Source organism: Hymenobacter sp. J193, from assembly GCF_024700075.1.
GTDB lineage: Bacteria > Bacteroidota > Bacteroidia > Cytophagales > Hymenobacteraceae > Hymenobacter.
This window is the reverse complement of sequence record NZ_JAJONE010000001.1, coordinates 4,580,081-4,637,391: the sequence shown is the minus strand read 5'-3', so window position 1 is coordinate 4,637,391 and position 57,311 is coordinate 4,580,081. Positions and strand designations below refer to the sequence as shown.

General features: G+C 61.8%; 50 protein-coding genes and 1 pseudogene (2 of these 51 running past the window's edge). 43 read left to right on the top strand and 8 right to left on the bottom strand.

Annotated elements, in window-relative coordinates:
• From LRS06_RS20275 to LRS06_RS20180, 19 genes and pseudogenes are all read left to right on the top strand, one after another.
• Positions 1-2,258 carry the 3' portion of an RND family transporter gene (locus tag LRS06_RS20275; RefSeq protein ID WP_257873186.1) on the top strand. 43 nt of this gene lie to the left of the window's left edge, so 2,258 of the gene's 2,301 nt are visible here — the last part of the coding sequence; its start codon lies off the left edge, out of view; it ends in the stop codon at positions 2,256-2,258.
• 124 nt (positions 2,259-2,382) lie between these two features.
• Complete coding sequence (locus LRS06_RS20270) at positions 2,383-2,946, top strand: hypothetical protein (protein ID WP_257873185.1); 564 nt, start codon at positions 2,383-2,385, stop codon at positions 2,944-2,946.
• Positions 2,947-3,103: 157 nt separating this feature from the next.
• Complete coding sequence (locus tag LRS06_RS20265) at positions 3,104-3,454, top strand: hypothetical protein (RefSeq protein WP_257873184.1); 351 nt, start codon at positions 3,104-3,106, stop codon at positions 3,452-3,454.
• Positions 3,455-3,685: 231 nt separating this feature from the next.
• Positions 3,686-4,459 carry a hypothetical protein gene (locus tag LRS06_RS20260; protein ID WP_257873183.1) on the top strand — a complete coding sequence of 258 codons (774 nt, stop codon included), beginning with the start codon at positions 3,686-3,688 and terminating at the stop codon, positions 4,457-4,459.
• A gap of 14 nt (positions 4,460-4,473) precedes the next feature.
• Positions 4,474-4,812, top strand: coding sequence for a hypothetical protein (locus tag LRS06_RS20255; RefSeq protein WP_257873182.1), 339 nt, complete (start codon positions 4,474-4,476; stop codon positions 4,810-4,812).
• Positions 4,813-4,896: 84 nt separating this feature from the next.
• Positions 4,897-6,486, top strand: coding sequence for a DUF5691 domain-containing protein (locus tag LRS06_RS20250; RefSeq protein ID WP_257873181.1), 1,590 nt, complete (start codon positions 4,897-4,899; stop codon positions 6,484-6,486).
• A 252-nt stretch (positions 6,487-6,738) separates the two neighbouring features.
• Positions 6,739-7,838: pseudogene (locus LRS06_RS25625) on the top strand (AAA family ATPase).
• An 11-nt stretch (positions 7,839-7,849) separates the two neighbouring features.
• Complete coding sequence (locus LRS06_RS20235; RefSeq protein ID WP_257873179.1) at positions 7,850-8,806, top strand: hypothetical protein; 957 nt, start codon at positions 7,850-7,852, stop codon at positions 8,804-8,806.
• A 120-nt stretch (positions 8,807-8,926) separates the two neighbouring features.
• A complete protein-coding gene (locus LRS06_RS20230; protein ID WP_257873178.1) occupies positions 8,927-9,511 on the top strand; it encodes an SMI1/KNR4 family protein in 585 nt (194 codons plus the stop codon).
• Positions 9,512-9,560: 49 nt separating this feature from the next.
• A complete protein-coding gene (locus tag LRS06_RS20225; protein ID WP_257873177.1) occupies positions 9,561-10,052 on the top strand; it encodes an oxidoreductase, 2OG-Fe(II) oxygenase in 492 nt (163 codons plus the stop codon).
• A gap of 76 nt (positions 10,053-10,128) precedes the next feature.
• Positions 10,129-10,719 (top strand): SMI1/KNR4 family protein, encoded by a 591-nt coding sequence (locus LRS06_RS20220; protein ID WP_257873176.1) that lies wholly within the window; start codon positions 10,129-10,131, stop codon positions 10,717-10,719.
• Between the two features lie 46 nt (positions 10,720-10,765).
• A complete protein-coding gene (locus tag LRS06_RS20215) occupies positions 10,766-11,404 on the top strand; it encodes an SMI1/KNR4 family protein (protein ID WP_257873175.1) in 639 nt (212 codons plus the stop codon).
• Positions 11,405-11,535: 131 nt separating this feature from the next.
• The gene (locus LRS06_RS20210) at positions 11,536-12,534 is read left to right on the top strand and encodes a hypothetical protein (protein WP_257873174.1); all 999 of its coding nucleotides are present in this window, start codon (positions 11,536-11,538) and stop codon (positions 12,532-12,534) included.
• A 25-nt stretch (positions 12,535-12,559) separates the two neighbouring features.
• Positions 12,560-14,857, top strand: a complete 2,298-nt coding sequence (locus LRS06_RS20205; protein ID WP_257873173.1) for a DUF5682 family protein — start codon at positions 12,560-12,562, stop codon at positions 14,855-14,857.
• Positions 14,858-14,882: 25 nt separating this feature from the next.
• Positions 14,883-15,449 (top strand): hypothetical protein, encoded by a 567-nt coding sequence (locus tag LRS06_RS20200; RefSeq protein WP_257873172.1) that lies wholly within the window; start codon positions 14,883-14,885, stop codon positions 15,447-15,449.
• A gap of 29 nt (positions 15,450-15,478) precedes the next feature.
• Positions 15,479-15,838, top strand: coding sequence for an immunity 51 family protein (locus LRS06_RS20195; RefSeq protein ID WP_257873171.1), 360 nt, complete (start codon positions 15,479-15,481; stop codon positions 15,836-15,838).
• A 10-nt stretch (positions 15,839-15,848) separates the two neighbouring features.
• A complete protein-coding gene (locus LRS06_RS20190) occupies positions 15,849-16,961 on the top strand; it encodes a VWA domain-containing protein (protein ID WP_257873170.1) in 1,113 nt (370 codons plus the stop codon).
• A 100-nt stretch (positions 16,962-17,061) separates the two neighbouring features.
• A complete protein-coding gene (locus tag LRS06_RS20185) occupies positions 17,062-17,922 on the top strand; it encodes an aldo/keto reductase (RefSeq protein ID WP_257873169.1) in 861 nt (286 codons plus the stop codon).
• Between the two features lie 235 nt (positions 17,923-18,157).
• Positions 18,158-18,589, top strand: a complete 432-nt coding sequence (locus LRS06_RS20180; protein ID WP_257873168.1) for a DUF1810 domain-containing protein — start codon at positions 18,158-18,160, stop codon at positions 18,587-18,589.
• A 98-nt stretch (positions 18,590-18,687) separates the two neighbouring features.
• On the opposite strand, the gene mgrA is transcribed toward LRS06_RS20180, so the two are convergent.
• Positions 18,688-19,680, bottom strand: a complete 993-nt coding sequence (gene mgrA / locus LRS06_RS20175; protein WP_257873167.1) for an L-glyceraldehyde 3-phosphate reductase — start codon at positions 19,678-19,680, stop codon at positions 18,688-18,690.
• Positions 19,681-19,912: 232 nt separating this feature from the next.
• On the opposite strand from mgrA, the gene LRS06_RS20170 reads away from it, so the two are divergent.
• The 4 genes from LRS06_RS20170 to LRS06_RS20155 all read left to right on the top strand — a co-directional run bounded on the left by LRS06_RS20170 (position 19,913) and on the right by LRS06_RS20155 (position 23,007).
• A complete protein-coding gene (locus LRS06_RS20170; protein WP_257873166.1) occupies positions 19,913-20,782 on the top strand; it encodes an AraC family transcriptional regulator in 870 nt (289 codons plus the stop codon).
• A gap of 333 nt (positions 20,783-21,115) precedes the next feature.
• Positions 21,116-21,976, top strand: coding sequence for an SDR family oxidoreductase (locus LRS06_RS20165; RefSeq protein WP_257873165.1), 861 nt, complete (start codon positions 21,116-21,118; stop codon positions 21,974-21,976).
• Between the two features lie 150 nt (positions 21,977-22,126).
• Positions 22,127-22,498, top strand: coding sequence for a glyoxalase (locus LRS06_RS20160; protein ID WP_257873164.1), 372 nt, complete (start codon positions 22,127-22,129; stop codon positions 22,496-22,498).
• A gap of 32 nt (positions 22,499-22,530) precedes the next feature.
• Positions 22,531-23,007, top strand: a complete 477-nt coding sequence (locus LRS06_RS20155; RefSeq protein ID WP_257873163.1) for a cupin domain-containing protein — start codon at positions 22,531-22,533, stop codon at positions 23,005-23,007.
• A gap of 616 nt (positions 23,008-23,623) precedes the next feature.
• On the opposite strand, the gene LRS06_RS20150 is transcribed toward LRS06_RS20155, so the two are convergent.
• On the bottom strand, positions 23,624-24,802 hold the full coding sequence (locus LRS06_RS20150) for a hypothetical protein (RefSeq protein WP_257873162.1): 1,179 nt from the start codon (positions 24,800-24,802) through the stop codon (positions 23,624-23,626).
• A 64-nt stretch (positions 24,803-24,866) separates the two neighbouring features.
• On the opposite strand from LRS06_RS20150, the gene LRS06_RS20145 reads away from it, so the two are divergent.
• The 5 genes from LRS06_RS20145 to LRS06_RS20125 all read left to right on the top strand — a co-directional run bounded on the left by LRS06_RS20145 (position 24,867) and on the right by LRS06_RS20125 (position 29,836).
• Positions 24,867-25,451, top strand: a complete 585-nt coding sequence (locus tag LRS06_RS20145; protein ID WP_257873161.1) for a hypothetical protein — start codon at positions 24,867-24,869, stop codon at positions 25,449-25,451.
• A 305-nt stretch (positions 25,452-25,756) separates the two neighbouring features.
• Positions 25,757-25,984, top strand: a complete 228-nt coding sequence (locus LRS06_RS20140; RefSeq protein ID WP_257873160.1) for a hypothetical protein — start codon at positions 25,757-25,759, stop codon at positions 25,982-25,984.
• A 96-nt stretch (positions 25,985-26,080) separates the two neighbouring features.
• Positions 26,081-28,063, top strand: coding sequence for an AAA domain-containing protein (locus tag LRS06_RS20135; RefSeq protein ID WP_257873159.1), 1,983 nt, complete (start codon positions 26,081-26,083; stop codon positions 28,061-28,063).
• A 143-nt stretch (positions 28,064-28,206) separates the two neighbouring features.
• On the top strand, positions 28,207-29,121 hold the full coding sequence (locus LRS06_RS20130) for an isoaspartyl peptidase/L-asparaginase family protein (RefSeq protein ID WP_257873158.1): 915 nt from the start codon (positions 28,207-28,209) through the stop codon (positions 29,119-29,121).
• Between the two features lie 199 nt (positions 29,122-29,320).
• Complete coding sequence (locus LRS06_RS20125; protein ID WP_257873157.1) at positions 29,321-29,836, top strand: peptidylprolyl isomerase; 516 nt, start codon at positions 29,321-29,323, stop codon at positions 29,834-29,836.
• A 278-nt stretch (positions 29,837-30,114) separates the two neighbouring features.
• Here the strand turns inward: LRS06_RS20125 and LRS06_RS20120 are convergent, their stop codons facing one another.
• The gene (locus LRS06_RS20120; RefSeq protein WP_257873156.1) at positions 30,115-30,321 is read right to left on the bottom strand and encodes a hypothetical protein; all 207 of its coding nucleotides are present in this window, start codon (positions 30,319-30,321) and stop codon (positions 30,115-30,117) included.
• A 399-nt stretch (positions 30,322-30,720) separates the two neighbouring features.
• Here LRS06_RS20120 and LRS06_RS20115 point away from each other — a divergent pair, with 399 nt between their 5' ends.
• The gene (locus LRS06_RS20115) at positions 30,721-32,244 is read left to right on the top strand and encodes a tail fiber domain-containing protein (RefSeq protein ID WP_257873155.1); all 1,524 of its coding nucleotides are present in this window, start codon (positions 30,721-30,723) and stop codon (positions 32,242-32,244) included.
• A gap of 151 nt (positions 32,245-32,395) precedes the next feature.
• Here the strand turns inward: LRS06_RS20115 and LRS06_RS20110 are convergent, their stop codons facing one another.
• A complete protein-coding gene (locus LRS06_RS20110; RefSeq protein ID WP_257873154.1) occupies positions 32,396-32,647 on the bottom strand; it encodes a hypothetical protein in 252 nt (83 codons plus the stop codon).
• A 186-nt stretch (positions 32,648-32,833) separates the two neighbouring features.
• Here LRS06_RS20110 and LRS06_RS20105 point away from each other — a divergent pair, with 186 nt between their 5' ends.
• The 5 genes from LRS06_RS20105 to LRS06_RS20085 all read left to right on the top strand — a co-directional run bounded on the left by LRS06_RS20105 (position 32,834) and on the right by LRS06_RS20085 (position 36,573).
• Positions 32,834-33,859: an aldehyde reductase gene (locus LRS06_RS20105; RefSeq protein WP_257873153.1), complete on the top strand. Its 1,026-nt coding sequence runs from the start codon at positions 32,834-32,836 to the stop codon at positions 33,857-33,859.
• Positions 33,860-33,873: 14 nt separating this feature from the next.
• Positions 33,874-34,443 carry a Crp/Fnr family transcriptional regulator gene (locus LRS06_RS20100; protein ID WP_257873152.1) on the top strand — a complete coding sequence of 190 codons (570 nt, stop codon included), beginning with the start codon at positions 33,874-33,876 and terminating at the stop codon, positions 34,441-34,443.
• 59 nt (positions 34,444-34,502) lie between these two features.
• The gene (locus LRS06_RS20095; protein ID WP_257873151.1) at positions 34,503-34,925 is read left to right on the top strand and encodes an SRPBCC domain-containing protein; all 423 of its coding nucleotides are present in this window, start codon (positions 34,503-34,505) and stop codon (positions 34,923-34,925) included.
• A 192-nt stretch (positions 34,926-35,117) separates the two neighbouring features.
• The gene (locus LRS06_RS20090) at positions 35,118-36,080 is read left to right on the top strand and encodes a YafY family protein (RefSeq protein WP_257873150.1); all 963 of its coding nucleotides are present in this window, start codon (positions 35,118-35,120) and stop codon (positions 36,078-36,080) included.
• A gap of 100 nt (positions 36,081-36,180) precedes the next feature.
• Positions 36,181-36,573, top strand: a complete 393-nt coding sequence (locus LRS06_RS20085) for a RidA family protein (protein WP_257873149.1) — start codon at positions 36,181-36,183, stop codon at positions 36,571-36,573.
• A 206-nt stretch (positions 36,574-36,779) separates the two neighbouring features.
• On the opposite strand, the gene LRS06_RS20080 is transcribed toward LRS06_RS20085, so the two are convergent.
• The 3 genes from LRS06_RS20080 to LRS06_RS20070 form a co-directional block, all read right to left on the bottom strand.
• Positions 36,780-39,581 (bottom strand): T9SS type A sorting domain-containing protein, encoded by a 2,802-nt coding sequence (locus LRS06_RS20080; RefSeq protein WP_257873148.1) that lies wholly within the window; start codon positions 39,579-39,581, stop codon positions 36,780-36,782.
• 166 nt (positions 39,582-39,747) lie between these two features.
• On the bottom strand, positions 39,748-41,439 hold the full coding sequence (locus LRS06_RS20075) for a PorT family protein (protein ID WP_257873147.1): 1,692 nt from the start codon (positions 41,437-41,439) through the stop codon (positions 39,748-39,750).
• On the bottom strand, positions 41,432-41,989 hold the full coding sequence (locus LRS06_RS20070) for an RNA polymerase sigma factor (RefSeq protein ID WP_257873146.1): 558 nt from the start codon (positions 41,987-41,989) through the stop codon (positions 41,432-41,434). The genes LRS06_RS20075 and LRS06_RS20070 overlap by 8 nt, the downstream gene beginning before the upstream one ends.
• A gap of 276 nt (positions 41,990-42,265) precedes the next feature.
• Here LRS06_RS20070 and LRS06_RS20065 point away from each other — a divergent pair, with 276 nt between their 5' ends.
• From LRS06_RS20065 to LRS06_RS20025, 9 genes are all read left to right on the top strand, one after another.
• Entirely contained in the window at positions 42,266-43,000 is a 735-nt protein-coding gene (locus LRS06_RS20065; protein ID WP_257873145.1) for a YwqG family protein, read from the top strand.
• 409 nt (positions 43,001-43,409) lie between these two features.
• Positions 43,410-44,750, top strand: coding sequence for an SWIM zinc finger family protein (locus LRS06_RS20060; protein WP_257873144.1), 1,341 nt, complete (start codon positions 43,410-43,412; stop codon positions 44,748-44,750).
• Between the two features lie 62 nt (positions 44,751-44,812).
• Entirely contained in the window at positions 44,813-48,067 is a 3,255-nt protein-coding gene (locus tag LRS06_RS20055; protein WP_257873143.1) for a DUF6493 family protein, read from the top strand.
• A gap of 116 nt (positions 48,068-48,183) precedes the next feature.
• Entirely contained in the window at positions 48,184-48,576 is a 393-nt protein-coding gene (locus tag LRS06_RS20050) for a hypothetical protein (RefSeq protein WP_257873142.1), read from the top strand.
• A 49-nt stretch (positions 48,577-48,625) separates the two neighbouring features.
• Positions 48,626-48,934 carry a hypothetical protein gene (locus LRS06_RS20045; RefSeq protein ID WP_257873141.1) on the top strand — a complete coding sequence of 103 codons (309 nt, stop codon included), beginning with the start codon at positions 48,626-48,628 and terminating at the stop codon, positions 48,932-48,934.
• Complete coding sequence (locus LRS06_RS20040; RefSeq protein WP_257873140.1) at positions 48,909-51,164, top strand: DUF4132 domain-containing protein; 2,256 nt, start codon at positions 48,909-48,911, stop codon at positions 51,162-51,164. The genes LRS06_RS20045 and LRS06_RS20040 overlap by 26 nt, the downstream gene beginning before the upstream one ends.
• A 296-nt stretch (positions 51,165-51,460) precedes the next feature.
• Positions 51,461-52,687, top strand: coding sequence for a DUF1624 domain-containing protein (locus LRS06_RS20035; RefSeq protein WP_257873139.1), 1,227 nt, complete (start codon positions 51,461-51,463; stop codon positions 52,685-52,687).
• A gap of 130 nt (positions 52,688-52,817) precedes the next feature.
• On the top strand, positions 52,818-53,042 hold the full coding sequence (locus LRS06_RS20030) for a hypothetical protein (RefSeq protein ID WP_257873138.1): 225 nt from the start codon (positions 52,818-52,820) through the stop codon (positions 53,040-53,042).
• A gap of 257 nt (positions 53,043-53,299) precedes the next feature.
• Positions 53,300-53,914 carry an alpha/beta hydrolase gene (locus LRS06_RS20025; RefSeq protein WP_257873137.1) on the top strand — a complete coding sequence of 205 codons (615 nt, stop codon included), beginning with the start codon at positions 53,300-53,302 and terminating at the stop codon, positions 53,912-53,914.
• A 77-nt stretch (positions 53,915-53,991) separates the two neighbouring features.
• Here LRS06_RS20025 and LRS06_RS20020 read toward each other — a convergent pair whose 3' ends face one another.
• A protein-coding gene (locus LRS06_RS20020) for an ABC transporter permease (RefSeq protein ID WP_257873136.1) crosses the window boundary here: on the bottom strand, positions 53,992-57,311 show its 3' portion. Its footprint extends 286 nt past the window's final position; the window shows 3,320 of its 3,606 coding nt (coding positions 287-3,606); its start codon lies off the right edge, out of view; its stop codon occupies positions 53,992-53,994.

Below are 57,311 nucleotides of genomic sequence, written 5' to 3'. Positions count from 1 at the left end.
GGCTCCTCACGGCCCTGGCCGGGTTCTTCGTCGCTCAGCTGCGCTTCAACTACAACTTCAACGACTTCTACCCCGCCGGCGACCCGGACCTGGACTACTACCAGGCGTACTCCGGGCGCTTCGGCAACGACAACGACTACGTGCTGCTGGGCCTCGAAGCCCCGGCCGGCCAGACCGTGTTCGAGCCCCGGTTCCTGACCAAGGTCGATTCGCTGACCCGCTTTATTCAAAGCCGCCGGCACGTCACGCAGGTGTCGTCGCCCACTACGGCCAGCAACCCGGTGGTGGAAGGGCTGGGCGTGTTCAACGTGCCCTATTTGCACCCACAGGAGCCGGCGCGCCGGGCCCAGGACTCGGCGCTGGTGTACCGCACGCCGGGCCTTGTGGGCAACCTGATTTCCCGGGATGCGCGGGCCGCCACCATTCTCTTCCAGACGTCGCCCAACCTCAGCAAGCCCCCCGGCGACTCGCTGCTGGGGGCCGTGCGCACGGAGCTGGCGCGCCAGGGCATCCCGGAGAGCCAATATCACCTGGCCGGCAAGCTGGTGGCCCAGTCGGTATTTGTGGACCGGCTGCAAATGGAGCTGCTGGTGTTTATGAGCCTCTCGGTGGTGCTCGTGACGGGGCTGCTGTGGCTCACGTTCCGCACGTGGTGGGGCGTGGTGCTGCCGCTGGTGGTGGTGCTGGGCTCCATTGTGTGGGGTCTGGGCGTTATGTCGGCTTTCGGGGTGAGCATTGATCTGATGACGGCTTTGCTGCCCGTGATGCTGTTTGTGGTGGGCATGTCCGATACCATTCACATCATCACGCGCTACGTTACGGAGCTGGGCTACGGGGCCAGCAAAAAGGACTCCCTGCTGATTGCCCTCAAGGAATCGGGGTTCGGCTCGGGCCTCTCGGCGCTGACGACCAGCATCGGGTTTTTCACTTTGATGACCAGCACCATCCGGCCGATTTACAACTTCGGGCTGTTTACGGGCATTGCGGTGCTGCTCACCTTCGTGCTCAGCTTCACCTTGCTGCCGGCCATGCTCCTGCTGCTGCGCAAGCCCCAGCTGCGCATCCCGCGCGAAACCGGCCACAGCTGGGACGGGGTACTGGGCCGCCTGTTCCGGACGGTGCTGGCCCGGCGCCACTGGGTGGTGGCCATCAGCGCGCTGGTACTAGGGCTGTCGGTGGCTTCGGCCTCGCGCATCCGCATCAATTCGGCCCTGCTCGACGACCTCTCGCAGAATGACCCGGTGAAGCTGGATTTCGTGTTTTTCGAGCGACAGTTTGCCGGCGTGCGGCCCTTCGAGCTGGATTTGAAGCCCGCACCCGGCCGCAGTATCTACGACCTGGCGGTGCTACGCCAGACCGAGTTAATCGAAAACTACCTGCTGAAAACCTACGGCCTGAACTTCGTGGCCTCGCCCGTCACGATCATCAAATCGGTGCGTAAGGCCCTCAACGGCGGCCTGCTGGAAGAGTGCCGCTTGCCCGACTCCGAAGCCGAGCTGGCGCGCCTGACTCGCAAGGTGAAGCTGTTTCGCAAGAAGCCGGAGTTTCGGGCCCTGGCCTTGCCCGACGGCACCGAAGGGCGCCTGACCGGCCGCATGCCCGATGTGGGCTCCATCCGGGCCGATGCGCTGAATGCCGATTTGCGCCGGTTTCTGCGCACGTCCGTGGACAGCACCGTGCTGCAAACCCGCCTCACGGGCTCGGCCAACCTCATCGACAAAAACAACGAAACCCTCACCCGCAACATGATTACGGGCATGAGCATCGACGTGGTGATGGTGACGCTCATTGTGCTGCTGCTCTTCCGCTCGGTGCGCATGACGCTGGTGGTGCTCATCCCCAACCTGGTGCCCATCCTGATTGTGGCCGGCGTGATGGGCGCGGCTGGCGTGAGCATGAAGGTGAGCACCAGCATCATCTTCACCATTGCCTTCGGCATTGCCGTCGATGACACCATTCACTTTATCTCCAAGCTAAAACTGGTGCTGCTCCAGGAGCCCAGCTTATTTAAGGCCGTGCGCAAAACCTACCTGATGGCTGGCAAAGCCGTTATTGTTACGTCCCTGATCTTAGTGGGCGGGTTTTCCACATTGATATTTTCTTCGTTTGATGGCACGTTTTACGTGGGGCTGCTCATCGGACTCACGCTGCTGTTTGGGGTAGTAGCCGAGCTGACCTTGCTGCCGATTCTGATTCTGGCGTTCTACCGGCACCGGCCAAAGGAAATCCGCCAGCCGGTGCCGGCGTTGGGCGGGTAGACTTTAGCCCGCAGAAGCCGCGGAGGTTTTGCGCAGAGGCCGCAGAAGAACGACCTCCGCGTCCTCTGCGTACACCTCGGCGCCCTCTGCGGGCTAAATTCTTATGCTCCATCTTTGCCGCCCTATGACGAAACGCCTCCTGCCCTTCCTGCTCGCCTTTTCCTGCACAACTGCCTTCGCCCAGGACGACCCGTTGCCCCGCCTGATTCAGGAGCGCCAACAAATGGTACAGCAGTACGAGGCTGCCGCCGCCCAGCGCAACGCTTTCCTGGCCAACAAGCCCAGCAAGAAAGACCTGCAGGAAGTGGTGGACGCTCTGAAAGGCATCATCCGCAAGGACACCGAGATTGTGCGGGCCGTGCAGGCCGCTATGCTGCGTAAAACGGCCGCCGTAGTAGTCGAAAACCAGCAGGTAAAGCAGTTGGCCAACGTGGCCCAGACCGACCAGACCAGCACCCGGGAGCGATTCCACGACCTGGAAAACCAGATTGCCAACCTGCAGGAGCGGGACCGGCAGCGCGGCAAGAAGCTTCAGGAGCTGCAGTCCACTGCCGACGAAGCCACTCAGGCCCGCACCAGCCGCGAGCTGCTGGCCGCCGCCCTGGCTGCGCTATCAGCCGGGCTGTTGTTTTACGTGCTGAAGCTGCGCGGCCGCCTGAGTGCTGCCCCGGCCCGGCGGCGGAAGTAGAACGATGTTACTGATGTTGGTTAAGTAAACCGTCATGCTGAGCTTGTCGAAGCATCTCTACCGCTTCGTCTGCATCATCCAACGAAGCGGTAGAGATGCTTCGACTCCGCTCAGCATGACGTTCTTTAGACTATAGCAACGCCGCCTCTTTCCTCTTATGCTCGTCCCCGCCGCCCAGTTTCTAAGCTATGCCGAGGCGGTAGCGCTGTATCAGCTGCTGAAAAAAGCGGAAGTGGACGCGCTGGTGAAAACCTGCGGGCCGCCTTCGTTTCCGTTTGGCGACGGAATGTACTACCAGCTGCTGATTGAGGAGGCCGACGTGCCGCTGGCGCGGGACACGGTGGAAGTGTTTGAGCAGCAGCGCACCACGCCGAAAGCCCTCCGCTGCCCCCGCTGCGGAGCTGAGGGGTCGGCGCCGCTACCCCGCCCGAAATGGTGGCAGCGGCTGTACTACGCGGGCACCGTGCTGCATAAATGCCCGAGTTGCGGCGCGGTATTTCCGGTCTGAACGCCTACTTTGCCCCGGCACACCTAACCACGACATCGTTTTGACCTGGACCGAAGAACAGGCTCGTGCCCTTATTACCGACTCCGGCACCCTCAAGCGCGGCCAGGAGCTGGCCGCTCCGGCCAAGTGGAGCAACCTGGGCCAGACGGAAACCGCCGCCTGGGGCGAGTGCAAGGGCAGTGGCAGCAAGCCCTACCAAACCGGCATCGACCTCACCGCCCCGGCATTCAAATGCAGCTGCCCCAGCCGCGTGTTTCCCTGCAAGCACGGCGCGGGGCTGCTATTGCTGCTGGCCCGTCAGCCCCAGCTGCTGAGCGGCAGTACGCCCCCGAGTGGCTGCAGGAGTGGCTGGACAAGCGCCTGCAAACCCAGGAAAAGCAAGTAGCTAAAGCAGAACCAGCCGCCGCGCCAGCTACCGATTCGGGGGCTGCTGAAGCAGCCGAGGCAGCCCGCCAGAAGCGGGAAGCCCAGCGCCAGACGCGTATGCAGCGCGGGGCCCAGGAGCTGGAAACCTGGCTGGTGGACATCATGCGGGCCGGCCTCGCCGCCACCGACCAGCAAACGCGCACTTTCTGGGAAAACCAAGCCGCCCGCCTCGTGGATAATCAATTGCCCGGACTGGCCACAGTAGTGCGCGAGCTACCCACCCTGCGCCACCAGGGTGCCGACTGGCCCGCCCGGATGCTGGCCCGCCTGGGCGAGCTGTACCTGCTGGTGCGGACTTTTCTGCGCCTCCCAGAGCTATCTGAGGAAGCGCGCCAGGAAGTGCTGCAACAGGTAGGCGTGAACCTGAAAAAGGAAGACGTGCAGGCCACCCAGTCCGCCGTAGCCGACGAGTGGCGCGTACTGGCTCAGACAACGACCGAGGAAGAACGCCTGACGGTGCGCCGCTCCTGGCTGCGGGGCGCGCAAACCGGACGGTTTGCGCTGGTGGTGGAGTTTTCCTTCGGCGGCCAGCCGTTTACCACCCCCTGCTGCCCGATGGCTCCTATGCGGGGGAGCTGACGTTTTATCCCGGTTTGCTGCCGCTGCGGGCCATTCCCGGCCAGCTCACCTTTCTGGGAATTCAGCCCGGCAACCCTCTCCCCACCGGTGGCATTGGACCCGGCCAGTTGCTGGACGAATACGCCGACGCGCTGAGTCGCCTGCCCTGGCTGCGCGAGTGGCCGGCTTTGCTCAAGGGCGGTGTCCCCACTCCCGCGACTGATGGCTGGGTGCTGCGGTTTCCGTTGAATTCAACCAGCACAGAAACCCAAGCGGATTCGACTTCCTCGGAAGAGAATTTAACCGACTTTCCTCTGCTCTGCGACGACTTATCAGGTTGGGAGCTGCGCGCCATCAGCGGGGGGAGCCGCTAACGGTATTCGGGGAATGGACCGGGCAGGGCCTGCGCCCCCTGGTGGGCTGGAATACCGTGGTTGAACCTGCAAACAGTTTGGTCGATGCCTGAACCCGCTACCAACCCGGAAACCACCCTGCGGCCCGGCGCCGACTGGCAGCGGCTGCAGCGCATCGGCCTGCTCGGCACCCGCCAAAGCCCCGACGAGCTACCTGCCGTGCCCGGCTTCACCCTACCCGAAGACACGCCCGACCTCCGCGAAAAGCAAGCCCTGCTCACGGCCGGCGTGCTGAGTGCCATCCGCAAGGCCGGATACCAACCTGCCGCTACCGGGAAACCACCGGAAGCAGTAGCCGCTCCCGAAATCCAGGATGCCCTTGGCTCCAATGGGACGCAGCTGCTCCAGCAGCTCCTGGAAGGCCAATACCCCGAGCTGCTGCCGGAGTTTCTGGCGGCGCTGGCCGAAAGCCAGCGGCGGGTGCCGCACCAGCTGCTGGTGCAGCTGCTCGAATACGCCCGCACCCGTTCTGCTCTGCACCGCGTCGCGGCCGCCGTCCTGGGACAGCGGGGTGCTTGGTTGGCAACTCAAAATCTAGCTTGGCAGGCGTTGCTGGCGGCTTCGGAGCAGGCCACGGAGGAAACGGGCTGGGAAACCGGTACCATCGGGCAGCGGGCCTTGTACCTGGAAGCCTTGCGCCGCCGCGACCCGGCTCACGCCCGCGAGCTGCTGGCGGCCGTACTGCCCCAGGAGCCCGCCAAGCACCAGGCCCAGCTGCTGGCAACGCTGCAGGAAGGGCTTTCCGCCGAAGACGCTCCCCTGCTGACCCAGTACCTCACTGCCAAAAGCAAGGAGGTGCGCCAAACGGTGCTGCCGCTATTGGTGCGCCTACCCGGCAGCGCGCTAACGGAAAGGCTCTGGCAGCGGGCCGAACCGTTGGTGCGCCTGAAAAGTAACCTCCTGGGCAAAAAGCTGCTGGTAGAACTGCCCGCCACCGACTGGGATAAAACCTGGCTCACGGATGGCATCGAGCAGAAGGATAACCGCTTTCAGGGCGAAAAAGCAGCTCTGCTGGGGCAGCTTCTGGCCCTTATTCCGCCTCGCCGCTGGACTGAGCACTGGAACCTCTCCCCCACCAAAATCCTCGACCTCGCCGTCGGCACTGAATGGGACGCACTACTGCTCACGGCCTGGGCTGAGGCGACTGTGCTACACCGGGATGCCGAATGGGCTGAGGCTTTGCTGGAATGGTATTACGAGCAGCCGCGCAAGCAACTCCCCGTGCTGCCTACCGCTGGTCTGGCGCAACTTCTGCCGGCGGCCCGCCTCACCGATCTGGTGCTGCCGCTCATCAACGCCACCCCGCACTTCCATTCCGAGGTACGCTGGCTGCCGCTGCTACTGCTGATACCCGCGCCCTGGCCCGAGCGCCTCACGCGCCGTGTGGTGGAGGTGTTGCGCACAGCCCTCAGCAAGCCCGCCGAGCTGTACCGCATCCAGTACGCGGCCTCGCAACTGCTGGAACACATGGCCAGGGTGGTGCCCGCCGACCAATACAGCCTCTGCGCCGAGCCCCTGCAGCCTCTCCTGCAGGATGTGCCTTACCTCCACAACAGCCTCGCCCGCCTGCTCAACACCCTACACTTCCGCCAGCAGCTCGCCGAAGCCCTACACGAACCACCGTCACCCGGTTAGCAAGCTATACAGATGAGGATGGGTTGGAGGTGCTTCATTAATCGACAAAAAACCATCTAGCTGTTCGAAAATAGAACGTCATGCTGAGCTTGTCGAAGCATCTCTACCTCTGGCTAATCAATAACATAGTAACGAAGCGGTAGAGATGCTTCGACAAGCTCAGCATGACGGTCAACGATTTGATTCACCAGCACCTCCCTTTTTTCCTCATTTGAGAAAACACACTTTTAGCATCTAACTCTACTTTCCTCTATGTCCACTACTGCTCCTTCCAACGTCCTGCGCCCGCACGCCGAGGATGTGTACGCCGAAGAACTGGCCGCCCTGCGCGCCGCCGACCACGACCGGCCCAAGCCGCCGAACTGGCACCTTTCGCCCTGGGCCACCGTCACCTACCTGCTGGGCGGCAAGCTGGATAATGGCTTCGAGGTGGAGCCCAAGTACATCGGGCAGCGGCGGCTGATGGAAATTGCCGTGGCTACCCTGGCCACCGACCGCGCCCTGCTGCTCTTGGGCGTGCCGGGCACGGCCAAAAGCTGGGTGTCGGAGCACTTAACGGCGGCCATCAGCGGCCGGTCAGACTTGCTGGTGCAGGGCACGGCGGGCACTTCGGAAGATGCCATTCGCTACTCCTGGAACTACGCCCGTCTCATTGCCGAAGGGCCTTCCCTGAGCGCGCTGGTGCCCTCCCCCTGTTCAAAGGCATGCAGGAAGGCCGCCTCGTGCGCCTCGAAGAACTTACCCGCATTCCCTCCGATGTGCAGGATACGCTCATCACCATGCTCTCGGAAAAGGTGCTGCCCATCCCCGAGCTTTCCACCGAAGTGCAGGCCGTGAGCGGTTTCAACGTCATAGCCACGGCCAACGACCGGGACAAGGGCGTGAACGAGCTGAGCAGCGCCCTGCGCCGCCGCTTCAACACGGTGGTATTGCCGCTGCCTACCTCTCAGGAAGAGGAAGTGCGCATTGTGCAGACGCGGGTGGAAAAGCAGGGCAAAGCCCTGCAGTTGCCCGTAGAAGCCCCGGCCCTGGAGCAAATCAGCCGCCTCGTAACCATCTTCCGGGAGCTGCGCTCGGGCGTGACGGAGAACGGCAAAACCAAGCTCAAAAGCCCCAGCGGCACGCTCAGCACCGGCGAGGCCATTTCGGTGATGAACAGCGGCCTGGCTTTGGCCGCCTACTTCGGCGACGGCAGCCTGCGCGCCCACGACCTTGCCGCCGGCCTCACCGGCGCCGTGCTCAAAGACCCCGTGCAGGACCGCATCGTCTGGCTTGAATATCTAGAAACCGTGGTGAAAGAGCGGGACGGCTGGAAGGACCTGTACCGGGCGTGTCGGGAGGTGGTGGAGTAAGATTTTTCAACATGAAATGCATCATCCTATTTGCACTGCTACTACACTTGGCATCCTGCAGCGAAAAGCGTGGACAGAAACAGATATATATATCACCACAGCAGTTAAAACTCGATTCATTGTCACTTGTCGAGCTGAAAAGAAATTCGCATCTGATCATCCACGACAGTTCTTATGTATTTGACTTGCTGCTCATTGGTGACACATTGATTGCCGTAAAAGGCCACGGAGGTCTATCAATATCCACTAACGCAGGAAAACAATGGCAAACTATACACGCAGACGACAGCAGGTCTGACTACGTGGAGTTTGACAACATCACGGTTGATGCAAACAAGGTTTTATGGGGACTAAAATGCTTTGAAAGAATACACGTTGGCCCTATTGGGGCAAAACTTATGTATTCATATGACCTAGGTGTCAGCTGGGTGGAATTGGCCCTCACGGACACCCATTTCATCCCGATGTCTATATTCTCAGAACCCGGAAAACCACTGGAGCTAATTACTCATGAAGGAAACGTATTTGAACTTCAGAGTTTAGCGCAACGGAAATGGAAGTTAATAGAGCACTTGCCTGATTTGGATTATAAATACCTGAACACCCATTTTAATGAGGAGCGGCTGCTGGAAGATTACAACGACAGCAAGTACAAATTTTTGGACAATGGAGATATATTAAAAAAGGATAAGGCGAAATGGAATAGGGTAACAAGCATTTATTTTGTCGACAGAATTTCTAGTGTATGTGAATGTAACCGTAGCCTGTATATCACGGCTCGCAAGGAAGCTATTAGTCCTTCGCCATTTTATCTACTAAGAATTGATGAGGGGCAGGTAAGACACATCATAATCACTCCATATCCCGACAGCGGCATTCGCTGTGACCGTAAGGGAAAACTTTGGTTATTTAACAGTTATGGGGTATGGGAGGTGATTTGGGACACTGCCTTGAAAAAGCGACTTTGACTTGTGCGCAAAGTAGCGCCTTATGATTCACGTAAAAATTCATATGCCCACCGACCTCCGCCTTTTCGGTATTCAACAGCACAGGCCCGGCAGCGACGCCAACCTCGTTCAAACCATTCTATGACCTTCCAGCAACTCCTCTCCCACCTCGACACCCTCCTGCAGCAGCACCGCCCGGAGTATTACGAGGAGCTTAACCCACCGGCCACGGCGGCCGAACTAGCGGCGTTTGAGGCGGAAGTTGGCCTGACGCTGCCCCCGGAGCTGCGGGCGTGGTTCAGCTGGCACAACGGCCAGAGCGAGGAGTGCTTCGAAAGCTTGGTGGCCAACTACGAATGTCCCAGCCTGAGCAGCGTGGCCGAAAGCATGCGCATCAACCGGGAGCTGCTCGAAGCCGGCGACTATGCAGCCAACTGGTGGCAACCCAACTGGGTACCCTTCCTCACCAACGGCAGCGGCGACCATGTCTGCCTCGATCTGGAAGGCACGTTCACCGGCCAGCCGGGGCAGCTCATTGAGCACTGGCACGACTGGGAACCGCGCGACGTGGTGTTCCCAAACCTCACGGCCTGGCTGGCCGCTGTAGTGCAGGCCTACGAAGCAGCCCTGGCCGAAACGGGCGAGACCGAGCTGACCGATGAGCAAATTCTTGACCTGGAGCTAGAGTCGCCAGCAGGGTTTCCGCTTGCGTTTCGAGCCGGCTAAGGCTTCTGCATTCCTGTTTTCTGCCGCTCCCACGACCTTTTTTCACCCTATGTCTGCCCATTACCTCACCGATTCTATTCTGGAGATTCCCGATTTCCTTAGCCCGGCCGAATGCGGGACACTCATTGCCCGCAGTGAGGAGCTTGGGTTTACGGAAGCAGGCGTAGCGACACCCTCCGGCGCGCAAATGCTGAAGGGAATCCGCAACAACTATCGGCTGGAATACGCAGATGCCGTGCTGGCCGAAACCTTCTGGCAACGCGTGCGGGCAGCCTTACCCACCGAAGCCGATGGAGCCACGCCCGTCGGCCTCTACGAGCAATTCCGCTTCTACCGCTACGACGTGGGGGAGCGGTTCAACAAGCACAAGGATGGCAGCATCCGGGTGAGTGAGCAGGTAGCCAGCCGCTGGACGCTGCTCTTCTACCTGAACGACGACTTTTCTGGGGGAGCCACGGAATTCGAAGACCTTACCGTGGCCCCCAGCGGGGCACGGCCCTGTGTTTCCGGCATGAGTTGCGTCATAAAGGCTGTGCCATAACTCAGGGCCGAAAGTATGTGCTACGTACGGATATTTTGTACCGCACCAGTCAGGCAGGCTGATTTCCAAACACTTTATGACCTTCCAGCAACTCCTCTCCCGCCTAGATACCCTACTGCAACAGCACCGCCCAGAGTACTACGCTACCCTGGCACCGCCAGCTACCGCGACTGAATTAGATGCCCTGGAAGCAGCGTTTCAGTTGAAGCTGCCGACGGAACTGCGCCAGTGGTATGGCTGGCACAACGGGCATCTGGAGTCCAAGAGCATCTTTCAGAATCACGAGTTTATACAGGGCAACAGCTTAGCACCCTTGAGCAGCGTCGCTGAGTCGATGCGGGTGAACTGTGAGTTGCTGGCGGCCGGCGAATATTTCATGCCCAACTGGTGGCAAACCAACTGGGTACCCTTCCTCGAAAACGGCGGTGGTGACCATATCTGCCTTGATCTGGAAGGCACTTTTACCGGACAGCCGGGGCAGGTATTGGAGCAATGGCACGACATGGAGCAGCGCACGGTCCTCTTCCCCGACCTCACGGCTTGGCTCCGGGCGGTAGTGCAGGCTTACGAACAAGCCGGGGCGCAAGGGCAGTTAACGGACGAGCAGACGGAAGACCTGGAGCTTGAGTATCCCAGCGGCTTCCCCTTGGCATTTGAAGCAGGCTGATTTGAAGTAACAGCAGTAATTACGCCTCAATTTTCTCCCGTATCTTATGGTCTCTGATTCCCTTCACTTAATTGAAACCTGGCTGGCGACGCACGCCCCCCGCATCCTGCACGTGTCGCTAAACCCCGGTGCGTCCGAGGAAGCCTTGGCGGCGTTGGAAAAGGTGCTCGGCCGGCCGCTGCCGGACGATTACAAGGCCCTGTACCGCTGGCATAATGGCCTGGATGAGGAGGTCGAGAACTTCGGCAACTTCGTGTATGGCCTGAGCTTTTTGCCTCTGGAAGAAGTAGCGGCCAACTTCCATTCCCGCACGCAGCATACCGAGGCCGTTCCCTTGGAGCACACCACGGCCGAGGTGCGCGCCGACCATGTGCTGAACCCGTATTGGCTGAGTCTGGGCTTCGATGGCTCGCACGCGTGGCTGTACGTGGACCTGGACCCCACCCCGGCCGGCACCTACGGGCAGGTGATTTTCCTGGATGAAGTAGAGGAAACTGCCTTTCTGGTAGCCGATTCAGTAACCAGCCTGCTAACCGGTTTTGCGCAGGACCTGCAGCAAGGCCTGTATTCCCTTAACCCCGATGCGCTGGAGGAAGACGACAACGAGTTTTTGGCCCCGGACCCTACTATCGACCTGGTGAACTGGTACAATGCCAGCCGCTGGCAGTCAGTGCCCCGGCCCTAGCCCTGCTTTTTTAGGCCCCAGCTTGTAGGCTATTTTTCAGGAATCAGGAAATAACCTACAGACCCGGCCCGCTTTTTTGCTCATGCCCCTCGACTTCCGCCTCTGGGCTATTCACCTCACCTTTGCCACCCGTGCCTTTCGACCTGCAGCATTACCCCATTGACGAGCGGCTGATTCCCTGGGGCCTGAGCCTGGCGGAGGTGGAGCAGCGGCTGGCTCCCCGGCAGTGGTTGCCGGCGTACGGCGGCTGGCCCAACCTGCACGGAGCGTGCCGCTCGGTGCTGGGCCTGGCAGCCGTGGAGCTCAACCTGCGCGCCCCGGCCCGCCACAAGCCCGTCATGCAGGTGAGCTACGAGCTAGCCCCACCGCCCGGCTACCACGGCAAGCAACCGGTTGACGCAGCCTATTGGGTGCAGCCTCTGACCCAGCTTTTGGGCCCACCAACGAAGAATACGCCGCTTCCCGGCCAGAACCCTGTTTCCAGCAATGTAGTGCACTCGGTAATATGGCAGTGGCCCACGCTGCGCGTGTCATTGTCGGTATTCGGGGGCATCAGACGGACAGAATCGGGGCTGGCTGCTGCCGGGCTGTTTCTGGATTGGCAGGACGAGCTAACCGCTGCCCGGCCATTTTACGAGGCTGCCCAGGCCCAGGCGGCCGACCTCAACGCCCGCGCTGAGGGCATAGAGCAGCTGCAGTTGTTCGAGCTGCAACAGCCCCAGAGCGGTTTCTACATGCCCGACTACGGCTCGGCTGAGCCCCACGCGGCCCGGCAGGCTACCCAGTGGCGACAGTCGCAGCGGGCTCTGTACCGGGAGGGGCTCTGCGAAACGCCCACGCTGGTGCAAAACCGTCTGCAAAGCCAGCAGGTGGCCCTCTGGGCCGTGCCTGGTCAGGAAGCCTGGGCGGTTTCCAACTGCCAAGATACCATTGTCCTCACGCCTCCCAATTTGCCGGCCGTAGAGCTGCTTACCCTACGCCCGGCGAAAGGTGCCGGGGCCATGCTCCTGTCCATCGGTAGCCTGCACCTGCAGGACGCCTACTCTTCCCCAACGCTGACGCACCTGGCTGCTGCCCTGGAGCAGCAGGTGGGCGTGGCGGTGAGCCGGGCAGAAGATTCCGACTGTTAACTTCCAAGCCTGCTTTCCTTCCCCGATGCCCACCGACCTCCGCCTTTTCGGCATCCGCCACCACGGGCCCGGCAGCGCCGCCAGCCTGCGCCAGGCCCTCGACGAATATCAGCCCGACATCGTGCTGCTGGAGTGCCCCGCCGATGCCGAGGCAGCACTGGCGGCGGCCACGCACCCCGAGATGGTGCCGCCCGTGGCCTTGCTCGTCTACAACCCCAAGCAACACCAGCAGGCTTCGTTTCTGCCCTTCGCGGAGTTTTCGCCGGAGTGGCAGGCCATCCAGTGGTGCCACCGCCACGGCGCCCACCTGCGCTGCTTCGATTTGCCGGCGAGTATGCGCTTCGCCCAAGAGCAAGCAGCCGAAAGTCAGGAGGTGCTGCCGAGTACTGAACCTGCTGAAGCCGAACTGCCTGTTGACGCACCCACGCTCGAACCCGAGAGCGAAACAACGGTACTTCCGGAAGCAGACGCGCCCCCACTGCCCTCCCCCAAAACCGACCCCATTTCCTACCTGGCCGAGCTGGACGGCTACACGGACGGGGAGCGGTGGTGGGAGCTGCGCCTGGAGCACGCCCCTGGCCACGCCGACACCTTCGCGGTGGTACTGGACATGATGACGGCCCTGCGCGAGGAGTTGGCCCTGCCCGAAACCGAGGAAACCCTGCTCCGGGAGGCCTTCATGCGCGAAACCCTGCGCGCCACCCTGCAGCAGGGCTACCAGCGCGTGGCGGTGGTGTGCGGGGCCTGGCACGCGCCAGTGCTGCGGCCCGAGCTGCTCAAAAAAGAAGATAAAGCCCGCCTCAAGGGCCTGAAGAAAGTACCCACCGCCGCCACCTGGATTCCGTGGACCTTCGAGCGACTTTCCTACGCCTCGGGCTACGGGGCGGGCGTGTTGTCACCGGCCTGGTACGAGCTGCTCTTCACGGTACCCCGGGCCGAGGTCGTCACGCACTGGATGGTGCGCGCCGCCCGGCTGTTGCGCACCCGCGACCTCGACGCCTCGGCCGCCCACGCCATTGAGGGCGTGCGCCTGGCCGAAACCCTGGCCGTCGTACGCGGGCGGGAGTTGCCGGGCATTGAGGAGCTGCAGGAAGCCGCCGTGGCCATTCTGGGCGGGGGCTACGCCGAGACTTTGGACCTGGTACACCGTGAGCTGGTGATTGGGGAGCGGCTGGGCGCTGTGCCGCCCGAGCAGCCGGCCACGCCCCTGCAGCAGGACCTGCAGCTGCAGCAGAAAGTCACCCGCCTCAAGCCCGAAGCCACCGCCAAAACCCTCGACCTGGACTTGCGCAAGGAGCTGGACCTAAGCCGCAGCCACCTGCTGCACCGCCTGCGCCTGCTGGGCATTCCGTGGGGTGAGCCGCGCCGCGCCCAGGGTAAGGCCGGCACCTTCCACGAGCTGTGGGAACTGCAATGGCAGCCCGAATACGCCCTCAATGTGCTGGATGCGGGCCGCCTGGGCAATACCGTACTGGCCGCGGCCGCCGCCAAAGCCACCACCCGCGCCGCCGAAGCGCCCGATCTGGAAGCTGTGAGTCAGTTGCTGGAAGAAGCCCTGCAGGCAGACCTTGGCCCGGCCATCGGGGCGCTGGTAGCCCGGCTGGAAACCCTGTCGGCCGGCACCCGCGACGTGACGCACCTGCTGGCCGCTCTGCCTCCGCTGGTGAATGTGCTGCGCTACGGCAACGTGCGCCGCACTGAAACCGCCCAGGTAGCCACGGTGGTGCACCATCTGGTGCCGCGCCTGTGCATCGGGCTGCCCCAGGCCTGCACCGGCCTCGACTACGACGCGGCCCGCCAGCTGCTGCCCCGCATCGAAGGCACCCACCAGGCCATCCGGCTCCTGCAGGACGATGCCCAGGAAGCTGACTGGTACGAGGCCCTGGCCGTGGTGCTGCGTAATCCGGCTTCGTCGGGGCTGCTGGCCGGGGCGGCGGGGCGGCTCCTGTTCGATGCCCACCAACTGGCTCCGGAAGCGACGGCCACAGCCCTCGGCCTGGCCCTGGCCCCGGCTCAGCCCACCGACTACGCCACCGCCTGGATTGAGGGTTTCCTCAGCGGCAGCGGGCTGCTCTTGCTTCACCACCGGCCCCTGTTCGACCTGCTCAACGACTGGCTCGGGGAGCTGCCCGAAGACACTTTCCGCGAAATCGTGCCCCTGCTGCGCCGCGCCTTCACCGACTTCAGCCTGCCGGAGCGCCGCCAGCTGCTGGACCTTTCCCGCCAGGGCCACCAGCCGGTTGCCGTAGCCGGGGAAGAGGATTTCGATCTGGAGCGCGGCCTGCGGGTACTGCCGGGGCTGCGGGAACTGCTCGGGTTTTAAGCAGCCTATAATCTGAAGGCCACCGATGCTGAACTTCTTTAGAAACAACTCTGCTTTTCTGCCCCCTAAGCTTCTCCGGCAGCTGGAGGAACAACTCAAAAGTGTGTCCATCACGGGCCGAATGGCTTACTGCATAACCTGCCTTGAAAACATCTTTGCCAGTGAACAGCTGCACGAACCAGAGCTTGAAACGCTGCTGATGTGCTTGTGGGACTTCACCAGCAACCCTGATTTAAGTGAATGGGAAGAAAGAATCATGGATTTCCTGCCGGAAATCGTCTTGGATGGTTCCCCAAAGGAACTGGTGTGCCTGTCTGTTGAGGCTGCCAACCGACTGAAGATAATTTATCAGCAGCTTCCCCAAAGCCTGCTCCGGTGCATAGATGACATCATTGAAGTAGGACGAGGCAATTTGTATGCGGGAACTGTCGGGCGCAGTCAACAGACACTTACTCCAACAATGGCAGTGGTTCGGCACATGGTAGCCCAAGGCTATCCACTTCCCATAATTGACAACTTTCTCCGTTCCCCTTTCTCGGAGCAGGATCAGCATGGCTGGGGCAGACGTGTAGAGCGGAGCTTCTTTCAGTAAACTAAATCCCGCCCCGTACCTTCCCCACCATGACTTCAACTTATCCTTTCCTGGTTGCCGACTTAGCGGAGCGGGCCGAGCCCGGCCGCCAGGAGCGCATTTTGGTGAACCTCTCCAACATGGAGGACTACTACAACGTGTTCGAAAAGCATGGTTTCAGCGGCAGCGGCGCCAGCTGGGCCGAGCATATCGAAACCATTCTGGAGGAACATGCTCCCGCTCTGCTGGACCACGTAGAGCTGGCCGGTGAGGGTGAAATCTTCCTGGCCTTCACCGATGGCCCCGCCGCCACCGAGCAGTTCCTAGCCTTGATTCAACCCATCTTCGGCGACCTGGGCAACCTCAACAAGTACCTCAGCCAGGCCGACCCCGGCGACTTTTTCGAGTAAGCTACTACCTATGAAACCCGCTACCGACAACGCCACCCGCTGGAAGCTCGTGCTGGGCTCCGAGGCCGATGCGCAAAACCAGATTGCCTTTGATGCCGACTACAAAGGCATGGACGACGTGCTGACCTCGCTCTACGACCAATCGGAGCGCAAGGCCGGGCTGGGCGGCTCCGCGCCCCGCGTGAGCCGCTGGCTGGGCGACATCCGCACCTACTTTCCTTCGGAGGTAGTAGCCGTAATGCAGCGCGATGCTATGGACCGCCTGGGCCTGCACCAGCTGCTGATGGAGCCCGAAATTCTACGCACGGTACAGGCCGATGTGCACCTGGTGGGCACGCTGATGTCGTTGAGCCGGGTAATGCCGCAGAAGGTGAAGCACACGGCCCGCGAGGTGGTGGGCAAAGTAGTGAAGGAGCTGGAGCAGAAACTCTCGAACCCGTTGCGGCAGGCCGTGCAGGGCGCCCTGAGCCGGGCCGTGCGCAACCCCCGGCCCCGCTACCGCGAAATCGACTGGGCGGCCACCATCCGGGTGAACCTCAAGCACTACCAGCCCGAGCAGCGCACCATCATTCCCGAGCGGCTGGTAGGGTTCGGGCGGCGCGGACAGGCCCTCAAGGAAATTGTGCTGTGCGTGGACCAGAGCGGTTCCATGGCTTCGTCGGTGGTGTACGCGGGCGTGTTTGGGGCGGTGCTGGCGTCCATCAAAGCGGTGAAAACGCACATGGTGGTCTTTGATACCAGCGTGGTCAACCTCTCGGAGGATTTGCAGGATCCGGTGGATTTGCTGTTTGGCGTGCAGCTGGGCGGGGGCACCGACATCAACCTGGCCCTGGGCTACTGCCAGCAGCTTATCACCCGCCCCACCGATACCATTCTGGTGCTCATCAGCGACCTGTACGAGGGCGGCAACGAGCGGGAGATGATCAAGAAAGCCGCCGCCCTGCGCGCTGCGGGCGTGACGGTAGTGGCCCTGCTGGCGTTGGCCGACGACGGCGCGCCTTCCTTTGACCGACGCGTGGCCGAGCAGTTTGCCGCCCTCTATATACCCTCCTTCGCCTGTACGCCGGGTCAGTTTCCGGGGCTTATGGCAGCGGCTATCCAGGGGCAGAAGCTGCAGGTGTAGCTGCGCCGGGCGGGACTTTTCCCGGAGTTAGCGGTTAGAAGAAGTCGGAGCCGATTTCAATACGGTTTCGACCTATCTTCTCTTCTCAACCAACTATCCAATGAGCAACGCAACCACCACACCCGCTAAAACCTTCACGCTGGGCGACTTAACCGTTAACCGCATGGGCTACGGCGCCATGCGCATCACCGGCGACGGTATCTGGGGCCCGCCCCGGGACCACGCCGAATCCATCCGCGTGCTGCGGCGCGCCCTGGAGCTGGGCATCAACTTCATTGACACGGCCGACAGCTACGGCCCCCACGTCTCGGAGGAGCTGATTGCCGAGGCCCTGCACCCCTACGCGGCCGACCTCGTCATCGGTACCAAGGGCGGGCTGCTGCGCACCGGGCCCAACCAGTGGCCCATTGATGCCAGCCCCAAGCACCTGCGCGAAGCCCTCGAAGGCAGCTTGAAGCGCCTGAAGCTGGAACAGATTGACCTCTACCAGCTCCACCGCGTCGACCCGAACGTGCCGTTTGAGCAGACCCTGGAATTTCTGCAAAAGGCGCAGCAGGATGGTAAGATCAAGCACATCGGCCTCTCGGAGGTAACCGTGGAGCAGATCGAGCAGGCGCAGCAGTACGTGAAAGTGGTGTCGGTGCAGAACATGTACAGCGTGGACAACCGCAAGTGGGAAGCCGAACTGACGTACTGCGAGCAAAACGGCCTGGCCTTTATTCCGTGGTACCCGCTGGCCGGCGGCAACCAGGAGGCCCTGAGCAAGCTCACCGAAATCGGTCAGCGGCACCAGGCCAGCACCCAGCAGGTAGCCCTGGCCTGGCTGCTGCACCGCTCCCCCAACATCCTGCTGATTCCGGGCACCTCGAAGGTGAAGCACCTGGAAGAAAACGTGCAGGCCGCGTCCATTGAGCTTTCCGCCGAGGATATGGCCGCACTGGATAAGCTGGGCGGCAAGTAGACCTCATCCATAGTTCTGGTCGAATGTCACTCCTAGCATGTGGCACGTCAAGCCAGGGACCGGGAAGCTTGCTCGTGTGGTAAACCCAACGAAGCGGTAGAGATGCTTCGACTTCGCTCAGCATGACGGCTACTTTGGCAACATCAGCACGCAAGATTCCTCGGTCCTGGCTTGATACGCCACATGCTCGGAATGACGTTCAACGATTGTTATCACCAATCAACTGTGCAATCATATGCCCCAGCAACCCAACCTGCAACGGTTTCTTGACGCCCAGCAGCGCGACTTCTCCACGGCCCTCGCCGAAATCCGGTCGGGGCGCAAGCGCAGCCACTGGATGTGGTACATTTTCCCGCAGATTCAGGGGCTGGGCTACAGCGAAACGGCCCGCTTTTACGCCATCCAAAGCAGGCCGGAAGCCGAGGCTTATCTGCAGCATCCGGTACTCGGGTCGCGCCTGGTGGAAATCAGTGAAGCGCTGCTGACCCTGGAAAGCAACGATGCCACCCGCATCATGGGCAGCCCGGACGATGTGAAGCTCAAGTCATCGATGACGCTGTTTGCCGCGCTGGAAGGCTTCAACCCAGTTTTTCAACGGGTACTGGACAAGTTTTTCAGCGGCAGCCCGGACGCCAAAACGCTGCAGATTCTGCGGCAGAACCCATAGCGAAATGCAAAAACAACTGTCATTCCGAACGCAGTGAGGAATCTGAGTTAAACCATAGAAGGCTGCCCAGATTCCTCACTGCGTTCGGAATGACAGCTCTAGGGCTTCAGTACTGCCTCAACCCGCGCCAATTCCTCCTCGCTGAACTGCAGGTTTTCCAGGCAGCGCAGGGAGTCGGTGAGCTGCTCGGGCTTGCTGGCGCCGATAAGCACGGAAGTAATCCGGTCGTCGCGCAGAATCCAAGCCAGAGCCATCTGGGCCAGGCTCTGGCCACGCTCTTGGGCCAGGTCGTTGAGCTGACGGATTTGGGTGAGGCGCGCTTCGGTCAGCTGGTTTTCGGTGAGGAAGCCCACGCCCTTGGCCACGCGCGAATCCTCGGGGATGCCGTGCAGGTACTTGTTGGTGAGCAGGCCCTGGGCCAGCGGTGAAAACGGGATGCAGCCCACGCCTTCCTGGCCCAGCAAATCCAGCAGCCCGTCTTCCACCCACCGCTCAAACATCGAGTATTTGGGCTGGTGAATCAGGCAGGGCGTACCCAGCTCACGCAGAATCCGGATGGCCTCGGCGGCCTCGGCGGGTTGGTAGTTGCTGATGCCCACGTACAGGGCCTTGCCCTGGCGCACCACCTGGTCGAGGGCGCCCATGGTTTCTTCCAGGGGGGTGTCAGGGTCGGGGCGGTGAGAGTAGAAAATGTCCACGTAGTCCAGCTTCATCCGCTTGAGGCTCTGGTTGAGGCTCGAAACAAGGTACTTGCGGGAACCCCACTCGCCGTAGGGACCTTCCCACATGTGGTAGCCGGCCTTGGTGGAAATAATCAGCTCGTCGCGGTAGCCGCGGAAGTCTTCTTTCAGGATGCGGCCGAAGTTGGTTTCGGCGGAGCCAGGCGGCGGGCCGTAGTTGTTGGCTAGGTCGAAATGCGTAACGCCGCTGTCGAAGGCCCGGTGCAGGATGGAGCGGAAGTTCTGGAGCACGTCCACGTCGCCGAAGTTGTGCCAGAGGCCGAGGGATACGGCGGGCAGTTTCAGGCCGCTACGGCCAATGCGGCGGTAGGGCATAGCGGCGTAGCGGCCGGGGCTGGGTTGGTAGGGCATAGCAGGTAGAGTTGGTTGACTTGGGGCGGCAAGTACGCAGGAACCCGGAAATTGTCAGCGCAGCAGCCGCCGTTTTTGCGAAGGGACCAGTAGTATTACAACTAAACATCCGCTTGTCATTCCTCGGCAAGCTCGGAATGACAAGCGGATGTTACACTAATAATTCAACGTCAGCACGCGAGATTCCTCGGCAAGCTCGGAATGACGTTCTGTTTCAACAGCCCGCCTCCCCATGAGCAACCTCATTCCAACCTACCGGCTGCAGAGCTTTTCCCGCCCCGAAGAAGAGCCGGCGGAGGTATTTTTTCTAGACGAGCGGAGCCATACGTCGGGCCCACCCCTCGGCGTGCCGTACCGGGGCAACTACTACAAAATCGGGATTTGCCTGCGCGGCACGGCGGAGCTGAAGGCCAATCTGGAAACCTACCGCATCGAGCCCGGCAGCCTGATGATCATCACCCCGCACATTATCAAGCAGTGGACTTCCTTTTCGCCGGACCACGACAGTTTGTCGGTTTTTTTCACGCCCGAGTTCATCACCACCCACAACCACATTCCCATCGACAACTTCCAGTTTCTGGAAAATGCCACCCGCCACGTGCTGCCGCTGGGCCCGGCGGAAGCGGCCAGCATTACGGCCTCGTTGCGCCTGCTCCAGCAGAAATTCGAAGCACCTCACCCCTACCGCAACCAGGTTATCAAGAGCCTGATCAACAGCTTGCTCTACGAGGTAGTGGGCCTCTACGACCAGCAACACGCGGCGCGGCAAGCCAGCCAAACCCGCAGCCAGCTGCTCACCGCCGAGTTCAAGCACCTGGTAAACGCGCACAGCACCACCAAGCGCAACGTGCAGTTCTACGCCGACCAGCTGTGCATCACGCCCAAGCACCTTACCGACACCCTGAAGCAAACGACCGGTAAAACGGCCGGCGAGTGGATTGAGGAAGCCGTGATGCTGGAAGCCAAGGCCCTGCTGCAACACGGGCAGCTCAGCGTGGCCCAGGTAGCCGATCTGCTGCACTTCCCCGACCAATCAGCCTTCAGCCGGTTTTTCCGCAACAGCCTCGGCCTCTCTCCCACGGCCTACAAGCAGGCGGGGTAGGTTTTACAGGATACAGGAACGTCATGCTGAGCGCAGCCGAAGCATATCTACCGCTTCGTTGCAATGCTAATAATTAGTCAGCAGTAGAGATGCTTCGACTGCGGCTGCGCCTTCGCTCAGCATGACGTTTTTATAGCAACAACCCGTTTCTACTGACACTTGCCAGCTGCCCTTCCCGCCTTTTTGCCCAACCTTCCCGCCCTTTCGCTCTGGTAGGGGGCTTGAAGGCAGGCCACCTTTGCAGCACCTGCTTCCGGCCGGATCTGGAGTAGCTAATTCCGGCAACTACCGGCCGGCGCAGGCAGTGTTTCTCTTCCTTATTTCCCTTTTCGTATGATTCTGATAACGGGTGCTACCGGCCATATTGGGTCGGCGGTGATTGAGCGGCTGCTGCAACTAACTGCCCCGGGGCAGGTGGCCGGCCTGGTGCGCGACGAAGCCAAAGCCGCCGGCCTGAAGGCGCAAGGCGTGCACATCCGGGTGGGCGACTACAACGACCCAGCCTCCCTCGACCAGGCTATGCAGGGCGTTACCAAGGTACTGCTCGTCTCGGGCGGTGGCGACGATGATGGCCTGCAACAGCACTACAACGTAGTGGATGCCGCCCAGAAAGCCGGCGTTGGGTGCCTGGCCTACACCAGCCGGGCCCTGAAAAACCCTGATACGCTGGTCAACCAACTGATGGTGCGCCACTTCCAGACGGAGGACTATATCCAGGCCAGTGGAGTGCCCTACATTCTGTTCCGCAACATCCTGTATATGGACACGCTGCCGCAGTTTGTGGGGCCGCAAGTGTTTGAGACAGGCATCCGGCTGCCCGCCGGCCAGGGCCGCGTGTCGTTTGCCCTCCGCCGCGACATGGGCGAGGCCATTGCCAACGTGCTGGCCGACAGCCGCTGCGACAACCGCATCTTCACGTTCACCGGCGACGCAACCTACTCCTTTGCCGATGTGGCCGTGGCGCTGAGCGAGTTATCCGGCCGGCCGGTGGAATACCACGCCATCGGGCAGGAAGCCTTTGCTGTCCATCTGCAAGCCCAGGGCCTGCCCGACGGAGCCATCCAGCGCATCAATGGCTTTCTTACCGACATCAAGAACGGTCAGGAAGACACCATCAGCCCCGATTTGTCGGACTGGCTGGGACGCCCACCTACCCCACTAAAGGAAGGACTCAAAACCATATTCAAGCTGTAGAATCTATAGTTCTGAAGTACAAAAGCCCGGCAGCAGTGCCGGGTTTTTGTACTTCTGGCCAGCGGCTGAATTGACCGATAACCCCCATATTGGCTTCCGGTTCTGCTGGTCGTTTTCCGCAAAGCCTGCCCCAAACTCCTACGCCATAACATGACTTCGCAAATCCGCTCCCTTCGGCCTTTCATCGGCGCCCGTGACTATGCGGTTTCGCGCAGCTTCTACCGCGCCTTTGGCTTCACCGAAACGGTGCTGTCGCCGGCCATGTCGTATTTCGCGCGGCAGGGGGTGGGCTTTTACCTGCAGGACTACTACGTGGCAGACTGGGTTGGCAATACCATGCTATTTCTGGAGGCCGAAGATGTGGAGCAGTACTGGCAGGAGCTGGCGGCGCTGGATTTGCCGGGCCAGTTCGCGGGGGTGCGGGTGGTGCCCATCCGGCAGGAGCCCTGGGGCAAGGAAGGTTTTGTGTACGACCCTTCCGGTATCCTCTGGCACATCGGCGAGTTCACTCAAAGCGAGTAAGCCTCACTTTCTTCTCTTCAGCCTACTCTCCCATGACCGCCCAGAACATCATCCACCGCCTGCAATTGCTGCCCCACCCCGAAGGCGGCTACTACCGGGAAACTTACCGTTCGGCCCAAACTATGGAAACAGCGGAGGGCCAAACCCGCCACGTCAGCACGGCCATCTACTACCTGCTCGAAAACGAGGACAAGTCGCACTTTCACCGCATCAAGTCCGATGAGCTGTGGTTTTTCCACCAGGGGCAGGCGCTGGAAATCATTCTGCTGACGCATGGGCAACCCACCCGCATCGTACTTGGCAGCAACTTCGCAAACGGTGAATTGCCCCAGGCTGCTATTCCGGCCAATACGTGGTTTGCGGCCCACCTGCCACGCAGCACCGGCTACGCGCTGGTCAGCTGCACCGTGGCTCCCGGCTTCGATTTCGTTGACTTCGAGTTGGCGGACCGGGCGGCGCTGACACATGAGTTTCCGCAGTGGCCGGAGCTAGTGGAGCAGTTTACGTGAGTCGAGTCTACACTATCAAACTGCTGATAGGGCAAATTCCCTGCTCTATCAGCGGCTTGAGGAGTATATCTTATACTTTGAGATGATAACTGACAATGCGAGAAGAAGCAGAAAATACCTACAGTCCTTTTAACGAGAAATTCTGCGTTCATCTCGAATACCACTTGGGAGAAACGTTTGCGAATTCTAGCCGAGAAGATGTAAGAGGTTTCTGGTGCGACGGAGTTTCCTGGGAGCCATACTTTGAAAATCAGCTCAGCAAAAAGAGTGTAAACGATACCAGACGAATTATAACTACAGCCTGGCTTGGTAAAGATGGACAGGACACGTACGAAATGACTATCAGATTCGGTAAATACTCGTTAAGGAGATACGCCAAAAACTCATCTATACTTGATTGTATACCAAGCAATAAATCGATGGATTGGATTGATATTGACACGACAAATAAAAAGATTGTGGTGAAACTCCAATAGCTTTCTGTAAATCAATTATAAAGCTATTTCTCGTACTATACCGACACGCTTATTCTCATCGGCTTACAGTACAAACAAGCGGTGAGGCAAATAGTATAGTTTGAGCATTGCCTTATTGGCTTGTATTGCTGTGCTCCACTTCAGGCGCTAGCGGCCCGCTGCCGTTGCACCTCAGCCCGTACCCAGTTGACGACGGCCAGCCGTTGCGCGGGATTGAAGCGGCTGAAATACAGGCGCCGGGCCTGGTTTCTGGTCGTGAGAAAGTTCATGATTTCCTTGAGCGAAAGTTCCGCATTCTGCTGGTGTAGATACTGCGCGTGGGCGGCGCGGGTCAGTAGTAGTACCGCCTCTTCGCCCGCCTCCGCATCGTTGAGGGAACAGCTGAGCCCGTACCAATCTGCCAGCGGAATAACCTGGTGCTCGATAAGCTGGTCGGTGGCGCGGGCCGCCTCTACATAGGCCACGGCGGCCGGGCTGAACACCAGGCCGTAGCGCCGATGGTAATCCAGCCACATCTGCCGGGCCTGGCTGCCCATAATGACCAGGAAAACCAGCGCAATGAACGCCAGGACGGCATATGCAAAGGCCGCCGGCACCATCACGGCCCGGGCCACCAGAAAAAACAGACCAAGCGCGCCGCCAAAAAAAACCAGAACTACCAGCCAGCCCAGCACCTGCCGGCCAGCCAGCTCATTGCGCCAGCGGATGGTTGTGAGGCCAGTCTGGGTACTATGCTCCACCTGCGGGGGCAACTGCGGCGGGGGCAGCAAGGCCACCCCGGGCTCGGCCGCGGCTACGGCAGCTACCAGCTGGCGGAGCTGAACTTCGGCCACTTCCTGGGCATTTTCCCGCGTGAGGTACCAGCGCCCCCCATCATGGAGCTGCATCACTACGTGGTAGGTGTAGGTTTTCCAGGTATAAGTGCTGTTGGAGGAGGAGTGGGTTTCGGCATGGGTGTGTACCCGCAGATCCGCAATATCAGCGTAGGCGAGGTAGACTTCCGCTGGCTCGCCTTCCCGGCCGCGTACCCGCACTGCCCCCAGCCGTCGGTCGAATACCAGCGCCGCCAGGGCCGGGCGCTGCTTAACGTTCAGGAAAATACCCAGCAGCAGAAAGCCCAGCCCAACATACGCTAGCGTACCGGCAATCAGGGTATCGGCATCGAGGGCGCTGCCGCGCCGGGCGAACAGCAGGCCGCCGCCTATCAGCACTGCCAGCAGTCCGAAGCCACTGAATAGCCCACGCACGCAGCCCGTCTTCACAGGAACCGGCAGCAGCAGCAGCTCGTCGGTTGTTTCGGCGGCAATACGGTACGGCATGACCAGAAAAGCTGAAGGTGCGCCCTAAGCTACGGGCTTTGCGGGGTACGTTGCCAAGTAAATTATGCGCAATTTGGCAAGCGTGCCGCTGGTGCGTAAAAGGTCCCATTCTTCGATGAAGCTACTTCTGGTTTTTGCGCTGTTACTGCCCCTGCGTAGCTATGGGCAACCCGCTTCACCTCGTCAGCTGTACCAGCAAGCCTTTCGGCACATCACCTCCGACTCAATTTTTTGCCGTTTGCAGGGCGCAAGCCGCTGCGTAGCCGTCTTTGATAACGTTGTTCACATACCGCCGCTATATTTTCTGGAAGAGCTCGGCCAACAGTGGGGCTACACCAGTTCCCAGCAGAAGCGTCGGTTGGTGGATTCATTGACTGCCGTAGACAGGTCGTCGTATCACAAGCCGTATTTTTCAAAGCTGACAGCCCGCCTTACGACTGCCTCCGGCACGGAGGAAGGATGCGTGGTTGTTCTATTCTCCCGTCTGGCCAACAATATGTTACTCGCAGAAATCAGCGACAACCAGAACGGTGGGCCGGGCCTGCGCAATATTCTTTCGACGTTCGACCAGTCAATTCAATATCTGTTCGTGTTTGGCTCTGATGGTAAAGTTCAGCGGTGTTACACCAAATTCATCAATCATAACTAGCTGAATATAGATGGTATGAATACAGGACGCACGATATCTAACAAAGCTCTGCTGAAACGCTACTGGATTGAATTTTTGCCAACCACTTCAGGCTTCAAACAATGCTACGGTGTAACGGCCTGGACGCTGGATGATGCACTATCTATTCTTCGGAAGAAAGTATTTCGAGGCGCTTCTCTGCCGGATATACTTCGGTATGCTGAGAATATTGACGTCAGAACGCTTGATGCGAACCACGTATTGCCAAATATGAATTCCCCGTCTTGGCTGGGTATCTGGTACCCACAAGGATTTCAGGAAAATACATGAAGTACTATCTGCTAGTCTGCGAAGCGGCCACCGGCATTGTATTGATGCAGGACTGCACGACCCGTTTCCAAAATCATGGTGGCACAACTAAATCGCCACGTATTGAAGTAGATTCTCTTGATGCTGCGCAGCATCGAGCTACAGGCATCCTAATTATGCATCCAGGAGTAGAGGTAAGCATCTACGATGAACTGGAAAACTATATAAAGACACTTCCTGCCTAACGCCTACTGGCGGCCCGTTCCCAAATTCCTCCCGACCTTCGGCCACCTTTTCCCCGCTTTCGTTGTTATCAACGATTCGCAAAAGAACCCAACCAGTTGGCTGAACAACCTACCTATACCGACCCTTACGCCATCGAGAAAGAGCTGCGCAAGGTGCAGGCCCTCATGAAGCTCGAGCAGCAGGAGGACCTCGAACAATTCAAAATCAAGAACGCCCAGGCTACCATTGCCGAGCGCCAGAAGCGGGGCCTTACCTGGTACCCGGTCAAAATCACGAAGGAAGACATTGGCTTCGGCGGCAAGCTCGTCATTGAGCTGGAGCGCCCCTCGGGCCAGGCCGGGCTGCACCTGTTTCAGGTGGGCAAAAACGCGGCTTTGTTCGGCAACATCCCCGGCCGCTCGGGCTCCGACCGGCCCACGCTCAACGGCGTCATCACCAGCGTAAAGCGCAACAAAATCCTGCTGGCCACCACCAAGGAGGATTTGCCCGACTGGGTGGAGGAAGGCAAGCTGGGCGTGGACCTGACCTTCGACGAGGTGAGCTACCGCGAGATGGAGTATGCTCTGGGCAAAGTTATGGGTGCCTTCGACTCGCGCCTGGCCGAGCTGCGCGACGTGCTGCTGGGCGCCAAGCCGGCCCGCTACAAGCCCGAGTCGGAAGCTACCCTGTACTACCCTTCGCCCCTGAATGAAAGCCAGCTGGCCGCCGTACGCCACGTGCTGGCGGCCCAGGATGTAGCCATCATTCACGGCCCGCCCGGCACCGGCAAAACCACCACGCTGGTGCAGGCCATCCTGGAAACCATCCGGCGCGAGCGGCGGGTGCTGGTGTGCGCGCCCAGCAACACGGCCGTGGACCTGCTCACTGAAAAGCTGGCCGAGCGCGGGGTGAACGTGATTCGGATGGGCAACCCTTCACGCGTGTCGGACCTGCTGCTGGAGCACACGCTCGATGCCCAGATTATGGCGCACAAGAGCTACCCTGAGCTGAAAAGTATGCGCCAGACCGCCGAGCAGTACCGCGAGCAAGCCGGCAAGTTCAAGCGCCATTTCGGCTGGGAAGAGCGAGAGCAGCGCCGCCTGCTGAAAGAGCAGGCCCACCTCATGCTCCAGGATTCCGACAACTTGGAACGCTACATCACCGAGGATTTGCTGGAGAAGGTGCAGGTGATTACCTGCACGTTGGTGGGCGCCGGCAACCGCGCCATTCGCCACCTCACCTACGAAACCGTGTTCATTGATGAGGCGGCCCAGGCCTTGGAACCGGGCTGCTGGATTCCCATCACCAAGGCCAACCGCGTGGTGCTGGCCGGCGACCATCAGCAGCTGCCGCCCACCGTGAAGAGCGAGAAAGCGGCGGCCCAGGGCTTGCGCGAAACGCTGTTTGAGAAGTGCATCCGGCGCCAGCCCGACACGGCCCGCATGCTGGAGGTGCAGTACCGCATGCACGAGCAGATCATGGAGTTCAGCTCCCAGCAGTTCTACGAGGGCAAGCTGGTAGCCGCACCCACCGTGGCCCACGCCGACCTGCCCGCCTACGACCTGCGCTTTGCCCCGGATATGGCCGTGGAGTTTCTGGACACGGCCGGCTTCGGCTTCCAGGAGCTGGGCATCGAGGAAAGCCGCTCCATTGCTAACCCCGAAGAAGCCGACCTGCTGCTCAAGCGCCTCTCGCAGCTGCTGGAAGTCTACGACCCGGCCGACCACACCGAGGATTTGCTCACCATCGGCGTCATTGCCCCTTACCGCGCCCAGATCAACTACCTCAAGGATGCCGTGGAGGATAACGACGAGCTGGTGGGCCTGATGGAGCACCGCATGCTCAGCATCGGCACCGTCGACTCGTTTCAGGGCCAGGAGCGCGACATCATTGCCATTACCCTCACCCGCTCAAACCCCCAGGGCGAAATCGGCTTCCTCTCCGACATTCGCCGCATGAACGTGGGCATGACGCGCGCCCGCCGCAAGCTGCTCATCGTAGGCGACTCGGCTACCTTGGGCGGGCACCCGTTCTACAAGGCCTTCCTCGATTACGTGGAAAGCATCGGGGCCTACCGCACGGCCTGGGAGCTGCAGTAACGAGCACATTGCAGCCTTCCGCGCCGACGACTACGTGTTTTCCGCGCCCGTCTGCTAATAACCCTGAAAAGCCCCTTCCTCAGAAACGGGGCTTTTTTTATGTGCGTATTCAGCCCTATTACCTTCCCAAAGCATCTTGTCTGATGAATAAATACGCCATTGTCATTCACGGGGGCGCCGTCACGATGGACCCCAGCGAGCTAAGCCCCGAGGAAGAAGCCGCCCAGCGCGAAGGACTACACGAGGCCTTGCAGGCTGGCTGGGAAGTGCTGCACAGTGGTGGCACGGCCCTCGAAGCCGTGGAAGCGGCCGTGAACAGCATGGAAAACAACGAGCATTTCAATGCCGGCCGGGGCAGCAGCCTCAACAAGCAGGGCGAGGTGCAGATGGACGCCTCCATCATGGATGGCAAAACGCTTAAGGCCGGTGCGGTGGCGGGGGTGCGTTACGTCAAAAACCCCATTAGCCTGGCCCGCACCGTGATGGACAAGTGCGAGCATGTGTGCCTCTCCGGTGAAGGCGCCGACGAGTTTGCCCTCCAGCACGGCCTCGCTATCGAAGCCGTGCACTACTTCATCACGGAAAAGGCCCAGCAGGAATGGCTGGAAATCATGCAGGAAGAAGCCAAAGTCCCCCAGAAAGATACCGTGGGTGCCGTGGCCCTCGACCAGGACGGTAACCTGGCCGTGGCCACCAGCACCGGCGGCATTGAGGGCCAGTTGAAAGGCCGCGTGGGCGACAGCCCGGTAATTGGGGGCGGCTCCTACGCCAGCAACGAGGCCTGCGCCGTGTCGGCCACCGGCGACGGCGAAATTATCCTGCGCGGTGCCCTGGCCCACGAGGTGTACGCCTTGGTGAAGTACAAGGGCCTGCCCGTAGATGAAGCCTGCCGGGCCGCTATTGAGTTGCGTGACGAAGATCTGCGAGGCGACAAAGGCCTGATTGCCGTGGACCGGGAAGGCAACATTGCCCTGGAGACCAACACCAACATCATGCGCCGCGGCTACCGCGTGGGCGAGCAGGAGCCATTCGTAGCCATCTGGAGCGACGAGGAGTAAACGGAGAAGGGCTTATGCTGGAACCCTGTTGCGAAACACGCTGCTCTTGCGACCAGCGTATTTCGCAACCATTTGATAGCCTATTTAGTAACTCCAGAACAGCGGAGTTACACCGACTATTTCGGGCTATTTCCGTAACTAGCTAGTCGAAACCCAACCCTTCATTTCTATCCCCCGGGCGCCAGCGTCCACCCGCAGCATGGCTCAAATCAGCGAAAACAAAGTCGTTACTATCACCTACGACCTGAGCGTAACCGACGAGAATCAAGAGAAAGTACTGGTAGAATCGGCTGAAGCCGATGCGCCCATGGTCTTCCTGTTCGGCCAGAGCGGCCTGCCCGAGGAATTCGAGAACCAGCTCAACGGCAAGCAGGCCGGCGACACGTTTACCTTCTCCCTTTCCCCCGAGCAGGCCTATGGCGACTACGACCAGCAGGCCGTGGTAGAAATTCCGAAAAACGTCTTCGAAATTGACGGGCAGCTCGACAACGAGATGCTGCAGGTAGGCAACTTCCTGCCCATGGCCGACAACCAGGGCAACCACATGCAGGGCAAAATCGTGGAAATCGGCGACGAGGTGGTGAAGATGGACTTCAACCACCCCCTGGCCGGCATGGTCATGCACTTCGACGGCAAAGTAGCCGCCGTGCGCGACGCCACCCGCGAGGAGCTCGACCACGGCCATGTGCACGGCGAAGGCGGACACCACCATTAATAGCCCTGAGTAGCTATAAACCGAAAGCGGCGGAACCAGTGGTTCCGCCGCTTTTTTATTTGTCCTTTGGCTGGGCAATCGCCTGTTGCCGCCGCTTATGCTCCTGCTCGTAGAAGGCAAGCTCGGCTTTGTAAGGGGCCGTATTCCACTTGGGCTCAGCAGCGTCAATGCTGTTGATCATGCTCGTGACCAACGCGCTGTTGGCGCATATATTCGGCTCCTGCGGGTTTTTGTAGGCTTTGTAGGCCGCATCCAGAAAACCCTCTACCCCACTGATTTCACTGGCTGCTGCTCCCTGAAGATAGGAGGCCGGAGTGCGCTTCTGCGGAACTGACTTCTTTCTTGCCGTGGGAAGCAGGACGATGGGCCAGTTTTTTACGCATAGCAGCCGTGGTAAGGGCACTAACGCCATGCACCAGGTTAGCCTGCGCCATGCCCAGAGCCGGCAGCAGAAACAGGCCCCAGATGAGTAGGTGTTGTTTCATCAGAAACAGAAATAAGAAAGTGGTATAAAAGAAAGTGGCATAAGAAAGAATGGTAAGTCGATAAGCCGTCAGATTAAGTCCAGCGTCTCGCCAAGGACCAGCCTGTCATTTCCGAAAAGTACGACAAGCTGATACAGCCTACCAAACAAGCAGAATAGCTGCCCTTACCTGCATCAGCCTGCTGCCTTCAAAAGCCGGTTCAGAGTTGCGGAGGGCCAGGCTCAGCGGCACGGTTGAGAAGCGACGCGACGCCTGCAGGCAGGCGTTTTCAAACGCCTGCCTGCAGGCGTGGCACCCCAATAGGCGTCGTTCACCTTCCTGGAGGCGTCATTAACAGTAAAAACTTTCGTGGATTAGTATAAATAAAATAGCTTTAAACCACTACCTTATCGGCTGCTCATGAAACTATTTCTGACTCTGACCCTGGCACTTGTGGCCACCGCTACGGCCTCGCTGGCGCAAACCGGCGGCGTACGCATCGGCTCGGCCGGCCTGCCCGCAACGGCGGCAGCCCTGGATATTAACGCCACGGGCAAGGGCCTGCTGATTCCGCGCATGGACTCCACTACCCGCGCCCGGATTACCAGCCCCCCTACCGGGCTGATGGTTTTTCAGACCGACGGGCGCCAGGGGTTCTGGTACTACGCCGGCGTAGCGTGGCTCTTCATCCCCGACAAAGCCCGCAGCGGCGACAATCTGGGCAACCACCGCGCCGCCCAGACCTTCGACCTGAACAACAAAGCCCTGACCGGCTCCGCTACCGCCGCCCTGGGCGACTCCACGGCCCAGGTACAGATCCAGTCCTTGGTGCCCAACAAAAGCGTGGCCCTGATGACGCGCAGCTACTACGGGCGGCACTACACCCGCACCATGCTCTCGGGCTACGGCACGGGACCCTACGGCCAGGATATTGACTACGCCGTGTGGGGCAACGCCTACCGCGCCGAGGGCTGGGGCGGCATCTTCACGGCGGGTCGGCCCGGCCAGCCCCTGCGTTGGGTGGGCCTGGCCGGCCACCCTGGCTACGTGAATGCCAACTCAGCCATCCGTATCGTTGATGGCACCCAGGCCGCCGGCCGGGTACTGACTTCCGATGCCGTGGGCAACGGCAAGTGGATGCCGATAACGGCGGCCGGGGGCAACTTCAACCTGGGCGCCTTCCAACTGGTAGGCAATGGAGGCAGCAGCGGCATTCGCATCAGCAGCAGCGGCGTGGTGGAGCAGGCCGGCGTGGCCTCGCCCACGCTGCTGCTGCACTCCAATAGCAACGACCTAGTGACCGGCGCCGCCCTGCAGTGGCGTGAGGACAATACCAATTACGGCTGGAATCTGCGCCACAACACCGGCGGTGCCGAAGCCGGGCAGGCCGCCGACCGACTGATCCTGGAGCGCCTGAACGGTGGGGGCGCTGTGGGCGTAATGAGCTGGAACCAGAGCACGGGCAACGTGGGCATCAACACGCTAAACGCGGGCTACACGCTGGACGTGGCCGGCACCATCCGCGGCACCAACGTGTCGGCCTCCGACGTGCGCTTCAAGCAGGACGTGCGGCCGCTGGGCGGAGCACTGGCTGCCGTACGGCAGCTGCGCGGGGTGCGCTACCGCTGGAATGCCCTGGGCGTGCAGCACGGCGGCGTAGCCGGAGCCGAGCAGGTAGGTCTGCTGGCCCAGGAAGTTGAGCTTATCTTCCCCGAGTTGGTCAGCACCGATGCCCAGGGCTACAAGGCCGTGAACTACGCCCTGCTTACCCCCATTCTGCTTGAGGCCATCAAGGAGCTGGAGTCGAACCTAACGGCCCAGACCCGCCGCGCCGACCAGGCCCAGGCGGCCCAGCAAGCCGACCACACCGACCTGCAGGAGTTGAAGGCGCAAGTGCGCAAACTCCAGGAGGTGACAACTCCAACCGGGCAGGCACGTCGCTAGGCTATTCCCCCTACAGTAAAAAGCCTCGCTTGGTGGCTTATCGATCCGCAAAACCGAAGAAGCGCGCTGGCCAAGTCCAGCGCGCTTCCTGTTAATGGCCGCCCCTCCGGGGCTCTGTACTGCTAACCCAGCCACTGCACGAAAAGCAAGGCTACTCGGCCGTTATGATGTGCGTGATAGAGCAGCCAAGTTTCCGAAACGCCTCTTTGACAGGCTCCCAATCCGGGTCTCCTCCCTGGGCAAAAGCAACCACTGCTTCACCTGGCGCAAGCTGATCGACTACGAAGCCCTGCTGGGTGAGCAGGGTGCGGGCCGCTACCAGTTGCTGGTCGTTGGCCTCCGGGGATAGGTGCAGCTGGTAGCGTACGAGTTGGGTGCTATTGGCGGTTGAATCGTTATGCATGGTTGAGGTGCTGAAAGAGAAACTATACAGCCGTATACGAGGCTCAGTTGAAATATGCCGCGCCAGTGCCCACCGTTAGTCCTCGCATAGTGGCACGAATCAGTAGGTCCGCGCCGCCATTTCTTACCAATTGGTAACGCGGGCATGGCCCGGGCCGCTCGACCTTTGCCTCCTAACGCAACCCCTATGAAAGGCAAGGTATTGCTGACCGGCATTTCCGGTTTTCTCGGCTCGCACACGGCTATCCACCTCTTGGAAAACGGCTACGAAGTCACCGGCACGCTGCGGAGCCTGGACCGGGCCGAAGCCCTCAGAACCCTATTGGCGCGCCATACGCGCCAAGTAGACTACCTCCGCTTCGCCCAGGCCGAGCTGACGGACGAGCACGTGTGGCGCGACCTGACCAAAGGCATGGACTACGTGCAGCACGTGGCCTCCCCGAACCCGCGCGAGCTGCCCAAAAACGAAGACGAGCTGATTCGGCCCGCCGTCAGCGGCGTGCTGCACGTGCTGCGGGCCGCGGCCGCCAACGGGGTAAAGCGCGTGGTACTGACGTCTTCCTCCAGCGCCGTGATGTACGGACGCCCCGAAGGCCGGGAAAGCGGGGTCTACGACGAGTCGATGTGGACTGACGCCGCGAACCGGGCCGATAACACGGCCTATTACCGGAGCAAGACCCTGGCCGAAAAGGCTGCCTGGGACTTTATGGCCACCGATACCAGCGGCCTGGAGCTGAGCGCCGTGTTGCCCGGCCTGATATTGGGGCCGGTGCTGGAGGAAGACTTCGGCAACTCCGCCAACGCCGTGCTCAAGCTGCTGGACGGCAGCATGCCCGCCGTGCCGGCCATGGGCTTCGACGTCGTGGACGTGCGCTCGGTGGCCGACCTGCTGCTTCGGGCCATGGAGCAGCCCGCCGCCGCGGGCCAGCGCTTCCTGGGCACGGCGGGCTTCCTGACGCTGGCGCAGGTGGCCGCCCTGCTGCGCACCCGGTTTCCCGGCCGCCAAATTCCCCGGCGGGTGCTGCCGAATGTGCTGACCCGGGTGCTGAGTTGGTTTGACCCGGCCATCCGGCCCATCCTCGTGGACCTGGGCCGGCAAAGGCAAGGCGACAACCGAAAAGCCTGGCAGCTGTTACACTGGCAGCCGCTTGGCCCGGAGCAGGCCGTCATCGCCTGCGCCGAGAGCTTGCTGGCCCTCGGGCTGGTGAACTAAGCGCGGCCTGACCCATGGAAAATCTACGCAAGGCCTTCAGTTTTGGCGGGGTGCTGAGCCCGGCGGAAATTGCCGCCCTCACGGGCCATTTCACGCCCCGGCGGTTCCGGGCGGGCGAGCATTTCTGCGCCCCCGGCGAGGTTTCCCGCCAGATTGGCTTCGTCAGCGCCGGGGTGTGTCGCATGTATTTGGTGGGTTCCCGGCCGGGGGAGGAAGCTACGACGTGCTTTCTGCGGCCCCACCAGTTTATCATGGCCGTAGAGAGCTTCTACAGCAACCGGCCCACGTCGGCGGGCATTCAGGCCATCACCGAGTGCGAGCTGCTGCGCATCGACCGCAGCACCTGGCAGCACCTGAGCGAGGAAATCCCCAAGCTCTTCATCCTGAGCAAACTATTGACGGAGGCAGCGCTGCTTGGCAACAATAAGGACCACGACTTCCTGCATTTCGGCACCGCCAGGCAGAAATACCTGGAATTTGTCCGCCGCTACCCCGACTTGGTCTTGAGCGTGCCGCAGCACTACATTGCGTCTTACCTGCGCATCACGCCGCAGTCGCTAAGCCGCATTCGGAAAAGTGAGTAAAGCCCTGAATACCCAAAGTGCCGATACCCGCAGCAAAAAATCACCACACCAAAAGCTAGATGGATACCCCCTTCGTACTGGAACAGCTATATCAGGCCCCGATGGAAAAAGTCTGGGACGCGCTGACCCATGAAAACCGCCTGCGGGCCTGGTATTTTTCGCAGCTGAAGCGGTTTGAGCCGGTGGAGGGCTTCGTGTTTGAGTTTGCCGATGACGGCTCGGCGTATCAGAAGCAGTGGCGGGTTACGCAGGTCGTGGAAGGGGAAAAGCTGGCCCACAGCTGGCAGTATACAGGCTACCCTGGCCGCTCGGAAGTCACCTTTGAGCTGGTGGCAGAAGGCGCCGCAACCCGGCTGAGGCTTACGCACACCGGCCTGGCCAGCTTCCCTGCCGACCCCCACTTTGCCCGCAGCCGATTTGAAGCCGGCTGGCAGCACCTCCTGGGAAGCAACCTGAAGCAACATCTGGAATCGAGCCTTTAATGATTGCGCTCCTGGGCGCAGACCAACTGTTTGACAGCCCTTCTAGGCTCTGCGCTCAGGAGCACAACGGAAGACCCTAACCAATAATATCTTGCCGATGAATCCGATGTAGAAGCACGAGGTAGCGGCTGCAATGCTTATGTTACGTGAGCTGCTCAGGCGGCTTGTTTCCGCCTTTTTTACCTTCCCGCAATGAACCGATTTGACCGCGTCACGGCCCTGCTCATCCAGCTGCAGGCCAGGCGCAAAGTGAGCGGGGCCGCCCTAGCCGAGCAGTTTGGCGTGAGCTTGCGCACGGTGTATCGCGACCTGCGGACCCTGGAACAGGCCGGCGTGCCGCTTATCGGCGAGCCGGGCGTCGGCTACTCCCTGGCCGAGGGCTACCGCCTGCCGCCCGTTATGTTTACCCGCGAGGAAGCCACGGCCCTGCTCACAGCCGAAAAGCTGGCCGCCCGCCTGACTGACGCGCCCACGGCCCAGCTCAGCGCCGCGGCCATGGACAAGGTGCGCGCCGTGCTGCGCCGCCCCGACCGCGACCATCTTGACACCCTGGCGCCTCACATCCAGGTGCTCGGCCCCCAAAACCACGCCGGCTGCCCTCCGGCCTACCAGCAGCTGGTGGCGGCCATTTCGATGCACCGCGTGGTGAACCTGAGCTACCAGGCCGCCGAAAACCAGGCTCCCACTACCCGCGACATTGAGCCCCTCAGCCTGCTGCTAAGCCGGCAGTGGCACGTGGTAGCCTATTGCCGGCTGCGCCAGACCATCCGCCACTTCCGCCTGGACCGCATCCGGCATCTGGAGCTGCGAACCGAGGTTTTTGCCGCGCGCCCCGGCCTCCTGCAGCAGCACTGGGCCGCGGAAGCCGCCCGGCGGCCGCGTGAGCGGGTTGTGCTCCGTTTTCAGCCGGCCGCTCTCCTGCCCGCCCTGGTGCAGCACCTGCACGACACCAAGTACCAGTACGGCTGGGCCCACGAGCAGCGCCTGCCCGACGGGCAGCTCGAAATGACCCTGTTTATCGGGGAGCTTCCCTACCTGGCCACCTGGCTGCTGCCCTACGCCGGAGCCCTTACCATTGTAGAGCCGGCCGCCCTGGCTGCGCCGCTACGCGAGCTGGCCCAGCGGGCGCACGACTTTTTTTGCCGGCCCGACTAATTTTTTCGGACCTAAAAACATGCTGACACAGGGCTGTCAGTTGGGGCCGGGACCTTTGTTTTAGCAAGTGAGGGACACTTGCTCTTGCAAAGCCAAAACAATGGAGAAGCGCACCGTAGACCCCTGGAAGTGGGGTCAGTTCACCAATTCAGTTCAAGCCGTTGAAATCAGTCAGCCAGCCGGCACGCTCTATTGCTCCGGACAGGTAGCCCTGGATGCGGAGGGCCAGCCCAGCACAGCCGATATGCGCAGCCAGCTGCAGCAAACTTTCCAGAATCTGGAGCAGCTTATCAGCGAGGCGGGCTATGAGTGCGCGGGCATCGTACGGCTGAATGTGTACACCACCTCGGTGGCCGAGTTCTTCGCCTCGTGCGCTGATATCTATCAGGCCTGGCTGGCCAAGCACGGCATCCGGCAAGCCACAACGCTGCTGGAAGTGAAGGGGCTTTTTGCCACCCTAACGGTAGAGCTGGAAGCCACCGTGGTGAAATAAGCCTCTTAGCCGCAGGGCAGTCAAGGGTCCGGCACATTGCTGCCGGACCCTTTGGCGTTTGGCAGGATGGGCCCTAGGGCGAGCCGGCCGTAGTGCACGTAGAGCAGGAACATGGCTACCGCATCACCCCGTTGGCTTCCGACTTCGAGAGCTTTGTGCGCGGCCTGCAGCCCGAGGCGGCTTTCGCAGAATAACCCTGCGGCTGCTTACCGGCGCACTACCTGCCGGCTGACCAGCCGGCCATCCGGGAGCTGCAGGCGCAGCACGTACACTCCCGGTGCAACGGCGCGCACATCCAGCGCCTGCTGAAAGGCCCCGGCCTGACTGACAACTGACTGCTGCCGGATACAGCGGCCCAGCAGGTCCAGCAGCTCAACCCGCACCGTGCCGCGCGTGGGCAAAGTTGCCTCAATGGTCAGGGCTTCGGTGGTGGGATTGGGATAGGCGCTCCAGGCCACGGCGGAGCGGGCCGCTACCAGCGCCGTGGGCAGCAGCACCGCCGTAGTAGCCGTATTCGTGCGCACCGGATGATTGTAGTCGAAGATGATATCAGCGTGGTTTGGAATTATGGCGCCGGGAGCCAGCGTGGTGCGCGGCTGCACCCGGAACCGCACGAACCCCTGGGACCGGAGCGCATCCATACTCCGGTGGGGCAGCTGAATGCCCGGAAAGCGCACGATAAGCACGCCGCTGCTTAGCAGCCGCCAGGTGCAGTTGTGGGAGTTGGCCACCAGCTGCAGGCTGGCCACCTGCAGCTTCGTGTTGTCGAGGGTATCCGTAAGTACCACGGCAAAGGCCGTGTCGGTGCCCATATTCTGAAACCGGATGGTATAGTCCAAGGGCTGGCCGGCGGCCAGTTGCGCGGCCGTCAGTTGCTGGTAGTTCACTTCGATGTTGTTGGGGTCGAAGGAACCCGTTACGGTCTGGGTTAGGCTGGCTTTATTATCAGCCGGAGCGCTATCGGCTTCCACCAACGCCTCGGCAACGGTTGCCAGTTGGGTGCCCGGGGTCGTATTCACGGGCAGGGTGGCCGCTATATCCAGCTCCCGGCGGGCAAAAGGCGTCAGGGTCGGATAATGCCAGCTCACGGTATGGTTGCTTATGTTAGCCGCAGGTGAGCTGCTGATATCCTGCTCCTGCATTCGCCCATCAAGCGTAACCGTGGCTGTGCCGGCCGGCAGCGTGGTGGTGCCTACATTCTCGAGCGTGAGGCGGTAGCGAACTGAAAAGCCGGGCCGCGCCGCGCCGTAGGGCGTGAGCGTAACGCGCAGATCCGGCTGCTCGCTTAATGGCTGCAACCCAAACACCAGCGTATCGGCTACCTGCCCATAGGCTGAAAAATGACCGGCATAGTGCTCCGGCGCGGGCTGGCTAAGGGTGTAGTACGTTGGAATAACAGCAGGCCGGACCACCCAACTGCCGGTATCAACAAAAGCCTGAAACGCGCCGGTGCCGGGGCTTTCGGACGTAAAAAGCTGCTGACTTACCGTATCGGTCAGCGCCACAGGGCGGGGAAAGGGTCCTTCAGTTGCGTCGCGGCGGCCGTTGCCGTTCTGGTCGAGGTACACGGTCCCGGCCAGACGGTTGGCCCGCTGCGCCAGGCGCACCAGCACCGAGGCATTGCGCGAGCCGGCTACGGGCTGCCCATCCAGGTAGTTGAGCGAGTCGCTGGTGAGGACGGCGTACAGGTTCTGCTGGGCATCCAGGCCGGGAGTACCCACATTATCCAGGTTGCCAGGGCCACCAACGCCGTACAGCCAGCGCACAGCTCCTTCGGGCGTATAGCTGAGCAGGAAACCATCGTAATAGCCGCCCGTGGAAGCCGGCAGGCTGAACGGGCTTATCTCTACAGGGCCGCTGTGCTGACCAGCCAGGTACACGTTGCCGTCGATGTCCGTTTGCACGCCGCGGGTGAAGCCGCCCGTAGTTCCCTGCAGCCACTGCTCCGTGCCGTTGGGAGCGTACTTCAGCACGAAGAAGTCACTGGCCATGAGGTATAGCTCGCCAAAGGCAGTCGGACCGCCCGAGGAGTAGCCCGTCAGGTAGGTATTGCCCAAGTAATCGGTAGCGGCCCCGCTCACGTAGCTGCTGTTGCCCTGGCGCGTCCAGAGCAGCTGCCCGTCGCGGTCGAAGCGGGCCACGAAGGTATTGCGCGGCGAAAAGTTCTCCACCGGGGTGGTGTCTAGCTGGGGGCCGTTGGTGCCCAGCGTGAGCAGGTCGCTGAAGGTGCCCGCCACCACGCTGTTGCCGGCCGCATCGGCCGTGAGCTGGGCCGCAATGGCCGGCACATTGGTGCTGGTGGTCGTCGAAAACAGCTGTTTCACCCACTGGTACTTGCCCGCCGCGTTGCACTTGGCCAGGTAGGCATCGTAGTGGCCGGTAACTTTGAGGGGTTGCCCGCTCAGGGACGTTTCGTTGCGGCTGTGGCCGAGCATCAGGCAGTTGCCCTCGGCATCGGTAGCCAGCTGGGGCGCCTGAAACGACTTATCCAGCGTGAGCGGATAATCGGCCAGGTGCTGCACCCACTGCACCGTGCCCGCCGAATCCACCCGGGCCAGGAAGTAGCCCGCCTCCGCCACCGTGTGGGCGCCAAAGCGGAAGTTGTGCCAGTTGAAGCCCGAAACGTAAATGTTGCCGCGCTCATCAATGGCCATACTGGTTGCCTGATTGGTAAAGGTGCCATCGGTGCCCTGCACCACCCAGGCCACCTCCCCGTTGGGCTTGAACTTGGCCAGGCATACGTCCAGGTTCCAGGCCAGGACCTCACCCGTGCGCGGGTCGGTGCGGTTGGGCAGCGTTGTGAGGCTGGCTGAGCCAATGGCCGACGGGCCACCGATGGTTTGCCAGGTGTAGGTGTTGCCCCGCAAATCGGTGGCGCTGTTGCTCACGCCGTAGCCGGGGACCTGGGTTTTGTTGGCCAGCTGCGTCCAGACGGGCCGCTGGGCCTGCCCCGGCCGGGCACACAGGAAAAGGAAGGTGGAGAGCACCAGGAAGCGTAGCAAGTTCATACAGGCAAAAGCGTGAAGCGTGAAGAAGCCAGCGCGTAACTCGCGCCAGGAAAAATTCGGACGACTAGGAAAATGCTGCTCCGGCCGGTGCGCCACGCTTCCCTTTTCAACTCGCCAGACCAGCCCCATTCTGGAAAGGCTGCTGACCACCGAAAAAATAAATCCGTTAAAGTTTCCACCGCATGCCCAGCTGCAGCCCCGTGGCGGTGGGCTGCTGCCGGAGGCCCGTTTCGGGCTTGTACACCGACAGCACCTGCCACCGCAGGCTGGGGGCCACGCTCACGCTGAAGCGCGGGGTAAGGGCATAGTTCATGGCCAGGCTTCCGAGCAACGACACATTCAGGGTTCGGAATAGACTTTCGCGGGGCCGCACACGCTCCGTGCGGTAGGTGCGCCCGTCTTCAGTCACCAGCTGGGTGCCCCCGGTAAATAGCTGCAGCTGGGTGCCCCCGGCTATGTCGGCCCACCAGCGGCCGTTGCCGGGAGTAAGGCGGTAGCGCAGGATCAAGGGCAGCGTCACGAAGTGGTAAGTGGGCCGCAGCTTTTTGTAGGTGGTTATTTCCCGCTTATTGATCAGGGGCGTAATGGTTTGCTGGGTAGTGCGGATGCTGTCGTGCTGCACGATGGTGGTGTACACCGTATCGGGCCGCATAAAGTACACGGTATCATAGCCGATGAGCTGTCCGCTTTGGTTGAGCACTGGGGTAAGCTGCGGAATGGAGTCTTCGCGCACCGAGTACACGGTATTGGTGCTGGTAGAGACGCTCACCTGGTGCGTCACCGTAGTGTCGTAGACGATGGACACGTCGGTGCGGTGGCTGGAGAGGCGCAGCTCCGCCCCGTAGGTGTTGTAGCCCAGACCACTGGCTATGCTCCAGCGGTTGGTTAGCTGGTACTCAGCCAGAAGCGCGGCATTAAGACCCTTGCGGCCGCTTTCGTGGTTGCGGCGCTCCTGCAGCAGAGTGTCGGACGGCGCCGTTTGGAGCCGCAGGTAGTTCTGTTCCGGCGTAGCCGTCAGGCTTACGCTCCACCGGCGCGCTGGCCGCTGGCGCTGCGCGGTATCCGGGGAAGGCAGAGTGGCTGCCGCCGGCTGGCTTGGGTTGGCCAAACCGCTCAGCGCCAGCAGCAGGCTGTCGGTGTGGTGCCGCAGCCGTATGAGCTCGGTTTGCTCGGCGCGCAGCGTAGCCAGCAGTGTGGCGCGGCTGGCGTACACGGAGTCGCCCAGCTGCACCAGCACCCGCCGCTCCAACGCGACGAGCGTGCGCACTGTGCCGGGCACCGAATCACTGGGGCTGACACGCTCCGCAGCAACCTCTGGCAGTGCTGCCAATATCCGTTGCGTATCAGTTGTTGGCACCCTGCCCGAGTCCGGCACGGCGGGAACAGCCAGCAGCTTTGAGGCTATGGCACGGCCTTTTATCAGTTGCTGAGCTGAATTTGCACGGGCAAACGCATTTTTGCGCCACGCCACGGAAAGCACCGGGTGCTGCTGACTTCCAGTTGGGGCGGAACGAGCGTAAGTCCATTGCTTGCCGACTTCGGGCAAAAGGTTCGGGGCGGCCGGCGCAGGTCGGGGAGCTGGAATAGCACGCCCGGCGGCGCGGGCCGGGGCCTTGGCAACTTCAGGTTCCAGGTTTGTAGCGGGTCGGGGCAGCAGCCAGCCAAGCAGCAGCCCGACCAGCGCGGCCAGCAGCAACGGCAACGGCAACGGGCGCCGGGCGGGCGTGGGAGGTGGCGGCAAGCCGGCAATCCGCTGCTCGATACCGGCCCACACCTGGTCGTCAGGCGGCAAGTGAAAGTCGTTGAAGGTATGGCGCAGCGACTCGTCAAGACGGTCTTCGTCGGGCAGGTCAGTCATGGCGGATAAAGTTGGCTTGCCGCTGGTGCAGCACGTTGAGTTGTTTGCGGGCCCGGCTGAGCTGCGCTTTAGAAGTACTTTCCTGGATGCCCAGCAGCTCACTGATTTCGCCGTGCGTGTAGCCATCCACGGCGTAGAGCATGAGCACCAGCCGGCAGCCGTCGGGCAGCTGTTCCACTAACTTCAGGACTTCGGCCACAGTCAGGCGGTCAAGCACATCGGCATCAGGGGCAATAGGCTCTACTACCTCATCCAGCACGACCTGTTGCCGGCGCATTTTGCCGCTTTGCCAGTAGGTGATGGCGGTAGTAACTACGATGCGCCGGATCCAGCCCTCCAGGCTGCCCTGGGCCCGGAAATCATCGAGGTAAGTAAACACCTTCACGAAGGCGTCCTGCAGAATGTCTTCGGCCTCGGGCACCGTGCGCGTGTAGCGGCGCGCTACGCCCAGCATCTGGCCGGCGTAGCGGGCATACAGGGCCCGCTGCGCCGCCGGTTCGCGTCGTCGGCAGCGCAGTAGCAGGTCTTCTAAGTCAGCAGGAACCGGCATGAGGGCAGGAAAGAGAAAGCCACGCAGGGGTGGCTCCGCCCAGACAAGATACCAGCAGAAAAGGCTGCTGAGCCTACCGTTTTTTTGCCAGCTAATTTAAACGCCCCGTAGCCGGGCAAGCTGGCCGGCCGTCGGCCGGCTTTTCCTCAACTTACGCTGCCGCGGCAAGCCGCGCTGCGGACGATATTAGAAAGGGCTTACGGCCTGGCCGAGGCCTCATTCCGTATGAACCAGTCGCCGTTACCCTATTCATTCAGGACTTAACAGAACCCTTACATGGACGTTACCTCCGGGCTGAGCACCCAGCTGCACGCCAAGTTGCAGGGGCTGCTTCAAACCAAGCAGCAATTACTAATAGAGCCGGCCGAGCGCCCCACGGCCTCGCAGCTGCTCTCACACATCGGCGGCGACCCGTACTTTGAGTTGGGCGAAACCTGGCCGGTAAACCCCGAAACCGGCCAGCCCCTGGAGCTGATTTTTCAGCTGATAAACCCCGATGGCACTATGCCCTGGCCCTTTGAGGCGCAGGTGGTGCAGTTCTACCACAACTACTACAGCGGTGAGCTGCCCTACGATGACAGCGAGCCGCACGACTACCGCATAAAGCTCTACCCTCGCGCCCGGCCCGAGCAGATGCTGCAGCTGCCGCGCCCGGCTGCGCTGCCTCCCATTGCCTTCAGTTACCTGTGCACGCAGGCCGTACCTTCCCTGCCCGATGACGATGAGCTGGATATGATCAGCCCGTCCACCGAAGCGCTCTGCCGGCAGCTGCGCCCCGACGACTGGCGCAAAGCCTATAATGAGGCCGTAACGGCCCTGGCCGGCGAACCGGACCTGGGCTCCTGGGTGGGCGGCTATGCACAGTGGCTGCAAAGTGCTTCCCCCACCGGCGAGTTCTGGCTGCAGTTCGACAGCACCAACGAATTTTCCTGGGGCGACTCCGGCCTGCTCTACTTTTTTGCTGACTTCGACGACCCAACCCAGATTTCCTTCCAGCTGCAAAGCTGTTGAGGGTTGTTGGGTTTCGCCCGGATACGCGAGCTAAATTCAACCTGCTAACTAACAGCCAATTAAGCACCTGTTAACTCTACCCAGGGCCAGCGAGCTTGCTGCAAAGAACAAGCTATTTTTTCCAGCAAACGCAAAGCGGCAGCGTGCTTTCAGCAGGCGAATACATACCGGCAAGCCTGCACGCTGGACCACTACTATAGGACCTGAATGCGGGTTTTAAGCTTACTTTTTGTTCCGGATTCTGTAGCTAATGAGGCTTTAAACCAAACTCTTTAGCATATTCACTATTACTAAATTTATTAGCAATAATTGGCAACTATAAATGTATATTTGGAGTAAGCAATATGGCTGGCCATTGCCCGTCAATCGGATCAACTTAAACCTCTCACTACCTCTGCCGCACCTTGCTATGACTGACTTTGCTTATGCCTACGCCCAGGCTTCCTCCCTCACCCGCCAGGCCGAAGGCGACACGCTGCTGCTGGCCGCGTACGCCGAGAATGCGCCTGCCAGCGGAGCAGCCTGCTTTTTCCGGGGCCAGCTGCGTGACCCCTGGCTGGCGGCCCGGGGCCTCACTACGCTGGCCAAAGTAGTGGCTTCGCGCTTTGTGCCCCAGAGCGCCGCCCTGCGCGACCCTATCGTGACGGCCGGGGCAGGTCAGCTGCGCTTCGAGGCCTTCTCCTCCTGCAATGGAGTGTATGCCCGGCTGGACCTGGGGCCGGCCGCTCTCGATGGCGAGTTTGTGCACAGCGGCACCACCAACGTCGACTTCAATGAGCCCATGGTAAACGCTCTGAGCCGCATCAGCCGGACGGAGCCGGTGCGGCTGAGCGTGGGCCAGCAGGAAGTTACGCTGGAGCGCGCGGCCGGCCACGTCACCGAGCGCAAGGTGACGCTGCCGGAGCGCTGGCTCAAGGGCCTTACAGCGGCCCAGGACTACCTTGCCCGTATGGAAGAGCGGCTGACGCTTACCCGGGTGCAGGCGGCCCAGCTGCTGCAAACCCTGCCGGCCGGCGCAGCCCGCACCGACACTTTCCTCGTGGTGCGCGGGGGCCGGCCGGCTTTTTCGCCGGTAGCCGGGCCGGGCGGGGTGCGCATTGGTGGGGCCCACCGCCTGCGTCTGCTCGATGGCCTGCTGCCGCTCAGCGAAACAGTGCGCCTCTACGCCACCCCCGATGGGCAAGCCAGCGCCGTGGTGCTCACGCTAGGCAGCGGCCACGAGTTTCTACTAGCGTTGTCGGCGGAGGTGAACCGGGGCTTTTCGGGGGAAGGCGCTCAGTTGGAAACCCTGGCGGAGGAGCTGCCGGCCGAATGGCTGACCGGGGCCAACAACCTGTTTCAAAGCAACGAAACCCTCAACCCCACCCTTTTTGGGCTGACCCACGACCTGAGCCCGGCCACCGTGGCGCGGCTGTGCGCCCACCTCTCGGCCCTGGGCCTGCTGGGCTTCGACCTGCGCGACAACCAGTATTTCTACCGGCGCCTGCCGTTCAAAACAGAGCGCATCCTGAAGCTGAACCCACGCCTGAAAAATGCCCGCGCCCTGCTCGATAATGCCGACGACGTGCAGCTGGTGGGCGTGGGGCCGCAGGGGCGCACGGAGGTGCGCGTGCGGGGTACGGGCGTGTGGCACACCGTGGTGCTGAGCGGCACCGAACCGGCCCGGTGCACCTGCACGTGGTTTACCGACAACCAGGGCCAGCGGGGGCCGTGCAAGCACATTCTGGCGGCGCAGCTGCGGTTTGGGTAGGCAGGCTTGCTGTGCCTGGCCTTAGCTGCTTTTATCACTTACTTCTATATCCCTGCCTTTGCATGCCGACCGTTGCCGAAACTTTTGAGGACATCATACTGCACCAGACTGCCCGGGAGCTGGTGCCCTTCCTGCTGAGCATCGATAAAAAAGACGCTATAGCGCTGCGCCGCCCTACCCAGCAGCTCAAAAAACGCCTGGAAGAGTACCGCCAGGTGGAAGGCAAAAAGGGCAGGATAGAGTACCAGCGCCTGCTCACTACCGAGCAGCAGGCCATGCTGGCCCTCACCGGGCTGGCCACCTTTACGCGCAAGGAGGCCCTGGCCCGCAGCTTTGAGCTGCCCTGGAGCCTGCGCAACAGCCACGACAACCGCCAGCACTACGACCTGCACTGGCAGGTGCTGCGCCACTTCCGGCCCGACTGGCTGGGCGACCTGCTGGCCCGCATGACCCGTACCAACCTGTGGCAGGCCCCCGACTACGCTGAGCTGCGGGCTCTGGAGCGGGAAGGCCTCATTGCCTTCGACCCGCCTACCTTCGCCCAGCTGTTGGGCAACCGCCTTTCGCGCTACGACCGCGAAGACAAGCGCAAGCGCACCCAGCAGCAGGTAGAAGAGGTTATCCTAACTGACTTGCGGGCCGACCCCGAGCTGCTCGGCCGGGACGTGTGGCTCCTGTTCGACTACGAAACCAACGTCAATTACGACAGCACTTACATCGGCTCCTACCCCAATGGTATTTCGATTGGGTGGATAGCCTTGCTGGTCGCCCTGGCCACGACTGGCGACCTGGACCGCAGCGAGTTGCTTACGCGCAGCCTGCTGGCTTTGCGGCGCGACTTCAAAAGGCCGCTGCTGGGCTGGTTCAAGGAGTTGTTTGCCGGGCTGAAGCCAACCCTGGAAGAGCGGCTGGCCCGGCAAAACGAGCTGGTAGAGCTGCTGGCCCACCCGCTGCCGGTGGTTGTGAACTTTGCTATTGAGCAGCTGAAAGGCTTGTGGGAGAACCCCGGCTTCGACCTGGGCCCGCTGCTGCAGTACGCCGACGGCCTGATGAGCCGGCAGGACCTGAAAACCGGCCTAAAGACCCTGCTAACCTCTTTCGAGAAGCTTCTTAAAAGCCAGCCCGCGCAGGCTCCTGCCCTTACCCGCCTGGCTGCTGCCGCCCTGCCCCACGCCGATGCCGGCGTGCAGGACCGCGCCGCCCGCGTACTGGCCGCCGTACTGACGGCCAAAACTCCCCTGCTCTCCCCCGCGGAAATCCAGGAAACCACGACTACCCTATCTGCTTACGCCGACCTGCTCTCTCCCGCCGCCCGCACCCGCCTGGCCCCCTGGCTGACGGCTTCCGCGGCCCAGGAACAGGACGCCGCCGCACCCGCCGCTGACTACTCACCCCAGGCCGGCTTCGTCCCGGAGCTGACGCCTGATACGGCCCTGGCCCCGGTGGCCGATTGGCACGAGCTGCTGTTTCTGACCGGCCCGGTACTGGCGGCCGACGACCCCACAGCTGTGGACCGCTGGGTGGATGGCCTGCTGCGCCTGCGCCCCCACCTGCCGGCCGACCATGCTACCCAGCTGCGCCCCTACCAAAAGCAGGTGCTGAGCTGGCATGGGCAGGAAAGAACTCCGGCCGAGCAGGAGGCTTTGCTGCAAACCTACCACACCACCGGGCGGCCGGGCCCTTACGATTTGCTGGCGGCGCTGGTAGTTGGCCTGGCTACCGGCTTTGAGAACCCGCACGTCGCGCGCCTTGACCTGCGCAAAAGCCACTACCACGCCGCCGACCCGCTGCTGCAGTTGGAACAGCGCCGCCTGGCGGCCGCCGAAGGCCGCCTGCGCCCCGGGGCAGTGCCGCTGCCCTTGCTGAGTACCGCCACGCATGCCCCACACTGGGTGGCGCCCAGCATTCTGGTAGACAAGCTACTGACTTACCAAGAAGCCAATGAAACACCCGATGCGGCCGACCTGGCCGTGGCCCTGGCCCGGTGCGCCTGGTCGAACCCGGCTGATGCCCAGCAGGCCCGGGCCCGCCTGCCCGAGCTGCACGCCGCCGACCTGCGGGAGCTGCTCAACTGGCTGCTGGCCTCCTGCGAGGAAGAAGCTCCCGCTGTGGCCGCTACGCCCGAAACCCTATCTGCCGGCGCGGACCCTCAGACGGAGCAGGTAAAGAACTACGGCGCTAACTCCACCCGTACTACCACACCCCTCGGCCCCGTGCCAGTGCCGGTGCCCGCCCCTGCTCCGCCTCACGCCACCAAGCTGCCCTCCTGGCCAGAGGCTGATTCGGCGGCGGACCCGAGCCTTCTGGAGCGGGCCCGGGAAAAGCTCGGCAAGCTTATCCCCATAAAATCTCAGCCCGAGCAAATCCTGCCCCTGGACCTGACGGAGGCGCTGCCCTGGCTGTGGGCTGTAGCCGCGCGTACCCGCTACCCCACGGCCGAGCTGCCGGCCCTGGCAGCTCTCGGCAAGCTGCCCGGCCTGGCCCTGCCCTGGGAGCCGGGCTGGACGCTGGCAGAAATTACCCTGACCTACGTGCGCAAATGGGAAAAGGGCCAGCCTACCGTAACCGACAAGCACGTGGAATTGCTGGTGCCCGATACCCCGGCTTCCCGCCCGGCCCCACCCTTGTTCCCTTACACGGCCTACGCTGGTTTAACGCAGCGCGTCGAGCAGTCGGGGTACGTGCTGCGCTTTAGCATTTCCAGCTCCCTGGCTTTGCTGCCCAACAACCCTGAGCCCCTGCACTGGCACGTGCTGCGCACCTGCTGCCGCACGGATGAGGCCGGCTCCGAGGCCCGCGACGCCGTTCAGCTGGCTTTGAAGGGCCTGCTGGGAATAGGGCCACCGCATGCAACTGGCACCAGTTCCTTGCTGGCGGCCGGACTGCTTCACCAGGCGCCGGTGGTGCGCGCCATGGGCTTGGAAGTGCTGCTAAGCGCCACTGATACGGGGCGCCTGGTACCCGCCGACCTGGGCCGAGCCCTGGGCCGTTTGCTGGCTGCGGGCCGTGCGCCCCTGGCCCGCCTGGCTGAAGGGCTGGGGCAGGCCCGCGCCATCAGCCGGCGCACCGACGATGCCCTGCGCCAGATCCTGGAGGCTCTGCTACCGCTGCTGCCCGCGGTTCCTCTGCGCAACACGGCCAAGGTGCTTGATGCCTACGCCGATGCCCTGAGCCGGGTGCGCCGCCTGGTACCGGAAAGCGTACAGGAACGCCTGCGCGAGTGGCAGCGGGTGAGTAGCCTGAAAAAGGCGGCCGGGGCCTTGCTGCAGGAGAAAGGCAGCGCCGTAAGCCTTCATGTTGGGCACCAGCAGGCATAGTTGGCTTGCCGCAGCTTTGGTGCCATTGCCTTTCCCAATGCCTTCTGACGCCGGCCGAGCTGCTGGCACCGCCATTCAGTCATTCTTTCGGCAAAAACCTTCTTGCTTACTTACCTATGCCCATACTCACCATCCTCGATGAAACCGCCAGTGGCAGCATACTGCGCCGCCTGGAGCTGGAAATAACCCAGGAAACCCTCACCGTGCGCGAGCTGATAACCCAGCGCGTGCACGATGAGGTAACGGCCTACAATGCGCAGCAGAGCGGCACTTTCCAGGGGCTGGTGCAGCCCACCGAATCGGAGCGCACGCTCAATGGGTTCCGCCTGCGCCCCCACCAGCTCATCGATGCCGAGCAGCAGGTGTACCGCGCCCTCGAAGCCTTCCAGCAGAACCGCTTTTTTGTGCTGGTGAATGAGCGCCAAGCCGAGAGCCTGGACGAGCAGGTTTGGCTGGGCGCGGGAGCTACGGCCAGTTTTATAAAGCTCACGCCGCTGGTTGGGGGTTGAGCCTGCCAACGTGCTGATTTGTATCCCAGTCTTTAATTGCAGTTGCCTTATGCCTTCGACAAGAAAAGAAGAGTTCAACCCCGCCATTCTGGAGGACGCCAGTGCCGAAGCCGTTGAAATGAAGCCCGTGCTGCTGGCTCTGCTGCCTCAGGTCCTGGAAAAAGACTTCTACACCAAGCTCAATGATTTACCCGCGTATCAGGCCATCCGAAGCCAGGACACCGCCTATCAGAGCCGCTTGGTACTGGCCCTGGCGGCGGCCATCAACCGCGTGGGCCGGGAAGACAGCTACCGCGTCCAGTGGGGGGATGGCGGAGGTGATGACGGCCCTTATGCGCACTACTCTCAGCCTGAGTGAGGCGGATTACCTGCGGCTGTTTGCCAGCTACGGGCTCGATTTCGCAAATCCAGACAAACTGACCCTGAACTTCTACCCTTTCCCGGTGCTGCTGACGCTAAACCAAGTGGCCAAGCTAGCCAAGCGCGGGCCCCTGGGAGAGGATATGCTGGCTTTTCTGCGTCAGCTGCGCGAGTTCACGGCCGGGCAAACCGGCGACCAGCTGAAAGTACACCTCAAAACCCAGGAAATGCTGGGCCAGGCCGCCGGCGACGATAATTTGCCGGTGGTCGTATTTGCCGATGGCGACCCGCTGGGCCGCAGCCTCACCCAGTTCGTGACGGGCCTGGACCGCGCCGACCCGCGCACCGGCGCCTGGCTGAGCTTGCTGCAGCGCTGGCCAAAAGCCACGGGCGCCCAGCCCACCGCCAAGCTGCGCCAGGAAATGGATGCGGCCGTTGCCGCCGTTGGCCCCGACGAGGTACGCGAACAGGGCCGCTCCTGGCTGAAGCTGCTGACCGACACGCCGGTGACGGAAAAGCAGCACGTCGTTACGTACGACAACGGGCGGGACTACCACTACTCCTCCTGGGACTTCCTCACCGAGGCCAACGCCACCGTCGCCAAGGGCCTCGTCTGGGCGCTGCAGCCCCTGGCCGATGCGGGTATTATAGAGCAGCTGACGGTTTTGACGGCGAAGTGCTTCCGCAAGATTCCGGGCAAAGGACCGCTGGCCGCCGGGTTGGGCAATGCCTGCCTGCTGGCCTTGTCGCAGAACGGCCTGCCCGGCGTGGCGGCTTTGGCACGGGTGCGCTCCAAAATACGCCAGACCAACACCCAGGAGCTCATTGCCCGCTATATCGAGCAGGAGTCGGTGAAGCTGGGCGTGAGTCCGGCCGAGATTGAGGACATGGCCGTGCCGGACTTTGGGTTGGAAAACGGCCGGCTTTCCGAAGAGTTTGCCGACTATACCGCCACGCTCACCCTCCGCGACGGCAAGGCGGACGTGCAGTGGCACAAGGCCGATAAAGCCCTGAAAAGCGCTCCAACTGCCCTCAAAGCCACCCATGCCGACGAGCTAAAGGAGCTGAAAGCGGCTCAGACCCAGGCCCAGCAAACCTACACCACCCAGCGCGACCGGCTCGACCGCAGCTTTGTGGAGGAGCGCCGTATTCCCTGGCCCTGGTTTGAGCAGTACTATTTCCGGCATGGGCTGCTCAGTCTGCTGGCCCACCCGCTTATCTGGCGCCTGCACCGCCCCGATGGCTCAAGCCAGGATGCTATTTTCCAGGCAGACGCCTGGCAGGACGCGCAAGGCCAGCCCGTGCCCGCTCCTACCGCCGACACCTACCTGCAGCTCTGGCATCCCGTGCTGGCTCATACCGATGAGGTGCTGGCCTGGCGGCGCCTGCTGGAGGGCCGGCAGGTGCGGCAGCCGCTCAAGCAGGCCTTCCGGGAAGTGTACCTGCTTACGCCCCCCGAGGAGCGCACCCTCACCTACTCCAACCGCATGGCGGCCCACCTTCTCAAGCAGCACCAGTTCAATAGCCTCGCCAAGCTGCGCGGCTGGCGCTATAGCCTGCTGGGCGCCTACGATAAAGGCTACGACTCCGAAACGGCCCGCCTGCCCCTGCCCGCCCACAACCTCACGGCTGAGTTCTGGGTAAGCGAGGTGTACGCCGACGGGGAGTGGAACGACACGGGCATTTACAACTACGTGAGCACCGACCAGGTGCGCTTCACCCGGGAGAACGAGCCGGTGCCCTTGCCTGATGTTTCGCCCCTGGCTTTTTCGGAAGTGATGCGCGACGTAGACCTGTTTGTGGGCGTAGCCTCAGTGGGCAATGACCCGCAGTGGCGCGACAACGGCGGCCTGGCTCAGTTCCGCACGTACTGGGAAAGCTACTCGTTCGGGGATTTGAGCGAGGTAGCCAAAACCCGTAAGCTGGCCCTGGAACGGCTGGTGCCCCGACTCAAAATTGGAAAAGTAAGCGAAATCAAGGGTAACTTCCTGGAAGTGAAAGGGCACCGGCACGTCTACAAAATCCACCTGGGCTCGGGCAACATCCTTATGGCGCCCAACGACCAGTACCTGTGCATTGTGCCGGACCGCTCGGGCAAGACCCTGGGCACGACGGATGTTTTTCTGCCCTTCGAAGGCGACGCCGTGCTGTCCATTATCCTGAGCAAAGCCCTGCTGCTCATGGACGATGACAAGATTACCGACGAAACCATCCTGCGTCAGCTCTAGCCCTTCACTCCCTATAACGTGTACCAACGTGTTGCTTCTTCCGCCGAAAGCAGGTGCCTTTGGTCCAGGCAGTACGGGGCCTTAGCCAACCTATTACACGCGCTGGCAGAGGCGGTTCATATCCCTCTGCCAGCGCACGTACATACATTATCCTCACCCGGGACTCGTGTTGACGAAAGCTTTTGGAACAACAAAAAGCGTAGGTGGGATAAAGAAAGCATCGATTGGGGAAGTTTTGGCTTGCGCCGTGGCAACTGACCAATTACTTCGCACCTGAACGAAACCCCGCTATATTCATGGCAGTGCCGCAGCCTACCTTTCTCCCTGCCCCAACGGCGCCTACTGCGGGCGAACCGGCCGCAGCCGCCAAGGAGCCGGCCCAAGCGCGGGTACAAGCCATCGACGTGGTTCGGGGTATAGTCATGGTCATCATGGCCCTCGACCACATTCGCGAGTTCTGGTCGCCTATGGCCGTGCGGGCAGAGGATGTGGCGCATGCCTCCGCCGCACTGTTTCTCACGCGTTGGGTGACGCACTTCTGCGCCCCCACCTTCGTATTCCTCTCGGGCGTGAGTATCTGGCTCTCAGCCCAAAAACATAGCTCACGAGCTTACACAAGCCGTTTTCTGCTTTCGCGCGGGCTGTGGCTGATCCTGGTGGAAGTGGTGCTTATCAGCTTTGTGCTGCAGTGGCAGTATAATTTGGTACTGCTGGAGGTCATCTGGGCCATTGGCGGGAGCATGGTACTGCTAGCTGCTCTGCTTTGGCTGCCGCGCGCCGTGCTGGCCGTGCTGGCGGTGGTCATCATGGCCGGGCACGATGCCCTGCCGGTTATCCAACCCATTACGGCGGCCAACGCGGGCTGGGCGCTGCTCCACAACCCGCCCTTTGTGCTGCCTGTTGGGGGGCTGCCCCCACTACTGGTTGCGTATTCGGTGGGTCCGTGGCTGGGCGTGCTGCTGGCTGGCTACGTGCTTGGGCCCTGGTTTGCGCTACCGCTGCCCGTGCGTAATCGGCGCCTGCGCCAATTGGGCGTGTTGGCGCTGGGGCTGTTTGGGGTCTTGCGGGCCACCAACTGGTACGGCGACCCTGCGCCCTGGAGTGCTCAGCCACGGGGTGTGGGCTACAGCGTCCTATCCTTTCTGAATGTAACGAAATACCCGCCTTCCCTGCTGTTTGTATGCCTTACTCTGGGCGTGGCACTGCTGCTGCTGAGCGTAACGGAGCAGGCGACGAGCCGGCCGGCCCGGTGGGTTCGCACCTTCGGGCAGGTACCTCTCTTCTACTTCATTGGTCACCTAGCGCTGGTCAGCGGCGCAGCCCTGGGCTGGACCCGACTGGCTTTTGGCCAGCCGGTCAATTTCTCCTTTGCCGCCGTCAACCAATGGCCCGCTGCCTACCAGCCCAGCCTGTGGCGGGCCTACGGAGTGTGGGTGCTGGTGGTGCTGGTGTTGTATTGGCCCTGCCGCTGGTACGGGGCGTATAAGCGCCGCCACACGTATTGGTGGCTGTCGTACCTGTAACAATAATTGCGGTGTGAGCTGCGGGCCGCGTTTGCCTACTACCGGTCAGCAGCCGTTGGGTATAGCATACATTCAGCGTGATGAACATTTTGCAATCTGTGTTTCAGATTACCGGTATTCCGTTTCGCCCGTGGGTATTTGGGGGACTGGGGCCGCGTTCTGGAGCAGCTTTACCCTGCCGGGCTGCCTGCAAACCTCGGCCTACTGGTCGCTGCCGGATTTCAGGCGTATCACCCGCTTCTGCATCGTGGGCCTGAACCACATCGTCGAACTGGAAACCTATTTCAACGGTGAAACCCTCAAATGGCCCCGCGACTACCGCGCTAACCTGGCCTCCTTTCGCGGCCGGCAGTAATTCCTCTGTTCCTTCTTTCCGCCTGAAATTGAAAGCTTCTACGCTGCTTTTGCCGGTTCTGCTCCTGGTTTGCCTGGTTGCCTGCTTGCCGGCCAGCGCCCAGGACCGCCCCATGCCCCTGGTGATGGGGCAAACCTTCACAATGGCCTCGGCTGCGCTGGGGGAAACCCGCCGCATCAACGTGTACCTGCCGCCCGCCTACACCGACTCGGCCGCTGCTGCCGGGCTGCCGGTTCTGTATATGCCCGATGGGGGGGATGGGCGAAGACTTTCTGCACGTGGCCGGGCTCGTGCAAGTGCTGAACGGCAACGGCACCATGCGTCCTTTTATCCTGGTTGGCATCGAAAATACCCAGCGCCGACGTGACCTCACCGGTCCCACTACCGATCCGGAAGACCAGAAGATTGCGCCCAAGGTCGGGGGCTCGGCGGCTTACCGCACATTTTTGCGCACGGAGCTGATGCCCCTTATTCGCCAACGCTACCGCACCAGTGCCGAGTCGGCCTTGGTGGGTGAGTCGCTGGCCGGCTTGTTTGTGGTGGAAACCCTGCTGCTGGAACCCGCGCTGTTTGACACCTATTTGGCCTTCGACCCGAGTGTGTGGTGGAACAAAGGCCAGTTAGCAGGCCAGGCGGAGAACCTGCTGCGCACCTATACCGGTCCGGCCAAAACGCTGTACATAGCCTCGAGCCGCGACAATGAAAAAATACCTGAGTCCCGCCGCTTGGCATCCGTGCTGCGCGGCGCCCCCAAAGGCCGACTCGTCTGGTATTATCAGCCGATGGTGCAGGAGACGCACGCCACTATCTATCACCCTGCCGCACTTCAGGCATTTCGGCTGGTGTTCAAGCCCAAGCCCGCCGGCAAATAAATCAGGGGTTTGCATTAGCGCAATGACGTGATTGAAGCAAGGCCTTTGGCCGCATAGCCGCCCCTGCTTATCTGGCCTCACTGCTCAAGCTTGACTGCGGTGACATTATCATCCAAACTTAAATCGATGAGCAAAAGGTAAGGGTCGATGCCGGCGCGGGCAGGTTTGCGGGGCACGGTTACCCGGATAATCTGCCGGCCGGAGCGGATGCGGTGCTGCTGCCGGTAGAGTGGCTGCCCGTAGTCTTCACCTTTGCCGCGGGGCGCAATGACGCCCACTTCCACCCAGTCGTTCATTGGCCGCTGCTGCTCGGTGCCGGTGCTGTCGACCACTACCTTGCGGGCCTGCACCTGCAGCGTCACCTGCCAGGTGCCGGCGGCGGTCTGCCGCGTGGTGGCCTGCTCGGTTTTCAATTTCCAGTAGGTGTTGGTTTCAAACAGGTCGCGCAGCAGGCAGTGCAGCGAATCGGGCGTGGCAGCCCGTAGCTCCCGGTACAGGTCGAGGGTAGTAGCTAGCGGGGCCGCTTCCGCCTCGTGCCGGGCAATCATTTGCCGGATGGCCACATTCACCTTGTCTTGGCCGATGTACCTGCCCAAGGCGTACAGCGCGAGCGGACCCTTACGGTAGCCCAGAAACGCATTGTCGGAGCGTAGCAGCGGGGCCATGGCGCGGGAGCGGGGCACTTCGTAAGACTGGCGCAGAAAGCTCAGGTAGCGACGCAGGTGCCCGTAGCCGTAGGCGTTTTCCAGCACCTGCATGCCGGAGTACACCGCCAAGCCTTCAGACATCACCTGCACGCCTTCCACGGAGGCATAGGCGCCCCCGAACTGGTGCGCCATTTCGTGGGCCAGCACGTAGTAGGGCAAATCAAACCCGCGGGGGCCGTCATCGGGGCGCATCAGGGCAAACTGCTCGCCGTAGTCGATGGTGCTGGCCTCCGCATTCAGCTCGCCCTCGTTGCCGGCCCGCTCCACCACCGTTAGGTGCCCGTAGGGGTAGCGGCCAAACTGCGCGGTGTAATAGTCAAGGGAGGCTCGGATACTGCGTAGCGTCCGGTCAACGTTGGCCGCGTGCCCCGGGAAGTAGTACAGGCTGATGGAAACCGCTTGACCGGCCGCCGGGTACGTCCAACGGGTTTGGCGCACGGCGTAGGGCGCGGAGAAAAACGCCGCCTGGTTCTGAATCGGCGCATCCGTCACGTAGTGAAAGTAGCGGCGCCCCTGAGCGGTCCAGGTCCGGCGCAGCCTCCCCGGTGCCACGGCCACCTGGTCGGGGTCCGTGCCCACCACGGCTTCAAACCGCATCCAGTCGCCGCGCGTCGACTTCTGGCGGGCGGCCACATCGTAGAGCGAGGGTATGTCGGGGCGCGGGCGCAGGCCGTACTGTCGGCGCGGGCCGGCGTCGCGCAGCTCACGCATCGTCTGGTAGCCGATGCCGGGCAGCGCATCCTGGTACATCAGGTAAGTGCCACTAGGCTCTACCAGGGCATTGACGCCGTCGTGGCGGAAGCCCCGCGGCCGGGCCTGCACCCGGAAGGTGAGCTGCAGGGAGTCGCCGGGCTGCAGGGGCCGGCTCAGCTTGTAAATGAGGTGGTTCAGCTCCTTATCCGCCAGCACCTGGGTGGCCGGGCGGCCAAAGGATACAACGCTGGTTTCTACGCCTTGAGCGGGCGCCAGGTGAATGGAATCGAGCGGCCCGGCGCTGCGGTTTACCAGCTGGTACGTGCCCCGTATGGTCACGGCCTGCTGCCTGGGATACAGCGCCACCTGCAGCCGGGTGCTGGTCAGGGCCGGCTGCGGCATGCGGGCGTACCGGGCGTAGCGCCGCTCGTACTCGGCGCGCTGCCGGGTGCGGTCGGCAGCGGTAGTGTAGCGGTTTAGGACGTTGGTATTGTAGAAAATAAACCCGCCCAGAATCAGCACCATACCGGCGGCTACTGCGGCCGCTACGGCCGTGGAGCGGGTGAAGCGCCGGCGCGCCAGCGCGGCCCGTAAGTTCAAGCTTGGCTGCTTGCCCCGGGGCCAGAACAAGGTAGCCGCCACCGCCAGCAGCAGTGCCCAGGCAGCCCAGTAGGCCTTAAACCACAGCCAGGGTCCGAGCGAGGCGCCATAGCCCCGGATATCGGTGTACGACCACTCGGGCGCGGCCCCAAATACCAGCAGATGGTGGGGAATACCGAGCCGGGAGGCAAAGCCCATAAAGCCCAACGCGAGCAGCAGCACCAGATGCCCCACGTATTTCTGGTTTACCAGCGCGTGCACCGCCAGGGCCAGCAGAGCAAAGAGCAGGTACTCTACCAACTGCAGCCCGAAAAGCGCCTGCACATAGAGCCCGATTTCGAAGCGGTGATACCCGAGGATGGTTTGCAGCAGCAGGCCGCCTAGCAGCAGGATGCCCATCCACACCACCACCAGCAGCCCGAGCCCCAAAAACTTCCCCGTGAAAAGAGCCCACTCCGGTACTGGGGCCGCGTCGACAATTTCGCTCAGGCCCGCTTCCCGCTCCCGCCACACCAGCTCCCCGGCAAAGTACATGAGCAGCAGCGGCATGATAATCCAGGGCGTTTTGACGTCGCCCAGGGGCGTAGTCAGAAAATCGACGACTTGCTGGGTGGTGGGCAACAGCGGAATGGTGTTCTGCTGCATAAACTCCGACCCCAGCAATGCTGCGCCCAGCGCTATAAGGGTGACGAGCGTGAGCCCGACGCGGCTCCGGGCCAGCGTCCCAAAAGACGACCACGCTACGACCAGCGCTTGGTGCCTATGCGTAGCGAAGTCGAAGGAGCTCGGCTCCGACACCAACGTAGCCGGGCTGCGGACCGCTGCCACCGGTTGGGATGGAGGCTGGGGCTTGGGCCGGCGCCAGAAGCGGCGGGCCGGGCTGCTGACAGGGTGTCCAACTTGAAACCGGAAGTACGTGAAAGCCAGCAAACCCAGGGCTACGCCCAGCCAGATCAGGCGGTTCCAGAGCAGCAGGCCGGTCGGCACGAACAGGCGGGTGTTCTGCTCCGCCGGGGTCCAGGTTTCCAGCTCACTGCTGAGCACGCTGCCGAAGCCCGCCAGGTCCAGCAGCTTGGTCAGGCCCCACCAGCCCACGAAATGGGCCATGATCATCACGATGAAATGGGAGGTGATGAACAGCAAAACGCTGCCGAGGTAGCTGGTGATGGGCCGGCGCGTGAGGGCTGCCACCGTAAACTGCACGGCCGTGCCCGCCAGGGCCAGGGGCAAGCTCAGAAAGGCGTAGGCCGTGAGGTAGGCATCCGGCCGAAACGGACCCAGCAGCACGCCTTCCCGGCTTCCCGGTGTATGAAAACCAATCAGCAGCCCCACCTGCACTGCCAGCAGCAGCAGGGAATTGAGCGCCAGGGCTGCCAGAAACCGGCCGCCCAGGTAGC

What these genes read in the sequence shown, in the direction of transcription:
- LRS06_RS20270 (WP_257873185.1), top strand. Translation starts at nt 2,383, where the DNA reads ATGACGAAACGCCTCCTGCCCTTCCTGCTCGCCTTTTCCTGCACAACT.
- LRS06_RS20265 (WP_257873184.1), top strand. Translation starts at nt 3,104, where the DNA reads ATGCTCGTCCCCGCCGCCCAGTTTCTAAGCTATGCCGAGGCGGTAGCG.
- LRS06_RS20260 (WP_257873183.1), top strand. Translation starts at nt 3,686, where the DNA reads ATGCAGCTGCCCCAGCCGCGTGTTTCCCTGCAAGCACGGCGCGGGGCT.
- LRS06_RS20250 (WP_257873181.1), top strand. Translation starts at nt 4,897, where the DNA reads ATGCCTGAACCCGCTACCAACCCGGAAACCACCCTGCGGCCCGGCGCC.
- LRS06_RS20235 (WP_257873179.1), top strand. Translation starts at nt 7,850, where the DNA reads ATGAAATGCATCATCCTATTTGCACTGCTACTACACTTGGCATCCTGC.
- LRS06_RS20230 (WP_257873178.1), top strand. Translation starts at nt 8,927, where the DNA reads ATGACCTTCCAGCAACTCCTCTCCCACCTCGACACCCTCCTGCAGCAG.
- LRS06_RS20225 (WP_257873177.1), top strand. Translation starts at nt 9,561, where the DNA reads ATGTCTGCCCATTACCTCACCGATTCTATTCTGGAGATTCCCGATTTC.
- LRS06_RS20220 (WP_257873176.1), top strand. Translation starts at nt 10,129, where the DNA reads ATGACCTTCCAGCAACTCCTCTCCCGCCTAGATACCCTACTGCAACAG.
- LRS06_RS20215 (WP_257873175.1), top strand. Translation starts at nt 10,766, where the DNA reads ATGGTCTCTGATTCCCTTCACTTAATTGAAACCTGGCTGGCGACGCAC.
- LRS06_RS20205 (WP_257873173.1), top strand. Translation starts at nt 12,560, where the DNA reads ATGCCCACCGACCTCCGCCTTTTCGGCATCCGCCACCACGGGCCCGGC.
- LRS06_RS20200 (WP_257873172.1), top strand. Translation starts at nt 14,883, where the DNA reads ATGCTGAACTTCTTTAGAAACAACTCTGCTTTTCTGCCCCCTAAGCTT.
- LRS06_RS20195 (WP_257873171.1), top strand. Translation starts at nt 15,479, where the DNA reads ATGACTTCAACTTATCCTTTCCTGGTTGCCGACTTAGCGGAGCGGGCC.
- LRS06_RS20190 (WP_257873170.1), top strand. Translation starts at nt 15,849, where the DNA reads ATGAAACCCGCTACCGACAACGCCACCCGCTGGAAGCTCGTGCTGGGC.
- LRS06_RS20185 (WP_257873169.1), top strand. Translation starts at nt 17,062, where the DNA reads ATGAGCAACGCAACCACCACACCCGCTAAAACCTTCACGCTGGGCGAC.
- LRS06_RS20180 (WP_257873168.1), top strand. Translation starts at nt 18,158, where the DNA reads ATGCCCCAGCAACCCAACCTGCAACGGTTTCTTGACGCCCAGCAGCGC.
- mgrA (WP_257873167.1), bottom strand. Translation starts at nt 19,680, where the DNA reads ATGCCCTACCAACCCAGCCCCGGCCGCTACGCCGCTATGCCCTACCGC.
- LRS06_RS20170 (WP_257873166.1), top strand. Translation starts at nt 19,913, where the DNA reads ATGAGCAACCTCATTCCAACCTACCGGCTGCAGAGCTTTTCCCGCCCC.
- LRS06_RS20165 (WP_257873165.1), top strand. Translation starts at nt 21,116, where the DNA reads ATGATTCTGATAACGGGTGCTACCGGCCATATTGGGTCGGCGGTGATT.
- LRS06_RS20160 (WP_257873164.1), top strand. Translation starts at nt 22,127, where the DNA reads ATGACTTCGCAAATCCGCTCCCTTCGGCCTTTCATCGGCGCCCGTGAC.
- LRS06_RS20155 (WP_257873163.1), top strand. Translation starts at nt 22,531, where the DNA reads ATGACCGCCCAGAACATCATCCACCGCCTGCAATTGCTGCCCCACCCC.
- LRS06_RS20150 (WP_257873162.1), bottom strand. Translation starts at nt 24,802, where the DNA reads ATGCCGTACCGTATTGCCGCCGAAACAACCGACGAGCTGCTGCTGCTG.
- LRS06_RS20145 (WP_257873161.1), top strand. Translation starts at nt 24,867, where the DNA reads ATGCGCAATTTGGCAAGCGTGCCGCTGGTGCGTAAAAGGTCCCATTCT.
- LRS06_RS20140 (WP_257873160.1), top strand. Translation starts at nt 25,757, where the DNA reads ATGAAGTACTATCTGCTAGTCTGCGAAGCGGCCACCGGCATTGTATTG.
- LRS06_RS20130 (WP_257873158.1), top strand. Translation starts at nt 28,207, where the DNA reads ATGAATAAATACGCCATTGTCATTCACGGGGGCGCCGTCACGATGGAC.
- LRS06_RS20125 (WP_257873157.1), top strand. Translation starts at nt 29,321, where the DNA reads ATGGCTCAAATCAGCGAAAACAAAGTCGTTACTATCACCTACGACCTG.
- LRS06_RS20120 (WP_257873156.1), bottom strand. Translation starts at nt 30,321, where the DNA reads ATGAAACAACACCTACTCATCTGGGGCCTGTTTCTGCTGCCGGCTCTG.
- LRS06_RS20115 (WP_257873155.1), top strand. Translation starts at nt 30,721, where the DNA reads ATGAAACTATTTCTGACTCTGACCCTGGCACTTGTGGCCACCGCTACG.
- LRS06_RS20110 (WP_257873154.1), bottom strand. Translation starts at nt 32,647, where the DNA reads ATGCATAACGATTCAACCGCCAATAGCACCCAACTCGTACGCTACCAG.
- LRS06_RS20105 (WP_257873153.1), top strand. Translation starts at nt 32,834, where the DNA reads ATGAAAGGCAAGGTATTGCTGACCGGCATTTCCGGTTTTCTCGGCTCG.
- LRS06_RS20100 (WP_257873152.1), top strand. Translation starts at nt 33,874, where the DNA reads ATGGAAAATCTACGCAAGGCCTTCAGTTTTGGCGGGGTGCTGAGCCCG.
- LRS06_RS20095 (WP_257873151.1), top strand. Translation starts at nt 34,503, where the DNA reads ATGGATACCCCCTTCGTACTGGAACAGCTATATCAGGCCCCGATGGAA.
- LRS06_RS20090 (WP_257873150.1), top strand. Translation starts at nt 35,118, where the DNA reads ATGAACCGATTTGACCGCGTCACGGCCCTGCTCATCCAGCTGCAGGCC.
- LRS06_RS20085 (WP_257873149.1), top strand. Translation starts at nt 36,181, where the DNA reads ATGGAGAAGCGCACCGTAGACCCCTGGAAGTGGGGTCAGTTCACCAAT.
- LRS06_RS20080 (WP_257873148.1), bottom strand. Translation starts at nt 39,581, where the DNA reads ATGAACTTGCTACGCTTCCTGGTGCTCTCCACCTTCCTTTTCCTGTGT.
- LRS06_RS20075 (WP_257873147.1), bottom strand. Translation starts at nt 41,439, where the DNA reads ATGACTGACCTGCCCGACGAAGACCGTCTTGACGAGTCGCTGCGCCAT.
- LRS06_RS20070 (WP_257873146.1), bottom strand. Translation starts at nt 41,989, where the DNA reads ATGCCGGTTCCTGCTGACTTAGAAGACCTGCTACTGCGCTGCCGACGA.
- LRS06_RS20065 (WP_257873145.1), top strand. Translation starts at nt 42,266, where the DNA reads ATGGACGTTACCTCCGGGCTGAGCACCCAGCTGCACGCCAAGTTGCAG.
- LRS06_RS20060 (WP_257873144.1), top strand. Translation starts at nt 43,410, where the DNA reads ATGACTGACTTTGCTTATGCCTACGCCCAGGCTTCCTCCCTCACCCGC.
- LRS06_RS20055 (WP_257873143.1), top strand. Translation starts at nt 44,813, where the DNA reads ATGCCGACCGTTGCCGAAACTTTTGAGGACATCATACTGCACCAGACT.
- LRS06_RS20050 (WP_257873142.1), top strand. Translation starts at nt 48,184, where the DNA reads ATGCCCATACTCACCATCCTCGATGAAACCGCCAGTGGCAGCATACTG.
- LRS06_RS20045 (WP_257873141.1), top strand. Translation starts at nt 48,626, where the DNA reads ATGCCTTCGACAAGAAAAGAAGAGTTCAACCCCGCCATTCTGGAGGAC.
- LRS06_RS20040 (WP_257873140.1), top strand. Translation starts at nt 48,909, where the DNA reads ATGCGCACTACTCTCAGCCTGAGTGAGGCGGATTACCTGCGGCTGTTT.
- LRS06_RS20035 (WP_257873139.1), top strand. Translation starts at nt 51,461, where the DNA reads ATGGCAGTGCCGCAGCCTACCTTTCTCCCTGCCCCAACGGCGCCTACT.
- LRS06_RS20025 (WP_257873137.1), top strand. Translation starts at nt 53,300, where the DNA reads ATGGGCGAAGACTTTCTGCACGTGGCCGGGCTCGTGCAAGTGCTGAAC.